The organism is Streptomyces sp. NPDC025618 (assembly GCF_055558795.1).
Genome location: NZ_JBVHLW010000022.1, coordinates 55,380 through 107,831 on the forward strand (window position 1 = coordinate 55,380; position 52,452 = coordinate 107,831).

Consider the following 52,452-nt stretch of genomic DNA (forward strand, 5'->3'; position numbering starts at 1 on the left):
GGCGCTGTACTGGGTGTGGGTGAAGCCGAAGCCCAGGGCGGCCGCGCCGCCACCGCCCCGGTCGCCGTCCGAACCGCCGGGGCCGCCCGGGCCGCCGGATCCGCCACCGCCGTCCCAGCCGCCGCTGAGGACGGCGACCAGCAGCGCGAGCGCCAGCACGCCGCTCACGAGCAGTGCGGCGACCCGCCACCGCCCTGTCCGAGAGAAAAACGCCCGAGGTGCCCCATGACGCGCCATCACGGGCAAGGGTATCCACGGGTGGACCGATGTGCGGCGGCTTCCGCGCGAACACGGGGACAAGCGGGAAAAACCTGTGTGCGCAAGAGCCTCCGGTGCCGGATCATGGGCGGCATGTGCGCCGATGTCCGTCCCGAAGCCAGGAGGCAGATCCTGCCCACCGACCCGGCCCCCACCCCCGCGGAGAAATCGCTCCCGCTCCGGCTGAACGTGGACGACAGCGATTCGCCGTCCGATGTCATCGACGCGCTGTTCCTGGGCCGGTTCGCCACCGGGGAACAGCCGTACGCGCGCAGCCGCTCCGTGGACCGCGTCAAGCCCGGCGCCTCGCTGCTGCCGCCCTCGGCGAGCGTGGTGCGTGCCGCGCGGGACGAGGACCGCAGCGCGACGCTCGCCGAGGGCGACGGGTGGACGCTGCTGATCTCCCGCTGGAACCGCGGCGCGGACGTGTCCGTGACGGCGACCAGCGACGACCTGGCCGGGAAGGTGCTCGGCCAGGCCGTGGACGACGCGGAGGACGAGCCGGAGCCGCAGCCCGAGCACGTCACGATGGGGTTCTGGTACGTCTCGCCCCGGCGCGGCCCGCACCGTACGACGCGGCAGATCTCGGCCGGCACCTGGCAGGAGGTGCGGCCCAACTACACGGCGCCGGTGGCCGACGCGATGGACCGGCTGATGAAGGTCACCCCGGACGACATCGCGGGCCGGCTGCTGCTCCTGCACGGCCCGCCGGGCACCGGCAAGACGTCCGCGCTGCGGACGCTGGCCCGGTCGTGGCGTGACTGGTGCCAGGTCGACTGCGTGCTGGACCCGGAGCGGCTGTTCAACGACGTCGGCTATCTGATGGACATCGCGATCGGCGAGGACGAGGGCTCGGCGAAGGGCCGTTGGCGGCTGCTGTTGCTGGAGGACTGCGACGAGCTGATCCGCGGCGAGGCGAAGCACACGGCGGGGCAGGCGCTCTCGCGGCTGCTGAACCTCACGGACGGGCTGCTCGGGCAGGGCCGCAATGTCCTGGTCGGGGTCACCACGAACGAGGATCTGGAGCGGCTGCACCCCGCTGTCGTGCGGCCGGGCCGCTGCCTGGCGCGCATCGAGGTGGGCCCGCTGACGCGCAAGGAGTCCGTGGCCTGGCTCGGCCGGGAGGAGGGCGTGGGACGGGACGGCGCGACGCTCGCGGAGCTCTTCGCCCTGCGGCGGGGGACGGGGCCGGCGTCGGTGCCGGCGCAGCACGACGGGCAGGACGCGGGGCTCTATCTCTGAGCGCTCCGCCGGCCGTACCGAGAGGTGCCGTCGCTCGTCCGCGGCGCCGTCGTGGCCGGTCGCGCCCACGCGGCGGAGCCGCACCCCGACGCCGCCCCGTGTCCCTTCAGAGCGCTGCCGAAGGGGACTTCGGCCCCCTGCTCAAGCGCTTCCCCGGCCGCCTCAGCCGCCGTACGTGGCGCGCAGCGCGTCCTCGGCGGCGGCCAGGGCGGCGGCGCGGTCGAGGCCCAGCCGGTGCGCGCGCTGCGCGAAGGCGGCGGCCGCGGCCGCCGCCTCACGGGCCGCCGTGTCGCCGGGCGCCGCCACGAACGTGCCGTGGCGGCCCCGGGTCTCGATGACTCCGTCCGCTTCGAGCGCGCGGTACGCCTTGGCCACCGTGTTCGCCGCGAGGCCGAGTTCCTCGGCGAAGCCCCGTACGGTCGGGAGCTTGTAGCCGACGGGCAGGGCGCCGGAGCGGGCCCGCTCGGCGATGCCGGCGCGGATCTGCTCGAAGGGCGGCTCGGCCGCGTCGGGGTCGACGGTCAGGTGCAGGGCCACGGTGGGACTCCCGGTTCGGCGAAGGGTTGTGTCACCCATTGTGCGTCAGGCGGTCCCACCGTGCCCGGGTGGCGTCAGAGCTCCAGCGACGCGCCGTAGGTGGTCAGCCAGGTGTCCAGGCTGAGGACGAGCTCGGTGGTGGACTGGAAGGCCGCGCCGGTGCCCTGGGTGAGCGAGCCGGTGACGGCGGCGGTGTCCAGCAGGGCGTGGACGGGCTTGTTCCGGTCGGCCAGCACGCGGCGCAGCTCCGCGCGCAGGACGTCGGGGTAGCGCGGGTCCTGGCTGCTGGGGTAGGGGCTCTTGACGCGGTCGGCGACGGACGTGGGGAGCAGGTCGCGGGCGGCGGCGCGCAGCAGGGACTTCTCGCGGCCGTCGAAGGTCTTCATCGCCCAGGGGGTGTTGAAGACGTACTGCACGAGGCGGTGGTCGCAGAAGGGCACGCGCACCTCCAGGCCGGTGGCCATGCTCACGCGGTCCTTGCGGTCGAGCAGCAGCTGCACGAAGCGGGTGAGGTGCAGATAGCTGATCTCGCGCATGCGGGCCTCGAGGCCGGTCTCGCCCGCGAGCCGGGGGACCTCGGCGAGGGCCTCGCGGTAGCGGTTCTCGCGGTAGCCGGCGAGGTCGATCTTGGTCAGGAGGCCCGGGTCGAGGAAGTCGGTGCGGTCGCCGCTGCCGTCGCCGGAGACGGTGTCGAAGATGCGGGCGGTGAGCCAGGGGAAGGTGTCTCCGTTGACGGCCTCGGCGTCGTGGAACCAGCGGTAGCCGCCGAAGACCTCGTCGGCCGACTCGCCCGACAGCGCGACCGTGGAGTGCTCGCGGATCGCCTTGAAGAGGAGGTAGAGCGAGGTGTCGACCTGGCCGAAGCCGACGGGCAGGTCGCGGGAGCGCAGCACGGCGTCGCGGTTGCCGCGGTCCATCAGGGTCGCGGTGTCGAGGACGATGTCGGCGTGGTCGGCGCGTACGTGCTCGGCGAGTGCGTGCGCGAAGGGGCCGTCGGGGGTGCCGCGCAGGTCGCTGGCCTTGAAGTTCTCGGTCTGGCCCGCGAAGTCGACGGCGAAGGAGCGCACCGGGCCGTGGCCGCCGTCGGCCAGGCCCTTGGCGGCGAGGGCGGTGATGACGGAGGAGTCGAGCCCGCCGGAGAGCAGGGTGCACAGCGGGACGTCGGCGATGAGCTGGCGGGAGACGATGTCCTCCAGCAGCTCGCGGATGTGGCCGACGGTGGTGTCGAGGTCGTCGGTGTGCTCGTGGGATTCGAGCGCCCAGTAGCTGCGCTCGGTCAGGCCGCCGCGGCGCACCCGGACGGTGTGGCCGGGCCGCACCTCGCGCATGCCCTTGTAGATGCCGTGGCCGGGGGTCTTGGTGAAGGCCAGCATCTCGGCGAGGCCCTCGGCGTCGACGACCGGGCGGACGTCGGGGTGGGCGAGGATCGACTTGGGCTCGGAGCCGAAGATCACGCCGTCGCGGGTGGGGAAGTAGAAGAGCGGCTTGACGCCCATCCGGTCGCGGACGAGGAGGAGCTCCTCGGTGCGCGGGTCCCAGACGGCGAAGGCGTAGATGCCGTTGAGGCGCTCGGCGGCGGCCTCGCCCCATTCGAGGTAGGCGTGGAGCACGACCTCGGTGTCGCTGGTGGTGCGGAAGGTGTGGCCGCGGCTCTCCAGCTCGGCGCGCAGCTCACGGAAGTTGTAGACCTCGCCGCTGTAGGTGGTGGCGAGCAGGGTGCGGCCGTCGTGCTCGACGAGCATCGGCTGCTTGCCGCCGTCGAGGTCGATGATGGACAGTCGGCGGTGTCCCAGTGCGGCGTGGGTGTCCAGCCATATGCCGCCGGCGTCGGGACCGCGGCAGATGTGGGTCTCGTTCATCGCGTCGAGCGTGCCGCGCGCTGCGTTGAGGTCCTGCTCGTAGGCGATCCATCCGGTGATGCCGCACATGCTCGCGATGCTCCCCTTCGCTGGGCCGCCCCGGCCGGTTCCGGATGCGGCTGTCCCCGTGTGTGACAGGCCCGCCGTGATCTTCGCGGCGCGCCGCGAAGATCACGATACGCCTGCATAGATGCATTCACCATGCACGAACAGGGAAAACATTCGGATCGAACGGAAACCGGCGGTAACGCATCCCACCTGCGGCGATAGCGCATTGACACTTCGTCAGGTCAGAAAGTGGAACGTCGGTTCCGGGTGCATCAGGAAGTCGTGGTGCGAAATGTTCCAGGCGTACGCGCCCGCCATCGCGAAGGCGATCCGGTCCCCCACCCGCAGTTCGGCGACGGGCACCTGCCGCGCGAGCACGTCCTTGGGCGTGCACAGCTGCCCGGTCAGGGTCACGGGCTCGTCGAGCGCGGCGGGACGCGGCCAGGCGCGCGGCCACTCCTCGACCGGCAGCACGGTGAAAGGCTGGTCGTGCGCCTTGGCGGCGGGTGTGCGCAGGTGGTGGGTGCCGCCCCGCAGGACCGCGAACGCCTCCCCCTGGCTGTGCTTGAGGTCCAGCACCTCGGTGACGTACCAGCCGCAGTGCGCGGCCAGCGAGCGGCCGGGTTCCGTCCGCAGGGTGAGGCCGGGGTGCGCGGAGGCGAGTTCGCGCAGGCCCGCGCCGTAGGCCCGCCAGTCGAAGCGGGTGTGCGGGCGGACGTAGTCGACGGCCATCCCGCCCCCGACGTTCACCTCGGTCAGGGCGACCGCGTGCCGGTCGGCCAGGGACCGCGCCCAGCTCACCACCCGTGACGCGACGGCGAGATGCGTCGCCGCGTCGAGCCCGCTGGCGAGGTGGGCGTGGATGCCCCGCAGCCGCAGCCGGCGGCCGCGCAGCAGCGGAATGCAGGCTTCCGCCCGGTGCGGGTCGAGGCCGAAGGGGCCGGGCCGGCCGCCCATGGCCAGCACCGCGCCGTCCAGTTCACCGCTCGCGCCCATGGGGAGGTTGACGCGCAGGAGTACGTCGGCGGGCGCGGCGCCGGGCCGCTCGTCGGCGAGGTCCGCGAGCAGCCTCAGCTCGCTCTCGCTCTCCACGTGGAAGCGCTCCACGCCCAGTTCGAGGGCGAGCCGCAGCTCCTCCTCCGTCTTGCCGGGACCGCCGAAGGCGAGCGGCAGCCCGGGAACCTCCGCTCTGACGTGCGCCAGTTCGCCACCGGAGGACACCTCGTAGCCGTCGACGTGCGGGGCGAGCGCCCGGAGGATCTCCGGCGCGGGGTTGGCCTTGGCGGCGTAGTACAGCTCGACGCCCTCCAGTGAGGCACGCACCTCGCGGGCGTGGGCGTCGAGCGCGGTGAGGTCGTGGACGTACGCGGGCAGTTCGGGGCCGGGCAGGCGGGCGGCGAGCCCGGCGACGCGGGGGGTGATCACGGTGCGGTGCTCCAGGGTTCGGTACGGGGGTCGCGGGTGAGCGTGGACAGCAGGTCCGGCACGAGGGGCGAGGCGAGGCGCACATAGCCCGCGTGCCGGTCGGCCCTGCGCTCCCAGCGGGCCAGCAGATTGGCCTTGGCGGGCAGCGGCGCCCCGGCCACCAGCGCGCGCAGGAGCGGCGGTTCGCCGTGCGCGGCGGCGCGGGCGGCCAGGGTCCGGCGGACAGCGGCCCACAGCCGGGGTTCGAGGTGGGGGTGGAGGTCGGCGAGCGCCGCGAGCATCTCGGCGACGTGGTTGACGAGGAGGCAGTAGACGACCCGGTCCCACCCGCGCTCCCGGTCGTACGTCAGGGGGCCGGCCACGTCCTGCGGCAGCGCGGCGAGGGCGGCGGCGTGCCGGCCGGGGAGCAGCTTGGTGCCTTCGAGGTCACGGAAGAGCACCTGGCGGGGCATGCCGTCGGGGCCGAGGCCCACGACGACGTTCTGGAGGTGGGGTTCGAGGACGACTCCGTGGTCGAAGTAGGCGGCGAGCACGGGCGGCACGAGCAGTTCGAGGTAGGCGTCCCACCAGGCGAGCGCTCCGGCGGGCCCGGCGCCGGCCAGGAGCAGGCCGAGGTGGGCACCGCCGGTGGGGTATTCGTCGGCGACGGCCGCCGCGAGCAGTCCGGTGACGCCGGGGGCGAGCCGGGCGGCGAGGCCCTCGCGGACGATGACGCCGAAGCCCTCCGCGAGGTCGCGGCTGCCGAGGTCGAGGGTGCGGTAGCCGGGCTCGCGCAGCAGGTCGGCGCCGGGGAAGCGGGCGGCCAGGGCGGTGGCGACGGGCTCCAGGAGCCGGGTGAGGGCGACGGCGCCCGCCAGCTCGTACTCGGCGTTCTTGCGCAGGCAGTTGGTGATGCGGACGTTGAGGCTGAACTTCAGGAAGTCCCGGCCGTCGTAGAGGGTGCGTACGGACGCGGTGGGCGCGAAGCCGTCGCCGCCGGGCCCGAGGTCGAGGACGTCGCCCCGGGCGAGGGCGGCGCGCAGCGCGGGGTGGCCGCGGAGCGTGGCGTACTGCCAGGGGTGCGCGGGCAGCAGGCGGTATCCCTCGGGCACGGGCCGCTGCCGGTCGAGAGGGGCCAGGGCGTCGTCCGTCGCGGCCTCCTCGCGCACGCACGCGCGGCGTACGGCCAGGTGGTGCAGGGGGAACCGGGCGCGGTTCTCGGGGGCGTAGCGGTGCCAGTCGGCGGCCGTGCCGGTGCGGGCCTTGGGGGTGGGGTGGAAGCGGTGACCGAAGAGCAGGGACTGCTCGGAGTCCAGATAGGCGTCGGCTCCCGCCGCGTCGCGCGCGGTGCCGAGAGCGGCGGTCACCCCGGCGTGGCTGGCGGCCACCTGTCCGAGGAACTCGTCGTTGTCCACGCCCGTGCGCAGCTCCAGCTCCCGGTGGACGCGCTCGGCGAACGCCTGCCAGGTCAGCTCGGTCCAGGTGTCGCCGCGCCGTTCGGCGACCGGCCCGGTGAAACGGTGGGCGCCGATGAGGGACACGCGCCGCAGCGCTACGCGGAGCAGTGTGCCGGTGCGGGGCAGGCGGAGCAGCAGCCTGCCGTCGGTGACGGCGGTCTGGTGCTCGGGTCCCGAGATCTCTCTGAGCAGGCAGTTGAGGAGGGTGTGGGTGACGATGTGATCGGCGGACGTCAGGGCGGGGGGTGCGGTCATGTCGGGGCGGCTCCGTTGGGCGCTGCGCTTTGCCGGCGGGTTGCTCTGAGTGCGGTTCGCTGTCGGGGCGGGGGCGTTGTCGCCTGCGGCGGGCTTTTCCTCTACCCCGCCCCTTCCCGGCTGCACCTGATGTGCGGCTCCGCCGCGTGGGGGCTCGCGCCCCGGCCCCCGGCTGCCCCGCCGTTGCCTCCCCCAGCTACCGCGGGGAGGTGCCCCCAGCGGCGGGAGCGGCCTGCGGCCGCGTCCTCGAACGCCGGACGGGCTGATTGTGCGGGTCCATGGCGCCTGCGGCGCGCCCGCCCAGGCACCCAGCGAGGTTCGAGGAGTTCCTCATCCATCCACCACCCGAAGATAATGGGGCCCTCCCCATAGTGCGCAGCCCACAGGGAGAGGACGCGCTGGAGGAGCTCGTCCTCCAGCGCGGCGCTGCCGGTCAGGCCCACGACATGATCTCCCAGCGCCGCGCCGCCAGGAATTCCTCGACGGCGCGGTCGATCCGGTCCTGGTCGGTGCCGGTCGCCCGGATGACGCCGAGATAGTCGCGGTTGGTGCGGTGGAGCGGGTGCGCCTGGCCGGTCACGCGCAGCGGCCGGTACACCAGCCGTACGCCGTCGTGCTCGGTGTCGCTCGCCGGAGGCGCCGTGGTGAGCGTGCCGCCGCGGTCGGCGCAGACGTACTCCACACGCGCCCGGCCGTCCGCGCGGGCCCCCAGGCGGGCGGGCAGCCGCTCGCCGAGGTGAGTGCGGAGGATGTGCGCGAAGAGGGGGATGCCGAGGGCGTCGGCGAGCGCCAGGTCGCACTGGTCGCCGATGGCACGGTAGTTGACCTCGACGATGCGGGCCCGGTCGCCCTGCGCGACGTATTCGGTGTGGCAGGCGCCGAACCCGACGCCGAGCGCGCGCAGTTGCCGCAGGGCGTCGGCGGCGTGCGGCAGCGGCGGGCCGGGCAGCAGGGTGAGCCGCTCCTCGATGAAGTACGGCAGGGGGGAGAGGCCGGTGCGGAAGGTGCCGAGGGTGTGCAGGGCGTGCCCGTCGCCGAGCGTCTCCAGGGTGTGCAGCGGACCGTCGAGGTACTCCTCGACGACCAGGGCGGCGCCGGGCCTTCGCGCGCGCGTCTCCCGGCAGCGGTGGGCGAGTTCCTCGGCGTCGCCGATCAGCGCCACGTCCTCGCCGGCCACGCCTTCGCGCGGCTTGAGCACGCAAGGGAAAGGGATGCCGCGGAGGGCGGGACCGGACGGGTCGTCGTGCGGGCCCAGTTCGGCGGAGCGCACGGTGTCGGCGCCCGCCCCGGCGAGGCTCCGGCGCAGCAGCGCCTTGTCCTTGGCGCGGAGCGCGGCCTTCCAGTCCTTGCCGGGCAGTCCGAAGTAGTCGGCGGCCAGCGCCGCCTGGACCTGGAGGTGATCGCTGTTGGTGAAGACGGCGTCGGGCCTCCCCAGCCGGTCGATCCGGCCGATGACCTCGCGGAAGTCCCGTACGTCGCAGGCCACGACGTCCGGTGGCGGCAGCGACGCGCGTCTCGCGTACGCGGCGCGGTGGGCGTCCGGCTGATCGGTGAGCAGCGTGACGGCGAGCCCGAGCGCGGCGGCCGCGGGCAGGAAGCCTTCGGTGACGGAGTCGGTGGGGTTGCGGGCGAGGAGGTGCAGACGCCCTTCCGCCGCCCCGCGCCGCGGGGGCGCGGCGGCGGGCGCGTGCGGCCCCGCCACGTCCGTCCGGCTGTGGGGGGCGCCTCGCGGAGCCACTGGTTCGACCACAGACAGACATTAAGTTAGGCGAGCCTAACCTTGTCAATCGCCTTAAGGAATCGGTGTGTTATGTCGCGTTCATCCCCAGGGCGGCGTCACCCCGGCAGCCCGATCCTCCGATAGCGCGCCCGCCGGTCCGACAGGCGTTCCCCCTGTTCACGCGCCGCGAGAGCGGACAGCTCGGCACCGAGGACCGCGCCGAGGCGCGCGAGGAACCCCTCCCCCTCCTCCACGACCACGTCCACGATGCCGTTGGCCGAGAGGTCCGCGGACCGCACCCCTTGCCGGTCGGCGACCTCGTACGCCCGGTCCGTCGTGCGGTGGAGGATCGCCGACGCGCCCTCCGGCGGCAGTGGCGAAAGCCACGCGTGCCGGGCCGCGACGACGCGGTCGGCGGGCAGCAGGGCGAGCGCGGCGCCGCCCGCGCCCTGTCCCAGCAGCAGGCAGAGCGTCGGGGCGGGCAGGGTCACGAGGTCGGCGAGGCAGCGGGCGATCTCCCCGGCCAGCCCGCCCTCCTCGGCGTCCCGCGAGAGCGCGGCGCCCGCCGTGTCGACGACGGTGAGCAGGGGGAGGCCCAGCTCCGCGGCGATCCGCATGCCGCGCCGCGCGGCCCGCAGCCCGGCGGGGCCGAGCGCCTGCCCGAGGCCCGGTACGGCGCGTTCGCCCCGGTCGTGGCCGAGGACGACGCAGGGCGTGCCGCCGACCCTGGCCAGGGCGAGCATCAGCCCGGGGTCGCGCTCCCCCGCCGCCGTACCGCTGAGCGGCGTCACATCGGTGGCGGCGGCCTCGAGCAACTCCCTTACGCCGGGCCGCCCGGGGAGGCGTGACCGGCGGATCGACTCGGCGGTGGGGACGCCCCCGGGCGGGGCGGCCCCGGCAGCCGCGCCCGGCCCGGCCGCGGATCCCCCCGCGACGGGCCCGGGGAGCGCCCCCGGCCTCCCGGCGACGGAACCGGCCTCCCCGGCAGGGGGCACGGCGGAGGCGCCGGACTCGGCGGAGGCACGGGGCCCGGCGGAAGCGCCGGGCACGGCAGAAGCACCGGACTTGGCGGAAGCACCGGACTCGGCCGAGACATCGAGCCCCCCGGAGGCACCAGGCACGGCGGCAGCGCCGGACTTGGCGGAGGCATCGGGCCCGGCAGAAGCACCGGACTTGGCTGAAGCGCCGGACTCGGCTGAGGCGCCAGGCTCAGCCGAGACATCAGACACGGCAGAGGCACGGGGCTCAGCGGAAGCGCCGGACTCGGCGGAGGCACGGGGCCCGGCGGAAGCGCCGGGCACGGCAGAGACACCGGGCCCGCCGGAGGCGCCGGGCACTGCGGAAGCACCGGCCTCGAAGCCCCTCGCCCCCGGACCCGCGTCGGACCCCGGCCCGGCGCCCGGCCCGTTCGCAGGGTCCCCGCCGGGGTCCCCGCACAGGACCCGCAGCGCCCGCGCCGCCACCCCCGAGAGGCGGGACGGCGGGAGTACCGCGTCCACCAGGCCGTTGGCCAGGAGGTTCTCCGCCACCTGGACGCCCGGGGGGAACTCCTCGCCGTAGAGCGCCTGGTGGACGCGCGGGCCCAGGAAGCCGATGAGGGCGCCCGGTTCGGCGGCCGTGAGGTGGCCGAGCGAGCCCCACGAGGCGAGGACGCCGCCGGTCGTGGGGTGGCGGAGATAGACGAGGTAGGGCAGGCCGGCGGCCTTGTGATCGGTGATGGCGGCGGCGACCTTGACCATCTGGAGGAAGGCGACCGTGCCCTCCTGCATCCGCGTGCCGCCCGACGCGGGCGCCGCCAGCAGCGGCAGCCGCTCGGCCGTGGCCCGCTCCACGGCCCGTACGAGCCGCTCCCCCGCCGCCACCCCGATCGACCCCGCCAGGAAGCGGAACTCGCAGGCCACCAGGGCCACTCGGCGCCCCTGGACCAGGCCCTCACCCGTGATGACGGACTCGTCGAGCCCGGTGCGCCCGCGGGCCGCGAGGAGGTCGGCGCGGTAGGCGGCGTCCTCGGTCGTCACCTCGACGGGCTCGTCCCAGCACCGCCAGCTGCCGGGGTCCACGGCGGCTTCGACGATCTCCAGGGCGGTCGCACGAGGGCTGTTCGCAGTCATGTGATCACCCTGCCACGCCCTCGCTCCCGTTTTCGAGACTCACCCGCGGCCCGTGCTGCCGCGTGCCCGGCTCCCTGGCCGGTTCCGGACGGCCGTTGTTTCGCCGGTGACCACGGCGCACAGACTGTCGGGGTCGAAAGGCGGCGGGTGAGAGGGGCGAGCGGGATGGGCGAGGCGACAGGCACCGGCGCGGCGGCGGTGGGCAGGACCCCGTTCGACGACCTCTACAGCCGGCCGGACCCACGGGCCTACTTCCGGGTGCTGGGGGCGCTGGGCTACCGAACGCCCCACCATGCCCAGCCTCTCTTCCGGCGCCTGGCCGCAGACCGGACGGCGGGAGGGGGGCCGGGGCCGGCGGGCGTGCTGGACATCTGCTGTTCCTTCGGCATCAACGCCGCCCTGCTCAATCACGACGTGACGTGGGACGAGCTCCACGCCCGCTACACCTCACCCGAGGCCGAGGCCCTCACCACCGCCGCGCTGATCGCCGACGACCGCGCCTTCTACGCCGCCCGCAGACGGCCCGACGCGGTGCCGGTGACCGGCCTCGACACGGCCGCCCCCGCCCTCGGCTACGCGGTCGCGACCGGCCTGCTGGAAGAGGGCTTCGCCGAGAATCTCGAAACCGCCCCGCCCTCCCCTGCGCTGTGCCGCGCCGTGCGCGGCACCCGTCTGATCACGGTCACCGGCGGAGTGAGCTTCCTGTCCCCCCGCACGTTCCGGTCACTCCTGGCCGCCGCCGAAGTCCCGCCGTGGGTGGCCGCGTTCGTGCTGCGGACCGGCTCGTACGACCACATCGCGGCGGCCCTGGCCACGCAAGGGCTGGTCACCGAGAGGAGCACCGCCACCTTCCCGCAGCGCCGCTTCACCGACGAGCGGGAGCAGCGCTACGCGGTGGACGCGGTGGCGGCGACGGGGGAGGACCCGCGCGGTAAGGAGACCGAGGGCTGTTTCCACACGTCCCTGCACCTGTCGCGGCCCCCGGCCGATGTGGCGGCCCTCCCGCTGACGGCCCTGCTGCGGGACTGACCTCCGCCTGCCGTCAGGCGTCCGCGTCCGCCTCTGCGTCCGTGTCTGCGCCTGCGCCTGCGCCTGCGTCGAGCAGCCGCTCCGGTGCCGCCTGCCGCCAGGAGTCCACGATGATGTCGCGCAGTTCGTCCAGGTCCTCCAGTGCGGCGAGCCGCACCCGTACCCACGAGGAACCCGCCTCGTGCGGCGGGACCCAGAACTTCTCCGGCTCCGCGGCGATCAGCTCGGCGCGCTCGTGCCTGGGGCAGCGGACGGCGATGGACGTCTCGTCGTCGGGGACCGTGATGTACATCTTCCCGGCGACCCGGAACGTGGGCATGCTCCACGCCTCCTTCTCCGCCGTCTCCGGAAGAGCCATCGCGATACGCCGGACATCATGGGAATCGATCACGGACAACACCTTAGACAGGCGTTCCGGTCAGCGCGCGCCGCAGGTGAGCAGCCCGGCGAGCCCTTCCTCACGGGCCAGCGCCTCCAGTGCGTCCAGTGCCTCGAGGGCCCGGGCCGCCGCCTCGGGGTCGCGGTCCCGCAGGCCGCTCTCCTCGAACTCGTCCTCGTCCAGGCGCAGCACCGTGCCGCCGTCGGCCGAGACCCAGAGGTCGAGGTCGAGGTCCTCGACGACCAGGGCGCGGTCACCGACGACCGCGGGGCGGGTGATGTCGCAGTACCAGCCCTTCAGGGTGCCGTCGGCGGACCGGACCTCCTTGACCGCGTACCAGCGGTCGCGCCAGTAGTGCTCGGTGAAGACGTCGCCGTGCTCGAAGCGGACGAAGCCGAAGTCCCGGTCCGCCGCGCCCGCCCACGGCGCGCGGACGGCGAGGTGGGTGCCGTCGTCGTGGATCACGGCGGCGGGGTAGCGCACCTTGGTCCGCGCCCTCTTCGTCAAGGTGACCGTCACGTCGCCGCCCGCCGTCAGAACTGCCATGGTGCTCTCGATTCCGTGCTCTTCGCCGTCAGGTCCGGCGGCAGCGTCTCCCGGTGGCGGGCGCCGGGTCCAGCGGTTTTCCGCGGGCCGTGGTGAAGTGCCCGGAGGCGCCCGGGACTTGCGCCGGGCGCCCGGGTCGCGAGCCGGTCAGCTCAGCATGGTCTTGCAGGTGGTCGGGGTGGCGTTCGCCGGGTCGAGGGCGTTGGCCGTCTCGTGGAAGGCGAGGCGGTCGATCGTGCCCAGGGTCAGGTGCAGGGAGATGTCGACCGGGCAGAGGTCCTGGACGACGACGTTCCGCACGTTCGGGCCGGAGAGGAACCCGGAGGTGTAGGGGGTGACGACCTCGTCGTACTTCGTGGCGATCACGGTGTAGTTGACGCCCGGCACGGTGTCGCCGCCCTCGTTGAGGCGGCGCATGAAGTCCGAGCCGACGATTTGGTCGGTGAGGCCGGGGGTGAGGTTCTTGAGGACCCCGCGCGCGCCGGGGACGACGTCCAGGAGCTTGGTCAGGCCGGACAGCGTCGTGCCCTGGTTGTTGGGGGCGATGCCCACGAGGGTGCCCACCTTGGGCGCGCCGCCGAGGAACTTGAGGTAGTAGCGGGGCATCATCCCGCCCTGGGAGTGGCCCACGACGTCGACCTTGGAGGCGCCCGTCCGCGCCAGCACCGCGTCGACGAACGAGGCGAGCTTGCCGGCCCCCTCCTCGACCGGCCCGAGGCCGTAGAAGGCGGGGATGCCGAGCACTTGGCCGTAGTCGAAGGAGTAGACGCAGTAGCCCCGTTGGACCAGATACGGCGCGAGGGAGAACCAGTTGTCGGTGCCGTTCTCCAGCGTGCCGTGGACGAGGACGACGGGCCGCGGGTGCGCGGCCGAGGGCTTGCAGGAGTCGTTGTTCCAGCCACTGGTGACCGGCGCGGCGTGGGCCGGGGTGGCTGTCGCGAGCGTCGGGGCGACGGCGGCCGCCAGGGTCAGCGCCAGTGCGGGCAGCAGGGCACGGAAGGGTCTGCGGCGCAGCTTCATCTGGACTCCTCGCAGGTGGGGGGTGGGCACACCGGACCGGCACCGGTGGGTGGGATTACCGGCGCGTTAAAACGGCGTGAACTTACTTGCGAGTAGGGTGCGGGCGGATCTTGCATTCGTCAAGCAAATGGACCGAGTTGGACAGAAAGATTCACGCCACGCCCAGCGTCGCCGCGGGCCCCACGGAACCCACCCCGAAGCGCGCCCGCGCCCGGTCGACGGCCGCCTCGACACGGCGCGCCTTGTCGTCGGCGGGGTCGAAGGTCAGCTGGTACGGGGCGACCCCGGCCGGGCCGACCCCCTCCGCGCGCAGCGCCACCGCCCGCACCCGGGCCCGCTGCAGGCCGAGCGCCGCGTGCAGCGCGTACGCGGTGGCGGTCAGCACCGGGGTGTGCGCGGTCGGTTCGGCGAAGGATCTGGTGCGGGTGGTCGAGGAGCCGTCGGCGTAGCGGACGGTGAGCGTCAGCCCGCGGGCGGTCTGCTCGCCCTCCCGCAGCCGCGCCCCGAGCCCGTCGGCGAGCGTGAGCAGGGCGCGGCGCCGGTGGCCGTCGTCCAGTTCGTCCCCGGCGAAGCGGTGCTCCGCGCCCATCGACCGGGCCCGCTCCCCCGGCGTGACGGGCGTCGGGTCGAGGCCGCGCGCCCGCTCGTGGATCCGCCGGCCCGCGGCCGCCCCGAGGATCCGCTGGAGCGCGGGGAGCGGCGCGGCGGCGATCCGGCCGACGCTGTCGAGCCCGTACGAGCACAGGGTGCGGGCGGTCGCCGGGCCGACGCCGTACAGCGCGGCGGCCGGCTTGCGGGCGAGGAAGGCGGCCACGGCGGCGGGGTCGCCGGGGAGCGCGCGCACGGCCCCGGGCGGGCCGTCGTGCGCGGCCATCCGGGCCAGCATCGGGTTGGCCGCGATGCCGACCGTGCAGTCGGCCTCGTACCGCGCGAGCGCGCGGACGCGCAGCAGGCCGGCGAGCTCGGCCGGGTCGTGCGCGAAGTAGCGCACGGCGCCGCGGACGTCCATCAGCGCGGCGTCGGGAGGCAGCGCCTGGACGACGGGCGTCACATCGGTGAGCAGGGCGAGCAGGCCGTCGTACGTCTCCTCGTCGACGGGCGCGCCCCCGGTGGGGTGGAAGTGCACGTACAGGACGGTCGTCTCCCCCGCGCCGGACAGCGCGCTCGTATGCGGGACGGGCTCGATCGTGCCCGGCGCCGGGGCTCCGGCGGCAGGGCTCCCGGTCGCGGGGAGGGGCGGGACGGGGGAAAGGCGGCGCTCGGTCATCGTCCCGCGCTCCCCGGGCTCGCGTGCCACAGCTTCCGCCCGGTGGGCGCGCCTTCACCCGCCGGGCGGAGGTCGGCCCAGGGGTGCATCGCGTAGCCGGTGGACAGGTGGATGCGGCGGGCCGGTGCCGCGCCGGACGGGCCCGCGGGGCTCGCCAGCAGCTCGGCCACGGCGCCCAGGCCGCCCTCCGCGCGGAGCCTGGTGAGCTCCGCGAGGTCCCACGCCGCCGCGCCCACCACGCTGAGGCTGCGGGGGCCGCGCCGCTGGACCACGCCGCGCACGAGCAGCAGCCAGGAGTGGAAGACGGTGTGCGCGCACCGCTCGTGGCTGTCGTCGAAGAAGGCGCAGTCGACCAGGCCCGTGCCGTCGTCCAGGGTCGTGAAGATGACCCGCCTGCCCGAGCGGACCGGCGGGGTCTGGGTGGCGGCCTTGGCGCCCGCGACCAGGACGGTCTCGCCGTGCCGCGCGTCGCGCAGCCGCTTCGCCGGGAGGGCGCCCAGCTCGGCGAGGAACGCCCGGTGGTCGGACATCAGATGGCGCGAGGCGTCCATGCCGAGCACGCTCAGCTCGGCGCCGAGGCGCTCCTCCGCGTCGAGGTCGGGCAGGCCGACGGGCGCGGCGCGGGCGCTGTCGGCCAGCGTCGGCTGGTCGGCGGAGCCGCGCCGCCGCCGGTGCAGTTCGGCGATGTGCAGCAGCAGGTCACGGCGGTTGGGGCCGAAGGCGTCCAACGCGCCGACGCGCGCGAGCCGTTCGGCGACGGGCCGGGCGGGGCGGGCACGCTGCCACAGGTCCTGGAGCGAGGTGTAGGGCTGCCCGGCGACGATCCGCGCCGTCTCGGCCTCGGTGATGCCCCGCACCTCGGAGAGCGCGAGCCGGATCCCGAATTCCCCGGACACCAGTTCGATCCGATAGGCGGCCGCCGACCGGTTCACATCGAGCGGCAGCACCGGCACCCCGCGCCGCCGCGCGTCCGCGAGCAGCAGCCGCTTGGGATACATCCCCGGGTCGTGCGTGAGCAGCCCCGCGTAGAAGGCCGCCGGGTGATGGGCCTTCAGCCAGGCCGACTGGTAGGTCGGCACCGCGAACGCCACGGCGTGCGCCTTGCAGAAGCCGTAGCTGCCGAACGCCGCCACGATCTCCCAGGTGCGGCGGACGGTGTCGGGGCCGTGCCCGCGCCCGGCCGCCTCCGCCGCGAACCACGCGCGCACCCGGCCCACCAGCTCCGGGTCCGACAGCGCGCGGCGCGTCTCGTCCGCGAGGTGCCGGTCGCAGCCGGTCATGATCCGCAGGATCTCGATGATCTGCTCGTGGAAGACGACCACGCCGTAGGTCTCGCGCAGCGTCTCCGCGAGGTCCGGGTGGGGGTAGCGCACCGGCGCGCGCCCGTGCCGGGCCTCGACGAAGGGCCGCACCATGTCGGCGGCGACCGGGCCCGGCCGGAAGAGCGAGATGTCGACCACCAGGTCGTGGAAGGTCGAGGGCTGGAGCCGGCCGATCAGGTCCCGCTGGCCGGGCGACTCGATCTGGAAGCAGCCGAGGGTCTCGGTGGAGCGGATCAGCTCGTACGTCGCGGGGTCGCCCGGCCGCACCTGCGCGGGGTCGTCCAGGTCCACCCGGCGGCCGGTGGCCCGCTCGATCTCCGCCACCGCGTACGCCATCGCCGACTGCATCCGCACGCCCAGCACGTCGAGCTTGAGCAGCCCGAGGTGTTCGACGTCGTCCTTGTCGAACTGCGCCATCGGGAAGCTCTCGCCGCTGGTCGGCACGACCGGCGTGCGGGCCCGCAGCGTCGCGTCCGAGAGCAGCACCCCGCACGGGTGCATGGCGATGCCGCGCGGCAGTCCGTCCAGCGCCTCGACCAGCTCCCACAGCCTGCCGTGCTCCTCCGCCGCCACGCCGCGCAGCTCCGGCAGCTCCTTCAGGGCGGCGCGGGCGTCCCGGGCCCGGATGTGCGGGAAGGACTTCGCGAGCCGGTCGACCTCGGCGGGGCCCATGCCGAGGGCGGCGCCCACGTCCCGTACGGCGTGCCGCACCCGGTAGGTCTCGGGCATGGCGACGGTCGCCACCCGGTCCGCGCCGAAGCGGTCGAAGATCGCACGGTAGACGTCCAGGCGGCGCGCGGACTCCACGTCGATGTCGATGTCGGGCAGCGCGGTGCGGCGGGCCGACAGGAAGCGCTCCATCAGCAGCCCGTGTTCGACGGGGTCGGCGTGGGCGATCCCGAGCAGGTGGTTGACCAGGGAGCCCGCGCCGGAGCCGCGGGCGGCGACCCGGATGCCGAGGGCGCGGGTGTCGTCGACGACCTGGGCGACGGTGAGGAAGTACGAGGGGAAGCCGCGCTGTTCGATGATGCGCAGCTCGTCGTCCAGCCGGTCCCAGTAGCGGCGGTCCCGGCCGTGGCCGCGCAGCACCAGGGCCCCGGCGCAGCGGGCGCGCAGCACGCGCGCGGCGGTGCGGTGCCCGGCCCCGACCAGGTGGGGTTCGGGGAAGTGGACGGAGCCCAGGCCCAGGTGGTCCTCGGGGTCGACGAGGCACGCGGCGGCGGTCTCCTCGGTCAGGGTGAGCAGCCGGTGCGCGGCGGCGCGGCGGAATCCGGCGGCCTCCACGACCCGCTCGGCGACGGCCGCCATCTCCCGCGGGCCCTTGAGCCAGCGCTCACCGCTGTCGAGGGGCTTGCGGGGGTCGATCGGCACCAGCCGGCGGGCCGCGTCGAGCACATCGGCGACGGGCCCCTGGCCGGGGTCGGCGTAGCGAACGGCGTTGGTCAGCACGGGGCGTACGCCCTGTTCGGCGGCGAGGCCGAGGGTGCGGGCGGCGAGCCGCAGCGAGCCGGGTCCGGTGCCGGTGCGGCCGTGGCAGACGACCTCCAGCCGCAGGCGGTCACCGAACATTTCCCGCCAGGGCGCGAGCAGCCGCGCGGCCCGGTCGGGGCGCCCGGCGACGAGCGCGCGGCCGATCTCGGAGGAGGGGCCGAGGAGGACGGTCAGGGGCGCCCGGATGCCGGTGGCGGCGGCCGCGAGGTCCTCGTGGGCGAGCTCGGGGCGGCCGCCGGCCGCGTGCGCGGCGGAGACCAGCCCGCACAGGGCCGCCCAGCCGGCCGCGCCGTCCCGGGCGAGGAAGGTCACGCGGGGCGCGGACTCGTCGACGAAGGCGCCGCCGCGCACGGGGGTGCGCCGGCGGACCGTGGGCCCGGGCGCGGGGGTCGGCTGCCGTACGGCCAGGTCGACGCCGAACAGCGGCCGCACCCCGGCCGGGGCGGCCGCCCTGGCGAACCGGACCGCTCCGGCGAGGCTGTCGCGGTCGGTGAGGGCGACGGCGTCCATGCCGCGCTCGGCGGCGCGCTCGGCGAGGCGCTCCGGGTGCGCGGCGCCGTACCGCATCGAGAACCCCGATGCGGCGTGCAGGTGCGTGAACCCCGCCATCGCACCTCCTGCCGCTCGCTCACCCCCTGGCTGATTTCCGCCCTCCCTATCCACCATAAACCACTCGCTCGAACATTCGTACGAACACGGCGGACGGTCGCCCGAACGGCCCGCAGCGCCTGCGGCCACCCGCCCGACCCCGCACGCTCGGGACATGGACCACACCCCGGCTGACAGCCCCCGCCCCACCTTCGCCGAGGAAGCGCGGGAGGCGGTGACCGTCCGCGCGGCGCTGCTGGTGATCGGCGCGCTGGTGCTCCAGCTCGCGTTCATCACGTCCTACATCGGCGCCTTCCACGCCCCGAAGCCGAAGGACATCGCGCTGGGCGTCGTCGCCCCGCAGCAGGTGAGCGGGGAGCTGGTGCGGAAGCTGGGCGCGCTGCCCGGCGGCCCCCTGGACGCGAGCGCGGTCCGCGACGAGGCGGAGGCGCGGCGCCGGATCGGTGACCGCGACCTGGAGGCCGCCCTGGTCGTCGACCCGCGCGGCACCACCGACACCCTGCTTGTCGCCGGGGGCTCGGGCGCCTCGCTCGCCCAGGCCACCGAGGCCGTCGTCACCCGGGCCGAGGCCGCGCAGCGGCGCTCGCTGAAGGTCACCGACATCGCTCCGGCCGATGCGGGTGACGCGCGCGGCCTGAGCTCCTTCTATCTGGTGGTGGGCTGGTGCGTGGGCGGCTATCTGTGTGCCGCGATCCTCGCGATCAGCGCCGGCGCCCGCCCCGCGAACCCCCGGCGGGCGGGCTTCCGCCTCGCCGCGCTCGCGCTCTACGCCGCTGTCGCGGGCCTGCTCGGCGCCGTCATCGCGGGCCCGGTGCTGGGCGCGCTGCCCGGCAGCGTCCTGGGCCTGTGGGGGCTGGGGGCCCTGGTGGTCTTCGCCGTCGGCGCCACGACCCTCGCGCTCCAGGGGCTGGCGGGAATCATCGGCATCGGCCTGGCCATCGCGATCGTCGTGGTCCTCGGCAACCCCAGCGCGGGCGGCGCCTATCCCTACCCCCTCCTCCCGCCGTTCTGGCGCGCCATCGGCCCCGCGCTCCCGCCCGGCGCGGGCACCTGGTCGGCCCGCTCCATCGCCTACTTCCGCGGCAACGCCCTGACGGGCCCCCTGCTCGTGCTGTCGGCGTGGGCGGTGCTGGGGACGGCGGTGACGCTGACATGCGCGGCGCTCCGCCGGAACGCGACGGCGCGCTGAGCCACAGGGCCCGCGACCGCCGCGACACGAGCCTCTTCCCGGGGCGCGCAACCCCCAACGCGCGCCGTGTAGTGCGCGGATGAGCCGTGGTGCAGGTACGCGTCCGGGTAGAACCTCATCCCACCCAGAGCACTACCCGGTGAGGAACGCATGTCCAGCAGCCCGGTGTCCGCCCCCCGCGTCAATCCGCACGGCGCGGAGGCCGCCGCGTTCGTCGAGCGGTGGGTGCGGCGGACAGGGCTCACGCAGTCCTTCTCCGCGCAGCGGCGCTTCCGGAAGGCGGGGTGCGCGGCGTTCGCGGCGCGGGTGATGCCGGACGCCGAGTGCGGGCGGTTACAGCGGGGGGCCGCGTGGCTGGCGTGGTTCTTCATCCTCGCCGGGCGCTCCGAGGAGTGCGGGGCGGGCGGGCCGCCGCCGCCCTACGCCGACGCCCTGCTCGACTTCCTGCCGGTGGACCTGGGCCGCACCCCGCCACCGCGCACGGCCCTGGAGCGGGCCCTGGCCGATGCCTGGCGGATGACGGCCCCGGCGATGTCGCCGCGCTGGCGGGGGCGGTTCGCCGCGCACTTCGGGGAGTTCGTGGACGCCTGGCTGCTCACGGCCCGGAGCCCGGCCCGGCCGCTCCTCGACCTCGTCGAGTACACCAGCGGATACGAAGTACCGCCGGAGATCGCCGGCCTGGCCTCGATGGACGGCCTCGTCCGTGCGGCCGTGCTCGCCTGCCCCGGCGAGCGGGAGCTCTCCCCCGGCTTCCTCGCCTCCCGCGCGCACGCGCTCCGTTCCGCCCGCTCCGGCCTCGCGGCGGACCTGGCCCGCCGCGGCCTCCCGCCCGCCGCGCTGGCCTACGCCGACGCCCTCTCCGCCTGGCTGGACGGCCTGCCCCGGAGCCCCGGACTCCCGGCGCGGGAGCGCAGGATCAGCCTCACCGAGGACATCACCGGCTCCCCCGTCGACCTCCTGCGCCCCCGGCGCCCGGCGTCGCCACCCGCCCCCTCCCCGGGCGGCGACGCCGGGGCCCTACATGGTGGCCGCGAGTAGCTCACGCGTGTAGCCGGCCTTCGGGTCGTCGAAGACCTCGTCACGCGGGCCGCTCTCCACCACCGTCCCGGCCCGCATGACGGCGACGCGGTCGCAGAAGTGACGTACGACGGCGAGGTCGTGCGACACGAAGAGCAGGGAGAGCCCGAGCTCGTCGCGCAGGTCCATCAGCAGGTTGAGCACCTGGGCCTGCACGGACACGTCGAGCGCGGAGACCGGCTCGTCCGCGATGATCAGCCGGGGGCGCAGGGCGAGGGCCCGCGCGATGCCGATGCGCTGGCGCTGGCCGCCGGAGAACTCGTGCGGATAGCGGGCCAGGTGCGCCGCGTCCAGCCCCACCTGCCCGAGGAGTTCGGCCGCCCGGTCGCGGCGGGCGGCCGCGTCCAGCGAGGTGTGGACGCGCAGGGGCGTGGTGACGATCTGCTCGACCGTGCGGCGGGGGTTGAGCGAGGCGTACGGGTCCTGGAAGACGAGCTGCGCCTCGCGGCTCAGCGCCTTGCGCGTGGCGGGCAGCGCGATGTCCCGCCCGTCGAACCGGGCGACTCCGGCGGTGGGCCGCCGCAGCCCCGCCAGCACACGCGCCGTCGTCGACTTCCCGGACCCCGACTCCCCCACGAGCCCGAGGGTCTCCCCCTGCCGCACCTGAAGGCTGACCCCCCGAACGGCGACGACGGGCTCGGCCCTGCGCCACGGCGAGGTGCGGCGGCCGGGGAACTCGACCGTGAGATCGACGACTTCGGCCAATACGGCACCGGTGCGGCCCCTGACCGGGGCCGCGCCGGATTCCGCCGTCGCGGCGGAGAGACGCGAACCGCCCGCCCGCCCCACGACACCGGCGGACACCACCGCCGCCCCCTCTTCGGCAACGCTCGCAGCGGCCGGCTCCGGATCCTCCACCGTCGGCAGCCGCGTCCCCGGCACCGAGGAAAGCGTCGGTGCCGCGCCGATCAGGGCACGGGTGTACGGGTGCGCGGCGTCCACGAGCAGCTTGCGGGTGGGGCCCGACTCGATGCCGCGCCCGCCCCGCATGACCAGCGTGCGATCGCACATCTCCGCGACGACGCCCACGTCGTGGGTGATCAGCAGCACCGCCGTGCCGCTCTCCCGCGCCAGCTCCCCCATGAGCGCGAGCACCTGCCGCTGCACACGCGCGTCCAGCGCCGTCGTCGGCTCGTCCGCCACCAGCACGTCGGGAGAGTTGATCAGCGCCATGGCGATCATGACGCGCTGCCGCATGCCGCCGGAGAACCGGTGCGGGTAGTCCCGGGCGCGGGCGGCCGGGATGCCGACCCGGTCGAGCATGGCGGCCGCCCGCTCGCGCGCCTCGGCCCGCCCCGACCGCGCGTGCAGCCGGTATGCCTCGGCCAGTTGCGCGCCCACCGTGTGGAAGGGCGACAGCGCGGCCAGCGCGTCCTGGAACACCATGGCGATCCGCGCGCCCCGCAGGCTCCGCAGGGCGGACTCGGGCGCTCCGACGACCTCGGTGCCGCCCACCGTGATGCTGCCCGTCACCGTCGTACGGGCCGGGTCGTGCAGCCCCATCGCGGCCAGCCCCACCGTGGACTTGCCGGAGCCCGACTCCCCGACCAGACCGAGCACTTCACCGCGGCCGAGGCCGAAGGAGACGCCGTCCACGGCGGTCACCGGGGAGCCGCGCCCGGCGAAGGAGACGGTCAGGTCGCGGACGTGCAGGACGCTCATGCGAGCCTCACCCTCGGGTCGAGCCAGGCCACCACCAGGTCGGCGAGGGCGACGAAGAGCACCACGAAGAAGGCGGCGAGCAGGACCGTGCCCACCACCGTCGGCAGGTCGTTCTGGACGACGGAGTCGACGGCGAGCTTGCCGACGCCGCCGAGGCCGAAGACGGTCTCGGTGATGAACGCCCCGCCGAACAGGGCGCCCGCCTCGAGGCCGAGGAGCTGCACCAGCGGCGCGGCCGCGCCGCGCGCCGTGTACTTCAGGTGGGCGCGCAGCACGCCGAGCCCCTTGCCGCGCGCGGTGCGCACGTACCCCTCGTGCATCGTCTCCAGCATCTGGGAGCGGGCGAGGCGGGCGAAGACGGCGGCGTTGACGAAGCCGAGGACGAGCCAGGGCAGCGCGAGCCCGGCCGCCCAGGCCGCGGGGTCGTCGGCGAAGGGCACATAGCCGGGCACCGAAAGGACGCCGGTGGTGTAGACGAGGAGATATTGCAAGGCGTAGCCGAGGAAGTAGATCTGCACGCTGGCGCCGACGAGGGTGAAGCCGGACAGCAGCCGGTCGGTGACGGTGCCCCGGCGCAGGGCGGCGGTGAAGCCCGCGCCGATGCCGAGGACGACGATCACCGCGAGCGCGCCGCCCGCGAGGGACAGGGTCACCGGGAAGCGGTCGCCGATGGCGTCGAGGACCGGCTGGTGGAGGGTGTAGGAGTAGCCGAGGCAGGGCGCCTGGCAGTCGATGGGGCTGCCGTCGACGTCGGCGATGGTGCGGCCGGCGACGAGTCCGCGCAGGTAGTCGGTGAACTGCCCGGTGAGCGGCTGGTCGAGGCCCATGCTGTGGCGCACGGCCTCGACCTGGGCGGTGTCGCACTTGGGGCCGCAGGCGATGAGGGCGGGGTCGGAGGGCGCGGCGTAGAAGAGCCCGAAGGCGACGGCGGTGATCGCGAGGAGCACCGCCACCGCCTGGAGGGCCCGCCGGAGAACGTAGGCGATCACGTCAGGACTTCTTCACATAGAGCGCGGCGGCCGCGATGGAGCCGTAGATCGGGTGGATGGCGGCGCCGCCGATGTCCCTGCCGCGGAACTGCGTGACGCTGGTGTAGAGGAAGGGCACGACCGGCACGTCCTTCATGACGACCTGCTCCAGGTCGATGAGGGCGGCCGCCTTCTGCCGCGCGTCACCGATGCCGGCGATGCGCTCCAGTTCCTTGTCGACCTGGGGGTTGCTGTAGCGGATGGAGTTGGCGAGGGCGTCGAGCTTGCTGTGGTAGCTGTCGGGCAACAGCGTCGAGGGGGTGGGCCAGTCCACGGAGTTGGTGGAGATCCACAGGTCGTAGGGGGCGTCGCCGCGGAAGACCTGGTCGTTGAAGGCCGCCTTGTCCATGGGCTTGGTGACGAGCTTGATGCCGGCCTTGGCGAAGGCGTCGACGAGGACCCGCGCGAGGCGGTCCTTCTCGGGGGCGTCGCTCTCGTAGGCGTAGGTCAGCGTGGTGACCTTGGTCTTCGCCCTGGCGAGGTGCTCCTTGGCCTTCTCGATGTCGCCGCCGGGCCTGACCGGGTAGAGGTCGTACTTCTTCCATCCGACGACGGCGGGCGAGGAGAGCGTGGTGGCGAAGTCGCCGAGGCGGGGGCCGCCGAGGACCTGGCGGGCCTGTTCGCGCGGGAAGAGGTAGTGGATGGCCTTGCGGACCTCGGGGTCGGTGACGCGGTCGTTCTTGATGTAGAGGTCGCTGGTGTAGGCCCCCTGGCTGCCGGGGACGAGGAGTTCCCGCTTCCTGGGGTCGCGCTGGGCCTCGGCGTAGAGCTCGGGCGGGACCTCGTTCTTGGTGGTGACGGTGCCGGCGCCGTCGCCGCGGCCGTTGAAGACCTCCTGCGCGGTGTTGAGGATCTTCTTGCCGAAGGTGAACTCGAAGCGGTCGGGGTACTGGTGGCGGATCGGGTCGGTCTCCGGCTTCCAGTGCGGGTTGCGCTCCAGGGTCAGGCTGCGGTTCTGCTTGTGCTCGGCGATCCGGTACGGGCCGCTGGCGAACGGCTTCACGTCGTAGTCGGTGCCGGTGTCCTTGTCCTTGCGGACGGGGGACGAGGAGGACTGGGCGGCCATGTAGGGCACGTCGGACTGCGGCCGGGGGAAGTGGAAGACGACGGTCTTGTCGTCCGGGGTCTCGATGGCATCGAGGTCGCCGTCCTTGGGGCCGCCGTACTTCCGCACGGCGGTGGTGCGGTCCTCGGAGCCGGTCAGCCACTCGGGCCAGTAGGTGGGGCCGAGCTCGAAGCCGGGCCCGAAGGTGCGCTCGATGCCGTATTTCACCTGCTCGGCGGTGATCGGCTGCCCGTCCTCCCAGGCGATGCCATCCTTGAGGCGGTACGTCCAGGTGCGGCCGCCGTCGGAGGACTGCCCGGTGTCGGTGGCGAGGTCGCCGACGAGCTTGGGCCTGCCGTCCACCACCTGATACTGCGTCAGCTGGCGGCCCCACAGCAGGGACGTGCTGTAGGACTCGCCCGCGTAGATCTTCTGCGGGTCGAGGTGGCTGTAGTCGTTGAGGTTGGCGATCCTGACCGTGCCGCCGGACCGCGCGCCGGGCTCGGCGGGGGCCGGGCCCCGGCTGTCCTCGGCGGTGCCGAGGGTCGCGGTGAGCCGCTTGCCGCTCCTGACCGCGTCCGCGCCGCCCTTCCCGCCGTCCGCCGCCCCGGAGCCCGCGCCCGCCGAGCAGGAGCACATCAGCATGACGGCGGCGGTGGCGAGAGCCGGCAGGGCTGCGGTGCGCGTGCGAGAGCGGGGCATGGTGAACTCCGTTGATCGGAAGGTGCGTTGTGAGACTGCGGTGCGTGGTCAGCGGGCGGTACGGGGGTCCAGCGCGTCCCGTACCGCGTCGCCGAGGAGGTTGAAGGCGAGGACGAAGACGAGGATGGCCACGCCCGGGAAGACCATGTACGTGGGGTCGTCGTAGAAGACCTCGGAGCCGCGGGAGATCATGCGGCCCCAGTCGGGTATGGGCTCGTTGATGCCGACGCCGAGGAAGGACAGCGCGGCCTCGGCGGTGACGATGCCGGGCACGGCGAGGGTGATGTGGACGAGCACGGGCGCCCAGACGTTGGGCAGCAGCTCGCGCAGGACGATATGGCGGCGGCTCGCGCCGACGGCCCGTGCCGCCTCGACGAACTCCCGCTCGCGCAGGCTCCGCACGGAGGTGCGCAGCACCATCGCGAGCGGCACCCAGCCGAAGGCCGAGAAGACCAGGATGAGCGAGGTGAACTGCATCCAGGCGGGCTCGTTCTCACCGGCTCCGACGAAGCGCGTCTGGATGACGGGGCTCAGCGCGAGCAGCAGCAGAAGTGTCGGAAAAGCAAGCATCACATTGCATACGAATGTGAAGGCGCGGTCCGCGAGCCCGCTGAGATAGCCGACGGTCACACCGAGGACGACGCCGACGACGGCGATCACGGTGACGGAGGCGAGGGCGACCAGCAGCGAGGTGCGCATGCCGTAGAGCAGCTGGGTGAGCACGTCGCGGCCGAGGCCGGGCTCGATGCCGAACCAATGGTCCGCGGAGATGCCCCCGTTGGGCAGGACGGGCAGGCCCTCGGCGCTGAGCAGGCCGGGTTCGTTCTGCCCGTAGTGGTCGGTGGGGTTCTTGCCGTAGAGGGCCGCGAGGAGCGGCGCGGCGAGGGCGAGCAGGGCGCAGAGAGCGACAACGAAGAGGGCCGCCATGCCCGTTCGGTCACGCCGGAAGGCCCGGCAGGCGGCGGCGAAGGGGCCTCCTGAAGGCGTTCCTGGGGGTCCTCCTGAGTGCACTTCGGCCATTTGCTGCCGCGCTCCTGAATCGCTCCGGCCGCCGCTCGGTCATCCGGCGGGCCTCTTTTCGGCCTGGGAGCGGGGGTCGCCCGTCCCGGGGTGCGGATCATTAGATCCGATGATTCACAGGACGGCAAACCATCTTTTTGAAGGCCACTTGGTTAATTCATCGTCGATTACAAGGAATCTTCGCTGGTCAACATCCCTGTAACATTAATTCCCGCCTTTCTCCCCTAAAACGGGCATGCGACCGGACCCCACCCCGCCCGGGACGACTCTTGCGAGACCTGCCTCACACCAGTTCAGGCCACTACTCAGGGTTTTCAACCAGCGACTGAAAGTGTCCGTTCGGTGTGCGTTCATGCTCAACTTGGGCAAGACTCCGGTCCGTTATCCGAAACCACACACAAGGGAGCGTTCGGAATGCGGTACATCACTGGAGGGTTCGCACTGGGGGCCGCGCTGGCACTGGGCGGCCTGGTGGCGGCCGGGACGTCGACGGCCGCGAGCGCCGCACCGGCCCCCGCCCCCGCACCGGCGGCACACGCGCAGAGCCTGTTCCCGACGAGCCTGTTCGCGCCCTCCTCGCTGGTCCTGACGATCGGCTGGGGCGAGAACAGGGACAGCTCCGCGGTGCAGCGCGCCGTCACCCTGACCTGCATGCCGAAGGCCGCCGGCACGCACCCGGACGTCAAGGGCGCCTGTGACCAGCTGCGCGCCGTCGACGGTGACTTCGACAAGACGGTCGCGCTCAAGGCCGACACCTACTGCACCAAGGAGTGGAACCCGATCGTCGTCACCGCCGATGGCGTGTGGCAGGGCAAGCGGGTCAACTACGAGCACACCTTCGCCAACCCGTGCATGAAGCGGGCGTCCCAGGGCACGGTCTTCGAGTTCTGACAGGCCCGGCCCGAAGGAGCACGCGGCCCCCGGACACCGTGGAGGTGTGTCCGGGGGCCGTGGCTTGTGTGATGCCCCGCCCAGGGGACCCGCAACCGCCCGGCGGCCTCTAGTTCCCCATCCGGACGGTGACTTGCGGCACACCCGCGCCCGGCAGGGTTCAGGTTCAGACCTGCTCCGCGCCCGTCCCGTCCGGCGGGAGCTCCAGCCCGTCCCGCGGGATCTCCGCCCCCTCCCGCGCCACGGCCGGCTCGTCCCGCACCGCGGCCGGCTCGTCCCGCGTCACGGTCTCGGGGTGGCCCGGCTTCGCCGGGGCCGGCTCATGACCGGCGCGCTCCAAGAAGCGCAGCAGCTCGACCGGGAAAGGGAGCACGAGGGTGGAGTTCTTCTCCGCGGCCACCGCCACGATCGTCTGGAGCAGCCTCAGCTGGAGCGCGGACGGCTGCTCCGACATCGTCGCCGCCGCCTCGGCCAGCTTCTTCGACGCCAGGAGCTCCGCGTCGGCATTGATCACGCGCGCCCGCCGCTCCCGCTCCGCCTCCGCCTGCCGCGACATCGAGCGCTTCATCGTCTCCGGCAGGGAGACGTCCTTGATCTCGACGCGGTCGATGTGCACGCCCCAGCCGATGGCCGGGCTGTCGAGCATCAGCTCCAGGCCCTGGTTGAGCTTCTCGCGGTTGGAGAGGAGGTCGTCCAGGTCGCTCTTGCCGATGATCGAGCGCAGCGAGGTCTGGGCCATCTGGGAGACGGCGAAGCGGTAGTCCTCGACCTGGATCACGGCCTCCGCGGGGTCGACGACCTTGAAATAGACGACGGCGTCGACCCGCACCGTGACGTTGTCCCGGGTGATGCCCTCCTGGGCGGGCACCGGCATCGTCACGATCTGCATATTGACCTTGCGCAGCCGGTCGACACCGGGGATGACCATGGTGAACCCGGGTTTCCTGACCTCCGGGAGCAGGCGGCCGAGCCTCAGCACGACGCCGCGCTCGTACTGCTTCACCACGCGGGACGCCGCCGCCGCGTACACCAGGCACGCGGACCCGGCACCCGCCGCCGCCACTACCAGTTCCTCGACCATGGCACGACCCCTTGCCCTGCGTGTCGGGTGTCACATTCCACGGTAGGCCCGTACCGGACCAAGGTCGAGCCCCCGGCCCGGGGGTCCGGGCCGGGGGCTCCTTCCGCTGCTGGCCGCAAGGCTTGGGGAAGGGCCGTGCTCGCTCGCGGTCAGGGGTCCGTGCGGGTCCCGGCGATCAGGAGATGCTGACGCCGTACGCCTTGAGCGCCGGGCCGACCGGCTGGAAGAAGGTCGTGCCGCCCGAGGTGCAGTTGCCGCTGCCGCCGGAGGTCAGGCCGAGGGCCGTGGAGCCGGCGAAGAGGGCGCCGCCGCTGTCACCGGGCTCGGCGCACACGTTGGTCTGGATCAGCCCGCGGACGACCTGGCCGTTGCCGTAGTTGACGGTCGCGTTCAGGCCGGTGACCTTGCCGCCGTGCACATGGGTCGTGGAGCCGCTGCGCTGCACGGCCTGGCCGACGGAGGCGTTGCCCGCGGAGGTGATGCGCTGCGAGCTGCCGTTGTAGAGGTCGACGGCGCTGGGGTGGGCGACGGAGCCGTTGGTGTACTGCACGATGCCGTAGTCGTTGCCCGGGAAGCTGGTGCCGGTGGTCGGGCCGATGCTCGTGCGGTGCGCGGCGTCGGTGTAGTAGGCGGGCTTGCCCTGGGTGCAGTGACCCGCGGTCAGGAAGTAATAGGTGTTGCCCTTGCGGACGTTGAAGCCCACGGAGCAACGCCACGTCGGCGCGTAGATGGCGTCGCCGCCCGCGAGGTACTTCGTGAAGGTGCCGGGGGTGCGCTCGACGCGTATGGCGTCGGCGGCCGGGCCGGCCTGCTGTCTTATCCTCGCTATCGCCGCGTCGGAGACGCTCGCGTCGGCGGTGACGACGACGGTGCCGCTGCTCGCGTCGGTGACCCACGCGGTGCCCGCGACGTCCGCCGCCTGCACGGCCGCGCTCGCGGCGGACAGCTGGGCGGCGGAGTGCCGCACGTCAGTGGAGCCGCCCTGGGCATGGGCGTTGGTGGCGACGAGGGCGGAGGCTGCGAGCAGCCCCGCGGCCACGGCGATACGCCGGGCCCGTCGGGTGGGGGTGCGGTGGGGGGATGTGCGCTCGGTCCTCACGTCGTCTTCCTCCCGTGGGGGGTCTGGTGAGGCGCCGCCAAGGGGACACAGCTCTTCCACATTCCGCGTGCCCCTGACAAGCACTTCCGGCGAGTATTCGCGGGCGGCGACGCCTCGCGCAAGAGCATCTTTCGGACGACCTTCGTCCAACTGCCTTTTAGCTGAAGGGAGTTGATGACTCCGGTACGGGCCCGGCCGCGACCCCGGCCATGGGCGCCGCACTCGGCGGTGCTCCCGGGAACCGCGGCCGCCGTCCACGACGCGGCCCACCTCCCGGGCCGGGGCGCCGACGCGCTGACCGCCACGGCCGAGCCGAGGGCGTACGCGGGGCGCGGTATGCCCGTCCTCGGCCTCGACCGCTGACGGCCGCGCGTCAGCGCCCGCACAGCCGTCAGTCCTTCCTTTCGGGCCACGACAGCCCGAGGTGGTCGCGGAGGGTCGGGCCCCCGTACTCCGCGCGGAAGGCACCCCGCTCCTGGAGCAGCGGCACGACGCGGTCGACGAAGTCGTCGAGCCCGCCCGGGGTGAGGTGCGGGATGAGGATGAAGCCGTCGGCGGCGTCCGTCGTGACGAACTCGTCCAGCTGCGCGGCGACGGCCTGCGGGGTGCCGATGAAGGACTGCCGGCCGGAGGTCTCGATCACGGTCTGCCGGATGGAGAGGCCCTTCGCCTCGGCGACCGCGCGCCACCGGGCGGCCACGGCGAGCGGGTCGCCGATCTTGACCCGGCCCTGGGCGAGTTCGCCGTCGGGGTCGGGGTCGATGTCGGGGAGCGGGCCGTCGGGGTCGTAGGCGGAGAGGTCGCGCCCCCACACCTGCTCCAGGGTGAGCAGCGCGGTCTGCGGGGAGATCTGCTGTTTGCGGATCTCGGCGGCCTTCTCCTGGGCCTCGGCGGCGGTGTCGCCGAGGACGACGGTCACGCCGGGCATGATCTTCAGGTCGCCGGGGGCGCGGCCGTACGCGGCGAGCCTGCCCTTGACGTCGGCGTAGAAGGCGCGGCCGGCCTCCAGGGTGCCGTGCCGGGTGAAGACGACGTCGGCGGCGGAGGCCGCGAACTCACGGCCCTCGGCGGAGTCGCCCGCCTGGATCACCACGGGGTGGCCCTGGGGGCCGCGCGCCACGTCGAACTCCCCCGCGATGCGGAAGTGCCGGCCCTCGTGGGCGAAGGGGCGGGGCCCGCCGCGGGCCCCCGGGGAATCGGGCGTCCAGGAGTCCCACAGCTCGCGGGCGGTGGCGACGAACTCCGCGGCGCGGGTGTAGCGGTCGGCCCGGTCGAGGTAGCCGCCGCGCCGGAAGTTCTCGCCGGTGAAGGCGTCGGAGGAGGTCACCACGTTCCAGGCGGCGCGCCCACCGCTGAGGTGGTCCAAGGAGGCGAGGCGGCGGGCGAGTTCGTAGGGCTCGTTGAAGGTGGCGTTGACGGTGGCGGCCAGGCCGAGCCGGTCGGTGACGGCGGCCAGGGCGCTGAGGACGGTGAGGGACTCGGGGCGGCCGACGACGTCGAGGTCGTGGATGCGTCCCTTGTGCTCGCGCAGCCGCAGCCCTTCGGCGAGGAAGAAGAAGTCGAAGAGGCCGCGTTCGGCGGTGCGCGCGAGGTGGACGAAGGAGGAGAAGTCGATCTGACTCCCCGACGCGGGATCGGTCCAGACGGTGGTGCTGTTGACGCCGGGGAAGTGGGCGGCGAGGTGCATCTGCCTGCGTCCGGTGCGGCTGGTCATGCGGTCTCCCTCGCGGTGGCGTAGCGGTTGGCCGGGCGCGGCAGGCACAGGTGCTCGCGGAGCGTGCCGCCGGGGTAGAAGGAGCGCAGCAGCCCGCGGTGCTGGAGCACGGGTACGGTCCCGTCGACGAGCAGCGGGAGATCACGGTCGGGGTTCTCCGGCCGGAAGTGGAAGCCGTCGACGACGCCGTCCGCGTACCAGGCCCCGGCCAGGTCGGCGAGGGCCACGGCGTCGGCGGCCGCGTGGAGCGCCACGCGCAGGGAGGCGAGGACGACGATCCGCCCGGGGTCGCGGCCGAACGCGCGGGCGCGGCGGCGCAGTTCGTCACGGACGGCGCGGACGGCGGCCGCGGCCGCCGTGCTGTCCGCCGTGCCCTCGACCCGGACGTACGCGACATCCGCGCGGCGGGCGGCGGTCGCACGGGGCAGGGGGTCGGTGGCGTCGACGGCGATGACGGGGTGGCCCTGCGGGGGCCGGGGCACGATGGAAGGGCCGCGGACGCTGAAGTCGGTGCCCTGATAGTCGACGTAGTGGAGCTTGTCGCGGTCGACGAAGCGGCCGGTGGCGACGTCGCGGATCTCGGCGTCGTCCTCCCAGCTGTCCCAGAGCCGGGTGACGACGTCGGCGACCTCGTCCGCCTCCTGCCACAGTTCGGGTGCGGGCGCGGCGGGCTTGCGGCCGAAGTGGCGGGCGTCGGCCTCGCCGGTGGAGACGTCGACGGTCCAGCCGGCCCGGCCCCGGCTGACCCAGTCGAGGGTGGAGACGGCACAGGAGACGTGGAAGGGCTCGGTGTGCGTGGTGGTGACCGTCGGCACCAGCCCGATCCGCTCGGTGACGGGCGCGATCCGCGCGAGGACGGCGAGGGCGTCGAGGCGGCTCTCGCCGCGCCGGGGCGGGCCGAGGGTGTCGCCGAGGGTGACGAAGTCGAACTTGCCGTGCTCGGCGAGGCGCGCCGTGCGGGCGTAGGGCTCGGCGTCCCGGGCGTCGGGCCGGTCGAGGGCGACGGCCAGGTGGAGCGGCCGGGTGGGTACGGGTGAGGACATGGGGTTCCCTGAGGTGTGAGGGATGTGTCGGTACGCGAGGTGTCCCGAACCGGCCGCGTCTTCCGGCCGGTCGGGGTCAGCGACGGAGAGGCAGGACCGGGACGTCCGGGCGCGGGAACAGCTCCCGTACGGCGGTGAGCGCGGCTCGCGCCGTGGCGTCGTTCTGCCGGAACGCTGGGCCGTTGGAGCGCGGCCGGGTGAAGGCGGCTCCGGCGCGGGCGTCGGTGTGCGGGCCGAGGGCGAAGCGGCGGGGGTGCGGGCGGCCGTCCCGGTCGAGGATCCGGCCGTCGTCGGGGCTGACGGCGAGCAGCCCGGCCGGGGTCACGGTGGCCTCGTCGGCGAGGCCGCGCAGCAGCCGGTCGCCGGACCGGACGACCGTGGGCGCGGGCAGCCGCGCCTCGACGAGGGCGCGCGCCTCGGTCACCGCGCCGGGCACGGTGGGGCTGTGGGCGCGGAAGGTCCCGCGCCCGGGGTCGGTGGTGATCTCGGTGTCCGCGCCGAGGAAGCGCACGTATCCGGCCCGGGAGAGGGCCAGGAGCTGCCGCAGCCGGGGGCCCGGCGGTCCGGAGGCGAGGTAGCTGAAGAAGCCGTGCCACCAGGTGCCGATGTCGCCGAGGGCCAGGAGCTGGCCGTAGGCGGAGAGCAGTCCGAGGAAGACGGCCAGGTCGGGGCTGTGGCGGGGGTCGCTCCGGCGGGCGAGGTCGGCCTCGATGTGAGCCCGCAGCCCGTCCTGGAGCGACTCGGTGCCCGCGTGGCGCAGCCCGGCCAGCGGGTGGTCGAGGGCGGTGAGGTCGAGGCGGTCGGCGGGCTCGGGGACCGAGGCGGACACGAGCGCGTCGAGTTCGGGGCTGCCGGGGTCGCACAGGGCGTACTTCGCCTCGAAGTCGGGCCAGTTGACGCGGGTGCGCTCGGGGTGCGCGGTGAACAGCCGGTGGTAGTGGGCGAAGCCCAGCTCCTTCTCGACCAGGGGCCGGATGTCACGGCCGAAGTCGAGCGGCCCGGGCCGGCGGCGCAGCTCCTCGGCCTCGGCGGGCCCCAGGAAGCGGGGCAGCGGCGGCCGTTCGCCGCTCCAGGGGTAGTCGATCTTCGCGCGGTACGGGACGCCGCGCCGCGAGCCGACGTGCAGGACGGGCTCCCGCCCGGAGGGGTGGTAGGTCAGCGTGCCGGTGCCGTCGTCGGTGTACGTACCGCCGCGGCCCTCGGTGACCAGCACCATGAGGTCGACGAAGGCGAGTCCGAAGCCACGGACGAGGACGTCCTCACCGGGGCGCAGCACGGCGAGGTCGCTGTCGGCGGTGAACTCGGGCGGCAGATAGGTGAGTCCGTGATGGCGGGCGAAGTCCGCGAGCGCGGCCTCCTCGGCGGCGGGGGCGGCGGGCAGGTGGCCGAGGGCGAGCACGACGAGGTCGGCGGGCAGGGGTTCGGCCCGCCCTTCCAGCCGGACCCACTGGCGCCCGTGGCGGGGGCCGGAGAGCCGTAAGGCACGTCGGCGGTGCTCGTGGACGACGACGCCGGGCGGCAGGGCGGCCACGGCGCGGCGGTACACCCAGGCGAGATAGGCGCTCTGGAGCCGTCTGCTGGGGTAGGAGCGCGCGGTCAACTCCGCCGCCTCCCACATGATGTCGGGCCCGACGTCCGGGACGGCGCCGTCGGCGACGAGGCGCGCCCACTCGGCGAGGGAGGGGCCGGGCCGCACGGGGCCGCACTGTTCCACGGTCGCGTCGGTGAACATCGTGACGTCCTCGGCCATCGAGTTCATCCACAGCAGCGGCGACTGGTCGCGCCGCCAGACGCGGCCGCCACCGGGCGGGCAGGGGTCGACGAGGTGCAGGTCGAGGCGGCCGCCCGCGAGGAGTTCCGCGGCGTTGGCGGCGATGCGCTCGACGAGGCCGGTGCCGCGGGGGCCCGCGCCGACGATGACGAGGGAAGGGACGGGCGGGGTGGGGGTATCCGGGTGCGCGGACATGCGAAGGCTCCGTGGATGCGGGGATCGGACACGGGAGTTGACGCCTTCACACCGGGCCGCGCCCCTCAGCGCGACCGGACCCCGAGGCTAAGCCGGAGAGCCGACCCGCTGTCAAGCAAGTCCATTTCACCGTCCACGATGCGGACGGAGCGCCTCAACGGCATTGACGCGGAAACGGATGGCTGTTCCACTTGGCCCATGCACACAGGGCAACGGCTGGTCACGCGGGACCACATCGACTTCGGTCGGGTGTGGTCCGCTTCGTGTCCGTGCCCCCCTGTCCCCTTCGCGGGATCCTGTACGGCCACCGCCCGTACCGCGTCCTGATCCCCGCGGGCCGCCGCGTCCTCGGCGGGCCCCGCGCCTTCACACCGCGGCAGTCCGGCCGCACCCCTCCCCTCGTACCGCCTCGCTCACCGCCGGGTGGGGCTGCTCAGCAGTCGCATCCACAGTCACAGCAGTCACAATTACTGCAACAGTCACAGCAATTGCAGCAGTCACCACAGCCGTCGCAGCCACTGCAATCACAGTCGCAGTCGTCGCACCAGGCTTCCCGCTTCTTCCCGTTCCAGGGGTCGTGGTAGTCCGTGCAGCAGATCTGGCAGGTGCAGAAGAGCCCGGCCCACACCGCGCAGCCGTGGACCAGCCCGCGCCGCCGCCTCGGCGGCTCCGGCGGCGCGCCGGGCGGCATGACCGGCGGCGGACCGAACGCGCCCTGCGCACCGTGCGGTACACCACCGCCCGGCTCGTGGCCGTGCTGATGGCCGCAGTCCGCCGTGCCGAACGCGCGGTCGACGGCGCGCTCCAACTCGTGCGCCAGCAGCACATGAGCGAGCCTGCCCTGCCCCTTGCTCGCGAAGTCGACCTCCCGCAGGGCGAGCCGCACGCCGTGCACCGCGTCGTCGCACAGCCGCCGCACCTCGGCGAGGTCGGTGCCCGTCACGGCGACCGGGTTCCACGCGCCGCCCGCGGCGTCCTCCGTCAGGTCCTCGACGGCGTCCAGGAGATGCGCGAGCCGGCCGAAGAGCCGCCCGGCCTCCTCCAGCGGCGCCCGGTTGGCGGGGCGGCCGGCCAGCACCGCGGTGTAGCCGAAGGCCGCGGCGGTCGCCGTCTCGGTCGGCTCGGTTATCGCCAACAACGAGGTGTCCGGCCCCGCCAGGGCCTCGATCCCCGCCTGCCGCTCGACCGCGTCCACCAGCACCGCCGTGTCGAAACCGAGCTCCGACCCCGTACGGGCACCGGCCCGGTCCCACTTCGCGGCGACCCTGCGGGCGGCCGCGGCGACCGGACGCCGCGCCAAGAGCCCGTCACCGTCGGCGACATGGTCGCGCATCTTCGCCGACGCGAGGACGAGCGAGACGGAGGCGGCCAGCCGCGCGCCCTCGCCCCGCGCGACGGAGGCGGTCCGCATCCCGCGCAGCGGGCAGGGACCGGCCGTGCGCCGCCACGCGTTCGCGCCCTCGGTACGCGGCGACTGCGCCTCGACCAGAACCGAAATCACCAGTCCGTCATAGTTTGTGGCCGTTCTGGCGAATTGCCCGTGATCGCCCCGCAGCGCCAGACACAGCCCGCAGAGATGGGCCATCCACTCCGCGCGCATCGACTCCGACAGTCGATGACGACATGGTCTGACGATCCCGAACAATTCCGGCCCCCGTGTGTGGTGTGGTTGGACCCGGGCATCCTAATCACCGGACAACCACACCGGCCCGCAGCCCGCGAGCCACCCCCTGACACCGCATAAGCCCAGGTCCGCCCGTGTGTGACGGGTCTCTCGGGCGATCTGACGCATCGCCAAGCGCTTTGCACCAGATGCGTCACGAAATCCACGCTTGGCGGCTATCCACTTGGCACACCATCCACAACATGGACGACGATAGGGAAGCGGTCGGACCACACCGCGTGTGAGAGGAGGCGTCCATGGGATCGGTGCGCAAGGCGAGTGCCTGGCTCGGCCTCGTCGACGACAGCGATGACGAGCGCTATTACGACGACGACTACGCCGAGGGGCCCGAGCCCGGCGACTCCTGGGTGACCAACCCGAAGGTGCGGGTGGCGGACGAGGTGGCCCAGGAACAGGGCACCCGCATCGCCACGGTCACCCCGGACGGCTTCCGGGACGCCCGTGGCATCGGCGAGCTCTTCCGCGAGGGCGTCCCGGTGATCGTGAACCTCACCGGCATGGAGCCCAACGACGCCAAGCGCGTCGTGGACTTCGCGGCCGGGCTGACGTTCGGCCTGCGCGGCTCGATCGAGCGCGTGGCCAACCGCGTCTTCCTGCTGACCCCCGCCGACTACCAGGTCCTGAGCGGCGAACCGGCGGGCCGCCGGGCGAACGGGGGCTTCTTCAACCAGAACTGAGCGGGGCTCCGGCTGGGGGTCCGGGGGTCACCCCCCGGGAAGACACAGCAACCAGAACTGAGCGGGCCTCCGGCTGGGGGGGCCGGGGGTCACCCCCCGGGGACACACAGCATCCCGGGGGACCTTACGAAGCAGGGGAGCCGGTGCTCACCGGAAAGCGTCGATGCCGGTGAGCGCCTTGCCCAGCACCAGCTGGTGCATCTCCACCGTGCCCTCGTACGTGAGCACGGACTCCAGGTTCGTCGCATGCCGCATGACGGGGTATTCGAGGGAGATCCCGTTCGCGCCGAGGATCGTCCGGGCCGTGCGGCAGATCTCGATCGCCTCACGCACGTTGTTGAGCTTCCCGAAGCTGACCTGCTCCGGCCGCAGCGTCCCGGCGTCCATCCGCAGCCCCAGGTGATGGGCGAGCAGCAGGCCCTTGTGCAACTCCACGGCCATGTCGGCGAGCTTGGCCTGGGTGAGCTGGAAACCACCGATGGGACGGCCGAACTGCTCCCGCGTCCGCGCGTAGTCCAGGGCCGCCTCGAAGCTCGTGCGGGCCGCGCCCAGAGCACCCCAGGTGATGCCGTAGCGTGCATGGCTCAGGCAGCTCAGCGGGCCCCGCAGGCCCTGTGCCTCCGGCAGGATCGCGTCGGCGGGAAGCCGCACCTCGTCGAAAATAAGCTCGCTGGTGACCGACGCACGCAGTGACCACTTATGGGTGATTTCCGGCGCGGAGAAGCCGGGGCTGTCCGTCGGTACGACAAAACCACGGATGCCGGCGTCGGTCTGCGCCCAGACGACGGCGACGCCCGCCACCGAACCGTTGGTGATCCACATCTTGCGACCCGTCAGCACCCAGTCGCCGCCGTCGCGCTTGGCGTACGTCCGCATGCCGGCCGGATCCGAACCGTGGTCCGGCTCGGTCAGCGCGAAGCAGCCGATGATCTCGCCCGCGGCCATGCCGGGCAGCCACCGCCGCCGCTGCTCCTCGGAACCGAAGCGGTGGATCGCGTACATCGCGAGGGAGCCCTGGACGGACACGAGCGAGCGGATGCCGGAGTCCGCGGCCTCCAGCTCCAGACAGGCCAGGCCGTACTGCACGGCGCTCGCGCCCGCGCAGCCGTAGCCGGTGAGCGGCATGCCGAGGGCGCCTATGGCGCCGAGTTCACGGGTGAGTTCACGGATGACGGGGAGTTCGCCGCGTTCGTACCACTCGGCGATGTGAGGCAGGACGCGGTCGGCGGCCCACTGGCGCATGGTGCCGCGGACGGCGAGGTCCTCGGGCGACAGCAGGTCGTCGATGCCGAGGGGGTCGTGCGGGTCGAACGGCTTACGTGACATGACCGGCCTCCGGTGATCTTCGGGTCAGCCCGCACGCTAATCCGCTCGCCGCGGGGGCGTCCAGGGGGTGAGCTCCTGCCACCTTCCGCCTGCGGCGGGCTTGTTCCCCGGGTCCCCGGCTGCGGGTTTCATTGCCGCCTGCGGCGGGAGCGGCCTTGGGGGTCCCCCCGGACGAAGTCTGGGGGAGAGTCCTCAATCGCCGGACGGGCTGGATTTCCAGCCCGTTGGGGGCACCTCCCAGCGCTAGCTGGGGGAGATTGAGGACAACGCGCGAAGCGTGTTGCTGGGGGTCCGGGGTCTCCCCGGTTTCGGGAAGGGGCGGGGCTGGGGAACAAAGCGCCGCAGGCGGAAGCAACCCGCAGCCCACCTACCCCTCGGCCACCCCACCCCGCCCGCAATCCATCGCCCGAGGCAGTCGCAACGCGGCCACCGCCCCCACAAGAAGCAGAGCGGCGCTCAGCAACAACGTCACATGCAGACCGTGGATGAAGGCGTCGCGAGCCGCCGCCCGCAGCGCCGGCCCCGCCGGAGCGGGCAGGCCGGCGGCGACCTCGTACGCCTCGCCGAGCGAGTGGCTCGCGGCGGCCGTCGCCTCGGACGGCACACCCCGCGTTCCGGCGACACCGGGCGCGTACGTGGCGTTCATGACGCTGCCGAGGAGGGCTATACCGATGCCCGCGCCGAGTTGGTAGGAGGTCTCACCGATCGCGGCCGCCCCGCCCGCTGACTCCGGCGGCGCCTCGCTGAGCATCGACTCGTACGCCCCGAAGAGCGTGGTCTCCAGGCCGAAGCCGAGGAGGACGAAGCCCGCGACGAGGAGCTTGGGCCGGTCGTCCGCGCCCATCGCGGTGAGGGAGAGCACGGCGGCGGCGGTCAGGACGAAGCCGAGGCCGACCATCAGGCGTGGCCCGAGCCGGTGCAGCAGGCGGGAGCCCACGAGGCCGGCGGCCATCGCGGCGAGGGTGAGGGGCAGCAGCCGCAGCCCGGTCTGCAGGGGCGTGAGGCCGAGGACGAGCTGGAGGTACTGCGCGGCGATGAGCTCCAGCCCGACGAGCGCGAGCATGGCGAGGACGATGCAGCCCACGGAGGTGCCGAAGGCGGGCCTGGCGAACATCCTGAGGTCGACGAGCGGGTGCTCGCGCCGCCGCTGCCTGCGGATGAAGAGGAGCAGCAGACCCGCCCCGACGGCGCCGGGCACGATCGTCGCGAGGGTCAGCGGCGGTTCGCCGCCGCCGATCCGCTTCACGGCGAGGACCATGCCGAAGAGGCCGAAGGCGGCCATCAACGCGCCGAGCACGTCCCACGGCCCGTCGCGCTCGCCGGTGGACTCGGGCAGCAGCCGGCGTCCGACGGGCAGGCTGACGGCCATCAGCGGGATGTTGATGAGGAAGACCGAGCCCCACCAGAAGTGTTCGAGGAGGAGGCCGCCGAGCAGGGGGCCGAAGGCCGCGCCCACGGCGGCGACCGCGCTCCAGATGCCGACGGCGAGGGCGCGCTCGCGCCGGTCGGGGAAGACCTGCCGGAGTATCGAGAGCGTCGCGGGCATGATCATCGCGCCGCCGACGCCGAGCAGCGCGCGGGCCCCGATGAGCACCTCGGGGCTCGTGGCGAAGGCGGCGAGCGCGGAGGCGACGCCGAAGAGGCCGTAGCCGAGCAGCAGCACCCGGCGGCGGCCGACGCGGTCGCCGAGGGTGCCGAAGAGGATCAGGAGCGAGGCGCAGACGAGGGGGTAGACGTCGACGATCCACAGCAGCTGGACCGCGCCGGGGCGCAGGTCCTCGGTGACGGCGGGGACGGCGACGTGCAGCACGGTCGCGTCGACGGCGACGAGCAGCAGGCTGACGCAGAGGACGACGAGGACGGTCCAGCGATCGGCCCCCGCGCCGCGCTCCCGGCCGGGCCGTGGCTGGAGCCACTGCCCGCGCCGGATCCGCTGCCGGGGGACGCCCGCAGCCCGTCGGTCGCCGGCTGTGGTCGTCCCGGACATGCTCACCTCCGTGTCGTGCGCTCGCGGCCGTCCGCGGGCCCGAAGGGCGTGGACCGGCGGGATCGAGGGCGAGTGAGTCGACAGCGTACGCGAGTCCCGGGCACGGATCCGTGCTCCTGGTCACGCGGTGGTCCGCCCGCCGGGGGCGTGTCGCGCGTGCTGGACAATGGGCCGGGTGACTCATCTCGTTTCCCCCGCCGGTACGGACGCCGGGGCGGGCTCCGTGTCGGCCGCTCCGCCGGTGCGCGGGGCGCTGCGGCACGCCGCCCCCGCCCTGCTGCTCTACGCGGGAGTGCGCGCGCTGGGCATCGTGGTGCTGGCGGTGTGGGGCGCGCTGGCGGGCAAGGACCCGCACCAGCTCCTCTCGGCCCGCTGGGACTCGCTCTGGTACAGCCGGATAGCCGAGGACGGCTATGGCTACACCCTTCATCTGGGCGGCGGCAAGGTCCACTCGGATCTGGCGTTCTTCCCGCTGCTGCCGTGGCTGGAGCGGGGGCTGTCGGCGCTCTTCCCGCTGTCCGCGGCCGACGCGGGTCTCGTGGTCAGCGCGGTGTCCTCGCTGGGCGCGGCCTGGGCGGTCTTCCTGATCGGTGACCGCTGTCACGGGCGGCGCGCGGGCATCGCGCTGGCGGCGCTGTGGGCGGCCCTGCCCGTCGGCGTCGTGCAGTCGATGGCGTACTCGGAATCGCTGTTCACCGCGCTGGCGGCGTGGAGCGTCTACTGCGTGCTCACCGGGCGGTGGGTGTGGGCCGGATCACTCGCCGCGCTGGCCGGGCTGACCCGGCCGGTGGGCGCGGCCGTGGTCGCGGCCGTGTGGATCACGGCGGCGGTCACCCTGTGGCGCGACCGGCGGCGGCCCGGCGCCCGGATGCTGCTGGGCGTGCTGCTCGCGCCGCTCGGCTGGCTCGCGTACTTCACCTGGGTCGGCGTGCGGACCGGCAGCGTGACCGGCTATCTGGACGTGCAGGGCGGCTGGGGCAACGGCTTCGACGGCGGCGTGGCCTTCGGCTCCTTCGTCGCGGGCCGGCTGGCGGGCCCGGCGTGGCCGGCGGGCGTCGGGCTGCTGGTGGGCGTGGCCCTGGTGGTGTGGCTGTACGCGAAGGGGGTGCGGCAGCGCCAGCCGCTGCCGCTCCTCGTCTACGCGGGGACGGTGCTGCTGCTCGCGCTGACGGCGAAGGGCTACTTCGGTTCGAAGCCCCGGCTGATGATGCCCGCCTTCCCGCTGCTGCTGCCGCTCGCGGTGGCGGTCGCCCGGCTGCGGACGGTACGGGCGGTGCTGACGGTGGCTCCCGTGGTGCTGGTGTCGGCTGTGTACGGCGCGTTCTGGCTGCACGGTTCGGGCCCGCCGTGATCGAATCCACGGTGGTCGAGTCCACCGTGATCGAATCCGCCGACGCAGGCCGCCGGGCCCCGGGGCGGCCCGCGCGGGAAACGTCACGGAACGCACCGGCCAATCGGCGATAAACGACGGCACACAAAAGCAATTCGCCGGGGGCACCGTCAACTACCGTGGATCCGGGCTTCTTTAAGCGCTTCTTATTCCGCGGAATCAAACGTGCTGTACGTCATGTTTGAGACGCATTCCACATCACATCGTCATCACAAAGCGCCTCGATCGGCCGAACCCTCCTGTCACGCAATGTAACGTCGATTGGGTGCGTACCAACGACGAGCTCGTCCATCCGGAGGAGCGCCCGACCGAGCCCGTGCGGCCGCGGATGACCCGGACCCGTCTCGGGATCTTCGTGGCGACCTCCGTGGTCTATCTGGCGATCGTGGTCGGCGTGCTCACCACGTCCTGGCCGGTGCGGTTCGACTGGCAGGTCATGCTCTTCCGCCCGTACAAGCAGTGGCCGGAGATCCACACCTTCCTCGACTACTTCGTGGTGCTGGGCCAGCGCGGCCCGACCGCCGTCGCGGTGGCCGCCTGGCTGGGCTGGTGCACCTACCGGCAGAAGACGCTGCGGCCACTGCTGGTGCTGGGCACCTCGCTGCTGCTGCTCAACGCCACGGTGGGCGCCGCCAAGCTGGGCATGGGGCGCCTCGGTCCGCACTACGCCACCTCGATCGGCTCGAACGAGATGTTCGCGGGCGGCGACATATTTCCTTCGGGCCACACCGCGAACGCCGTGGTGACCTGGGGCGTTCTCGCCTATCTGGCCACCACGCCGCGCACCCGCCGGATCTCCTCGGTGATCGCCGCGATGCTGGCGCTCGGCGTCGGCATGACGACGGTCTATCTCGGCACCCACTGGATGAGCGATGTGACGCTCGGCTGGAGCGCGGGGCTGCTGGTGCTGCTGGCCCTCCCCTGGTTCGAGGTGCCGATGGCCCGCGCCGAGACCTGGCTGCTGGCCGCCTGGCACCAGGTGCGCTCCCGCACCGTGTCCCTGCCCGCGCCGGCCGCCCCCGTCGCGATCGGCGGTCCGCGCCCCGCGGGGGACGAGCAGCGGCCCGTCCGCGAGCCGGTGGGCGTCGGCGGCCGTACGGGCGCGCGCGTGTCCGACGGCCGGCCGCACCTGTCGCCCAAGCCGCACACGGTCCGCTCCGAGCGCACGCCGGTCACGCCGAGCGGCAGCCGCCGCCCGCCCAGCCCGGACCGCACACCGCGCACCGCGCCGCTCGGCCCGGCCACGGGCCGCGGCCGCACCGTCGGCAGCTGACGGCCCCGAGGTACACACCGCACAGCGGCCCCGGAACGCTCCGGGGCCGCTGTGGCGTTCACGGGCAGGCAGCCGCCGGTCAGCCCTTCCAGCAGCGCCGTACGGAGCCTTCCGCGACCTCGAAGTTCAGCCTGCCCACTTGGTATTCCATGGTGACGATCGTGCCGGGCGCCAGCGCGCGGACGGTCGCCCAGCCGCGCGCCCGGGCGCGCTCGGAGGCGTGCGCGACCTCCAGCCCGACGTAGGCGTCGGGGTCGTCGTGCGGGTCGGCGGGGACGTTCGGTAGAGGTGCCATGAGGCCACCGTAGGCGCCGGGACCGGGCCGCGACAGCGACGCCCCCGAGCACGGCCCCATGCGCTCCGGGTCCGTCACCGGTCACGCTTGTGTCACAGAGAACTCCCGCCGGTTTACCGGGTCCGGTATCACCCGTACGAGCCTTCTCGCCCCTCCTGCCCCGCCTTCACAAGGCTTCGCCGGTAAATACACGCGGCCTTCCCGGAATGTCCTCGACAACTGCCAGGACCGCCCCGGGAATTCCCCCGCACGCCGCCGCCCGTAAATACTTCCTGCGCATTTACAGGCCATCGGCCGTACCGCCGATCCGGGCTTCCGTCCGACTATCCGGAATACATTGTTCCGTCAAGGTTCCCCGCCCTTTCCCGGCCGGGAACACTCCCGCGCCGCCAAGGGGTTTGGCTCGGCGGCGCCGCGGTACCCGCCACGCCGAGGCCCCCATGACAGACACATCAGAAACACCCCATGAATCCGACAAGACAGACAAAGCGCAGCGGGATCGGGACCCGGCACCCCTGGAACTCCTGCGCGCGGCCCGCGATCAGCTCACCGAACTGACCGGCATGCGGCCCGAGAGCGTGTCCCGCTTCGAACGCGCGGAGGACGGCTGGGTCCTGGAAGCCGAAGTCGTGGAGATCACCCGCGTGCCCGAGACCATGAGCATCGTGGCCCTCTACGAAGTGACCCTCGGCCCCGACGGCACCCTCACCGGCTACCGCCGCCTGCGCCGCTATGAACGCGGGCGGGCCGACCGCCGCTGACGCGGCCCCCTCACCAGAGCACAAGAGAGGCACAAGAAGAGGCACAAGAGAGCCACACGAGAGGAAGTGTCCGGCATGACCGTTGTCCCGGCACAACAGACCGGGGGTGCGGGCGGCACCAGCGGCCTGTACGACGTACTGGAACTCGTCCTCGACCGCGGCCTGGTGATCGACGCGTTCGTCCGCGTCTCCCTGGTCGGCATCGAGATCCTGAAGATCGACGTACGCGTGGTGGTGGCCAGCGTGGACACCTACCTGCGGTTCGCCGAGGCGTGCAACCGCCTCGACCTGGAGGCCGGCCCGCACCGGAGCGCCGGTCTGCCCGACCTCGTCGGCGAGGTGACCGAGAGCGGCGCCCGCGGCAAGACCAAGGGCGCGCTCTCCGGCGCCGCGCAGACCGTCACCGACGCCCTGGGCCAGGCCAAGGACAAGGGCGAGGCCCGCGTCCGCCGCGCCACCGGCTCCCGCAAGGACAAGGAGGAGAGCGAGTGACCACCTACGTCTACGGCATCGCACGCGGCGAGCGGACCGGTCTCCCCGACGGCCTCACCGGCGTCGGCGACCCACCGCGCCCCGTGCGCGTCCTCGGCGAGGACGGACTGTGCGCCGTCGTCAGCGACTGCCCCGAACAGCTGCGGCCCAAGCGCCGCGACCTGCTGGCCCACCAGCAGGTGCTGGCCGAGGTGGGCAAGCGGTCGGCGGTGCTGCCCCTGCGCTTCGGCAGCGTCTCCGACAGCGACGAGAAGGTGCGCGCCGTCCTCGCGGAGCACGCCGACCGCTACCGCGCGCAGTTGCGACGGCTCGACGACCGCGTGGAGTACAACATCAAGGCCGTGCACCGCGAGGACGCGGTGATCCACCTCGTCCTCGCCGAGAACACCGAGCTGCGCGCCCTGGCGGAGGCCGACCGGGCGACCGGCGGCGGTTCCTACCAGCAGCGCCTGCGCTTCGGCGAGCTGGTCGCCGAGGCCGTGCGCGAGCGGGAGGACCGCGACGCGGTACTGGTCCTGGACACGCTGACGCCGCTGGCCGAGGACTCCCGGCCGGGCCCGGAGAGCACCGGCTGGTTCGTGAACCTCTCCCTGCTCGTGCCGAAGAGCGGCGCCGAGGACCTGCTCGCCGCGGTGGGCCGGCTGGCGCAGGCGCACCCCCAGCTGGACCTGAAGGTGAACGGGCCGCTGCCGCCCTACAGCTTCGTCGAGTCATGACGTTCATCGGCTGGGTGCTGCGCCAGGTGCTGGCCGAGGCGGAGCGCATCCACCACGACCCGGCCACGATCCGGGCCGAGCTCAAGGAGCTGGAGGCGGGACTGACGAACGGGCTGATCGACGAGGCGGAGTTCGACCGGCGGGAGGACGCGCTCCTCGACCGGCTGGAGGAGGCGCAGCGGCGGGGGGCGGCCCGATGACCTTCCCCAGCCGGCTGCCCGAGCCCCAGCCGCCCGCGGGCTCGGCCAACCTCGCCGACATCCTGGAGCGGGTGCTCGACAAGGGCGTGGTCATCGCGGGCGACATCCGCGTCAACCTGCTCGACATCGAACTCCTCACCATCAAGCTGCGGTTGATCGTGGTCTCGGTCGACAAGGCGAAGGAGATGGGCATCGACTGGTGGGAGCACGACCCGGCCCTCTCCCCCGGCGGCTCCCACCGCCGGGGCCTGGGCGCCGAGAACGAGCGGCTGAAGGCCCGTATCGCCGAACTGGAGGCACGGGAGACGACATGAGGACCGACACGGACACGACCACCGGAATGCTGCTGTACTCCTACGCCGTGGCCCGGGACGCCGACCTGCCGGCGGCCGGGCTGACCGCGGTGGCGGAAGTGGAAGGAGTGACGGGCCGGCCCGTGCGCGCCGTGCGGGAGCGGGGCCTGGTGGCCCTGGTGGAGCCGGTCCCGGCGACGGAGTTCGACGAGGCGCCCCTGCGGGAGCACCTGGAGGATCTCGCCTGGCTGGAGCGCGTGGCACGCGGCCACCAGCGGGTGGTCGACGCGGCCACGGCCCTGACCTGTGTGCTGCCGCTGCGCCTGGCGACCGTCTACCGCGACGAGGCGGGCGTACGGCGGATGCTGACGGCCGGGCACGAGGAGCTCACCACGACGCTCGGCCGGCTCGACGGGCGGGACGAGTGGGCCGTGAAGGTCTGGGTCCCGCCGCGGCCCGGGCCGGAGCCGGAACCCGCCGCCGGCGGCGACCGCTCCGGCCGGGCCTACCTCGCCCGGCGCGGTGCCGAGGCCCGGGCCCGCGAGGAGGCGCAGCGGCACGCGGAGGAGACGGCCGACAGCGTCCACTCCACGCTGCTCGCCCTCGCCGAGGAGGCACGCCTGCACCCCACCCGGGACACCCGCCTCTCCGGCCGTCCCGGCCACAACGTCCTCAACGCCGCCTATCTGGTGCCCCGCGAGCGCTCCGACCGGTTCCGGTCGGCGGTCGGGACGCTCGCGGACCGCCCGGACGGCCCGCGGGTGGAGCTCTCGGGGCCGTGGGCGCCGTACTCCTTCGTCACCCGGGGCACGTCGTGACCGGCCCGCCGCCGCTCGCGCCGCGGCAGGAGCTGTCCCTGCTCGACGTCCTCGACCGGCTGCTCGCGGGCGGCGTCGTGGTGGCCGGGGACCTCACCCTGCAGATCGCCGACGTCGATCTCGTCCGCATCGACCTGCACGCCGTGATCGGCTCGGTGGGCGACCGGCTGCCCTCGCCGTGGGGGCCGTCGGCGAAGGAGCCGGCGCGCGAGGAGGTGGCGCCGTGACGCGCCGGCTGGAGCTCGACGAGGACACCGTCGAGCGGGATCTGATGCGGCTGGTACTGACGCTCGTCGAGCTGGTGCGCGGCCTGATGGAGCGTCAGGCGCTGCGCCGTGTCGACCAGGGCGACCTGACCGAGGACCAGGAGGAGCGGATCGGGCTGACGCTGATGCTGCTGGCCGACCGGATGGCCGAACTGCGGGCGCGCTACGGGCTGGACGCCTCCGACCTCAATCTGGACCTCGGCCCCCTCGGGCCGCTGCTGCCCCGGGACTGACCGCCGGGCGCACCCGACGCACCCTCGCGCGACGGGCGCGCGGCGAGCATCATGGCGTGAGCCCGAAAGCCCGTCGACGATGACATCGAGGGAGCGCAGATGGGGACGGACACCGCGCACGCGGCCGCCGGTCCGGTCCGAAAGCGGCAGCCCGGCCGGATCCTGGTGGACTGGCTGACGACCACCGACCACAAGAAGATCGGCCACCTCTATCTGATCACATCCTTCTGCTTCTTCCTGGCCGCCGGGCTGCTGGCGATGCTGATGCGCGCCGAACTGGCCCGCCCCGGGCTGCAGTTCATGTCGAACGAGCAGTTCAACGAGACCTTCACCGCGCACGGCACCATCATGCTGCTGCTCTTCGCGACGCCGGCCTTCGCGGGCTTCGCCAACGCGATCATGCCCTTGCAGATCGGCTCGCCGGACGTGGCGTTCCCCCGGCTGAACATGTTCGCGTACTGGCTCTATCTCTTCGGCGGGCTGATCGTGGTGAGCAGCCTGCTGATGCCCGAGGGCGGCGCCTCCTTCGGCTGGACCGGCTACGCGCCGCTGAGCAGCGCGGCCCGTTCGCCGGGCACCGGTGCCGACATGTGGATCATGGGTCTGGCGCTGTCGGGCTTCGGCACGATCCTGGGCGCGGTGAACTTCCTGACCACCATCATCGGGATGCGCGCGCCCGGGATGACGATGTTCCGGATGCCGGTCTTCACCTGGAACGTCCTCTTCACCTCGATCCTGGTGCTGCTGGCGTTCCCCGTGCTGGCGGCGGCGCTGCTCTGCCTGGAGGCGGACCGGCGGTTCGGGGCGCAGATCTTCGAGGCGCAGAACGGCGGGGCGCTGCTGTGGCAGCACCTGTTCTGGTTCTTCGGCCATCCCGAGGTCTACATCATCGCGCTGCCGTTCTTCGGCATCATCTCGGAGATCATCCCGGTGTTCTCCCGGAAGCCGGTCTTCGGCTACGCGATGCTGGTGGGCGCCACGATGGCGATCACCGCGCTGTCGGTGGTGGTGTGGGCGCACCACATGTTCGCCACCGGCGCGGTGCTGCTGCCCTTCTTCTCCTTCATGTCCTTCCTGATCGCGGTGCCGACCGGGGTGAAGTTCTTCAACTGGATCGGCACCATGTGGCAGGGGTCGCTGTCCTTCGAGGCGCCGATGCTGTGGGCGGTCGGCTTCCTGGTGAGCTTCCTCTTCGGCGGGCTCACGGGCGTGATCCTGGCGTCACCGCCGCTGGACTTCCACGTCACGGACACCTATTTCGTGGTGGCGCACTTCCACTACGTGGTGTTCGGGACGGTGGTCTTCGCGATGTTCGCGGGCTTCTACTTCTGGTGGCCCAAGCTCACGGGAAAGATGCTCGACGACCGGCTGGGCAAGCTCCACTTCTGGACGCTGTTCGTGGGCTTCCACACCACCTTCCTCGTCCAGCACTGGCTGGGGGTGGCGGGCATGCCCCGGCGGTACGCGGACTATCTGGCGGCCGACGGCTTCACCGCGCTCAACACGGTGTCCTCGATCGGGGCGTTCCTGCTGGGCCTGTCGACGCTGCCGTTCCTCTACAACATCTGGAAGACCGCGCGCTACGGCAAGCGGGTCGAGGTCGACGACCCCTGGGGCTACGGGCGTTCCCTGGAGTGGGCGACCTCCTGTCCGCCGCCCCGGCACAACTTCCTGGCGCTGCCCAGGATCCGCTCGGAGTCACCGGCCTTCGACCTGCACCACCCGGACACGGTGCGGGAGGCGGAACCGCCGGTCACGGCACCCGGAGCGGCCCGGCCTTGAACAGGCGCCGGCCCGCGGCGGAGGAAGGCTACGGTTCTCCGCCGCGGGCCGCGTTCGTCTGTGCCCCCACGTGCCGTCACGGGGCATCGCTCACCACCGGTACCAGCGGCCCCTCGAACCCCCGGCCCCCGTGGACCGGAAGAGGAAGCCGAGGAGCCAGATCACCAGGACCGCGACCGCGATCCACCACAAAATCTTGACGGCGAAGCCGATCCCGAAGAGCAGCAGGGCCAGCAGCAGGACGAGCAGGACAGGAACCATGGTTTTCGCACCTCCAAGGATGCGAGTGCCCTCCTGCCCCCGAACCATACGCCGCGCCGCACCGCGGGCCGGTGGATCAGCGCGCGGTGGGCGGGCGTTCGTCGACCCGGATCGCGAGGTCGTTGTCGGCCGTGTAATACGGGCCGGCTTGCGCGGGCGCGTAAGAGGCGTCGACGGTCTGCGCGGGGTAGACGAAGATCTGCTTCTTGTCGGCGACGTCGTCCAGGATCCGGGCGACGCGGGCGGTCTCCGCGCCCTCGGCGCCGCGCACCCAGAGGTCCCAGACGTCCAGCCCGCCCCGCCACTCCTCGGCCAGGGCCGCGAAGGGGAGCGTGCAGGTGAAGTCCTGGTCGTCGGCGCCCTCTTCCTTGGCCGGGGCGACGGGGACCGTGCGGACGCGCTCGGGGTCCCGGCGCAGGCGGGCCTCGAGCACGGCGCCGGCCAGCCAGGCGGCCGGGTCCGCCGCCCGGTAGAGGCGGCCGTGCAGGGTCAGGCCGGTCGCGTCCAGGAGGAGGTCGCCGGCCTCGGCGTGCGGCCCGCGCAGCCAGCTGCGCAGGGAGAGGTTGCCGTGCTTGGTCGTGTACGGGATGCGGACCGCCAGCGGGGAGGTGCTGGGGCCGGGTCTGCGGTCGACCAGCGAGCGGAGGTCGGCGAGGCCGGGCACCAGGCGTCTGGGCTCGGCGTCGGCGCAGGCGGCGTAGACGTCCCAGCGGCCCTCGGGGAGGGCGACGGTGCTGGGCAGGACGGCGCGCAGCCGGCCGTCGCCGTCGGGCGCGAGCGGCAGCCTGATCTCCTCGTGCTCGCCGGCCTCCTCGGCGCCGCCGCGGCGGCGCAGCACCAGGGCCGCGGACCAGTCGCCCGGGGTGTCGGCGAGGCCGGGGGCGTCGAGGTCGAAGGTGAGCCCGCCCGCGGAGTCCGCGATGCAGTCGGCGCTCGGATCCTCCACGCCGAAGGGCTGGGGAGGGGCAGACACGATGGTGGGCTCCTCGGGTGTGCTGGCCGCGTGCGGGGTGACGGACGGGCCGGTGGGTTCGTCGGGTGAGGTGTGCCGGTGGGGCACGGCGGGGTCGGTGGGAGGCGTCATGCGGCCCGCCCCTTCCGCAGGGCGGTGCGGCTCCTGTCCTTGGTTCGCAGCGCGCTGCTGAGCAGGGCTCCCCGGGTGCGGTGCAGCGAGCCGCGCAGGCCGCCGCGCGAGGCCAGGTCGGTGAAGAGCGCCTCGTAGCGGCCGGCGACCTCGGCCGGGTCGAAGCGGGCGGAGCTCGCCAGGGCCGCCTGCCCCATGCGCCGCCGCAGGTCGTCGTCGTTGATCAGCTTCAGCAGGCCGCCGGCGATCGCGTCGGCCTTGCCGGTGGGCACCAGCAGTCCGTCGACACCGTTGTCGATGATCTCGCCGGGGCCGTGCGGGCAGTCGGTGGAGACCACGGGCAGGCCGCTGCGCATCGCCTCGACGATGGTCATGCCGAAGGACTCCAGGCTGGAGGTGACGGCGCCGATGGAGCCCTTGACCCACTCGGCGTCGAGGGGGGTGGCGGGGCCCATGAGGTAGACGTGGTTGTAGAGGCCGCGCTTGTCGATCTGCGCGCGCAGCTTCGCCCGCTCCGCGCCCGCGCCGTAGATCCGCAGCCGCCAGTCGGGGCGCTCGGCGACAACCTTCTCGAAGGCACGGATCAGCAGGTCGTAGCGCTTGGCGGGGGCGAGGCGGCCGGCGGCGATCACCCACTTGCCGGTGGAGTCGGCGGGGGCGAGGGCCGGGGCGGGAATGCTGTTGGGGACGGCCTCCACCCGCACTCCGGGCAGCCGCATCAGCTTGCGGTAGGTCGCGGCGTCGGCCTCGGTGACGGTGGTGACGGCGTCGAGCCGGGGGTAGTGCGTGCGCAGGGTCAGCTTCAGCTGCGGGGAGTGCGTGCTGAGCGTCAGGTGCTCCTGGCCGACGCGGGCGACGCCGTGCCGGGCCTGCTGGGCGATGTGCACGTTGAGGCCCGGCCGGGTGCCGACCACGACATCGCAGTCCAGGCTCCGCAGGTGCTCGGCGATCCGCCGGTCGGTGAGCGCGCTGTACTGCTTGTAGCGGCCCTCGGTGGCGGGGAAGACGGTGGCGGGGCGCTCGTACTCCGGGTCGTCGCCCTCGTAGCCCGGGGTGCCCTTGCGGAGATCCACCAGGTGGCGCAGGCGCACCTTGGGGCTCGGCGCGAAGACGGGCTCCTCGCGGTGGCGGAAGACGGAGACGATCTCCACGTCGTGGTGCTCGGCGAGCGTGCCCGCGAGGTTGTACGTGGTGCGGATCGTGCCGCCGATGCCGTACGCGTTGTGAATCAGGAATGAGATGTGCATTCGTCCCCGTATGCAGCCGTTTCGCCGCGGACATTCCGTGCAGCCCGCCTACCGAGACATTAGACCGCGGGGAAGGCTCCGGGGTTGGCCCTGATCACCAACTCGTTCCGCAAGCGATGGCGAATCGGTAGCGGAGGCGGGAACTTTCGGCCGTTCTCGCCGGTCCGCGCCAGGCCCCCGGCCCCGAGCGTGACCCCTGCCACGGATCGTCCGTTGTCTTCCCAGAGCCGGGAACCGCCCGGCGCACACGCACCCAGTCCGAGGAGCCACCCGTGCCTCGCATGCTCGACGTCAGCGACGACGTCCGCGCCGAGATCGGCGATGAGGAAGCCGACCGTCTGCTCGGCGGCGACAACGCCCCCGGCAGCTATGACTGCACCTCCTGCCGCACCCCAGGCGACACCGAGCGGGAGCCCACCAGCACGGTGCTCTTCGTCGGCGAGGAGACGGCCGTGCTCGCCTTCGCGCACGCCGCCTGCATCCCCTCCCAGGTCGTCCCGGTCTCCGAGGAGCAGCTCCAGGGCGCCGTCCGTTCCATCACCGGCGAGGGGGGCGCGGCGCAGGCCCCGGTGGGGCCGCCCGCGGTGCCCATCGGCACCGACGGGCCGGTCCAGGCCGAGCTCGGGGTGACCAGCGGGCTGGTCCTGGTCGACGGGGACCTGCACCCCGCGCTGGTCGTCGAGCCGCTGGCGCCCATCGCCCGGCCGGGCACCAATGGCCCGGTGGACGTCTTCCTGCCGCTCCTGATCGAGCAGGGCTTCAGCCCGGTCGCCGCCATCGACCAGGTGCCGCCGCCCACCCCGGGCTGGTCGGTGCTGCTGGCCGCCGGCCGCCTGCACGCGATCCTCCAGCCGGGCACCGGGGGCGGCACCCCGTCGGCGTGGTGGCAGGCGCACCAGGCGATGGAGGTCGCCCAGGAGTGGCGCTCGGCGGTCAACAAGACCAAGAAGGTGCTGGTCTTCGCGGCGCCCGTCGGCACGATCGGCCAGCAGCCGCGTGAGGACATGCTCCGTGACGCGCTGGACCGCGCCGCCGCGCGCGGGCAGCTCGTCGCCGCGTCCATGCCACTCGCGGGCACATGAGTCACACCGTGCTCCCGCTGCCCATGCGTCACACCGTCACGGGCCATTCCCGGCCCGGCCCGCATCCCCCGGGCCACGGACTCGTTGGCTCGGATGTGCACTCATACGAGCCTGCCCCCCGGATCCCGTACCCCCATCACATCCCCGGCATGCGCCCACCCCGCGAAGCCGCCCCGCAGAGCCACACCTCCTCGGTGACCCCGATCTACGACGCGCTCTACGCCGAGTACCGCCGCTCGTTCCGGGCGCTCCCCTTCGACCGGACGGGCGAGGAGGAACTACGGTTCGCGGGGTTCGGCCACCAGCTCGTGGCCCACGGCCACTACGGCGGGCAGGGTCATTTCGGCCAGCTCGGCGGCCAGCCCGCGTATCCGGGCCACTCGGGGTACACCGCCGCGTGGGACACGTACTACGGGCGGCAGGGGGGGGGGGGGGGGGGGGGGGGGGGGGGGGGGGGGGGGGTGGGGGGGGGGGGGGGGGGGGGGGTGGTGAGGGGAAGGTAGTCGAGAGGTGG

The 52,452-nt window shown here is 73.4% G+C and carries 47 protein-coding genes (1 of these 47 cut by a window edge); 19 read left to right on the forward strand and 28 right to left on the reverse strand.

The window, feature by feature from the left end:
• Positions 1-237, reverse strand: partial view of a xylan 1,4-beta-xylosidase gene (locus tag ACZ4A5_RS19495; protein ID WP_467585167.1) — the start only. Its footprint begins 1,170 nt before the window's first position; only the first 237 of its 1,407 coding nucleotides appear in the window; the start codon lies at positions 235-237; its stop codon lies off the left edge, out of view.
• 114 nt (positions 238-351) lie between these two features.
• On the opposite strand from ACZ4A5_RS19495, the gene ACZ4A5_RS19500 reads away from it, so the two are divergent.
• A complete protein-coding gene (locus tag ACZ4A5_RS19500; RefSeq protein WP_467585309.1) occupies positions 352-1,500 on the forward strand; it encodes a DUF5925 domain-containing protein in 1,149 nt (382 codons plus the stop codon).
• Between the two features lie 162 nt (positions 1,501-1,662).
• On the opposite strand, the gene ACZ4A5_RS19505 is transcribed toward ACZ4A5_RS19500, so the two are convergent.
• From ACZ4A5_RS19505 to ACZ4A5_RS19530, 6 genes are all read right to left on the reverse strand, one after another.
• The gene (locus ACZ4A5_RS19505; protein ID WP_467585170.1) at positions 1,663-2,037 is read right to left on the reverse strand and encodes a GntR family transcriptional regulator; all 375 of its coding nucleotides are present in this window, start codon (positions 2,035-2,037) and stop codon (positions 1,663-1,665) included.
• 74 nt (positions 2,038-2,111) lie between these two features.
• On the reverse strand, positions 2,112-3,965 hold the full coding sequence (gene asnB, locus ACZ4A5_RS19510; RefSeq protein WP_467585174.1) for an asparagine synthase (glutamine-hydrolyzing): 1,854 nt from the start codon (positions 3,963-3,965) through the stop codon (positions 2,112-2,114).
• 216 nt (positions 3,966-4,181) lie between these two features.
• The gene (locus ACZ4A5_RS19515) at positions 4,182-5,369 is read right to left on the reverse strand and encodes a type III PLP-dependent enzyme (RefSeq protein ID WP_467585176.1); all 1,188 of its coding nucleotides are present in this window, start codon (positions 5,367-5,369) and stop codon (positions 4,182-4,184) included.
• Positions 5,366-7,060 (reverse strand): IucA/IucC family protein, encoded by a 1,695-nt coding sequence (locus ACZ4A5_RS19520; RefSeq protein ID WP_467585178.1) that lies wholly within the window; start codon positions 7,058-7,060, stop codon positions 5,366-5,368. Before ACZ4A5_RS19520 ends, ACZ4A5_RS19515 begins: the two co-directional genes overlap by 4 nt.
• 433 nt (positions 7,061-7,493) lie before the next feature.
• A complete protein-coding gene (locus ACZ4A5_RS19525; RefSeq protein ID WP_467585312.1) occupies positions 7,494-8,762 on the reverse strand; it encodes an ATP-grasp domain-containing protein in 1,269 nt (422 codons plus the stop codon).
• A 134-nt stretch (positions 8,763-8,896) separates the two neighbouring features.
• On the reverse strand, positions 8,897-10,891 hold the full coding sequence (locus ACZ4A5_RS19530; RefSeq protein ID WP_467585180.1) for a carboxyl transferase domain-containing protein: 1,995 nt from the start codon (positions 10,889-10,891) through the stop codon (positions 8,897-8,899).
• 165 nt (positions 10,892-11,056) lie between these two features.
• Here ACZ4A5_RS19530 and ACZ4A5_RS19535 point away from each other — a divergent pair, with 165 nt between their 5' ends.
• Positions 11,057-11,920, forward strand: a complete 864-nt coding sequence (locus ACZ4A5_RS19535; protein WP_467585182.1) for a hypothetical protein — start codon at positions 11,057-11,059, stop codon at positions 11,918-11,920.
• A 13-nt stretch (positions 11,921-11,933) separates the two neighbouring features.
• On the opposite strand, the gene ACZ4A5_RS19540 is transcribed toward ACZ4A5_RS19535, so the two are convergent.
• From ACZ4A5_RS19540 to ACZ4A5_RS19560, 5 genes are all read right to left on the reverse strand, one after another.
• A complete protein-coding gene (locus tag ACZ4A5_RS19540) occupies positions 11,934-12,278 on the reverse strand; it encodes an MmcQ/YjbR family DNA-binding protein (RefSeq protein ID WP_467585316.1) in 345 nt (114 codons plus the stop codon).
• A 60-nt stretch (positions 12,279-12,338) separates the two neighbouring features.
• A complete protein-coding gene (locus tag ACZ4A5_RS19545) occupies positions 12,339-12,845 on the reverse strand; it encodes a ribonuclease FAU-1 family protein (RefSeq protein ID WP_467585184.1) in 507 nt (168 codons plus the stop codon).
• 147 nt (positions 12,846-12,992) lie between these two features.
• Positions 12,993-13,865: an esterase/lipase family protein gene (locus ACZ4A5_RS19550; RefSeq protein WP_467585189.1), complete on the reverse strand. Its 873-nt coding sequence runs from the start codon at positions 13,863-13,865 to the stop codon at positions 12,993-12,995.
• Positions 13,866-14,016: 151 nt separating this feature from the next.
• Complete coding sequence (locus ACZ4A5_RS19555; RefSeq protein ID WP_467585193.1) at positions 14,017-15,132, reverse strand: DNA polymerase Y family protein; 1,116 nt, start codon at positions 15,130-15,132, stop codon at positions 14,017-14,019.
• Positions 15,129-18,554: a DNA polymerase III subunit alpha gene (locus ACZ4A5_RS19560; protein ID WP_467585197.1), complete on the reverse strand. Its 3,426-nt coding sequence runs from the start codon at positions 18,552-18,554 to the stop codon at positions 15,129-15,131. Before ACZ4A5_RS19560 ends, ACZ4A5_RS19555 begins: the two co-directional genes overlap by 4 nt.
• A gap of 154 nt (positions 18,555-18,708) precedes the next feature.
• On the opposite strand from ACZ4A5_RS19560, the gene ACZ4A5_RS19565 reads away from it, so the two are divergent.
• Both ACZ4A5_RS19565 and ACZ4A5_RS19570 read left to right on the forward strand, forming a co-directional pair.
• Positions 18,709-19,743: a YhgE/Pip domain-containing protein gene (locus ACZ4A5_RS19565; RefSeq protein ID WP_467585202.1), complete on the forward strand. Its 1,035-nt coding sequence runs from the start codon at positions 18,709-18,711 to the stop codon at positions 19,741-19,743.
• A 150-nt stretch (positions 19,744-19,893) separates the two neighbouring features.
• Positions 19,894-20,781: a terpene synthase family protein gene (locus ACZ4A5_RS19570; protein WP_467585207.1), complete on the forward strand. Its 888-nt coding sequence runs from the start codon at positions 19,894-19,896 to the stop codon at positions 20,779-20,781.
• Here the strand turns inward: ACZ4A5_RS19570 and ACZ4A5_RS19575 are convergent.
• The 4 genes from ACZ4A5_RS19575 to ACZ4A5_RS19590 are packed head-to-tail and all read right to left on the reverse strand — an operon-like array spanning position 20,761 to position 26,277.
• Positions 20,761-22,482, reverse strand: a complete 1,722-nt coding sequence (locus tag ACZ4A5_RS19575) for a dipeptide ABC transporter ATP-binding protein (RefSeq protein WP_467585210.1) — start codon at positions 22,480-22,482, stop codon at positions 20,761-20,763. The genes ACZ4A5_RS19570 and ACZ4A5_RS19575 overlap by 21 nt on opposite strands.
• On the reverse strand, positions 22,479-23,471 hold the full coding sequence (locus ACZ4A5_RS19580) for an ABC transporter permease (protein WP_467585217.1): 993 nt from the start codon (positions 23,469-23,471) through the stop codon (positions 22,479-22,481). The genes ACZ4A5_RS19575 and ACZ4A5_RS19580 overlap by 4 nt, the downstream gene beginning before the upstream one ends.
• A gap of 1 nt (position 23,472) precedes the next feature.
• The gene (locus ACZ4A5_RS19585) at positions 23,473-25,257 is read right to left on the reverse strand and encodes an ABC transporter substrate-binding protein (RefSeq protein ID WP_467585220.1); all 1,785 of its coding nucleotides are present in this window, start codon (positions 25,255-25,257) and stop codon (positions 23,473-23,475) included.
• A 48-nt stretch (positions 25,258-25,305) separates the two neighbouring features.
• Positions 25,306-26,277, reverse strand: a complete 972-nt coding sequence (locus tag ACZ4A5_RS19590; protein ID WP_467585222.1) for an ABC transporter permease — start codon at positions 26,275-26,277, stop codon at positions 25,306-25,308.
• Between the two features lie 414 nt (positions 26,278-26,691).
• Here ACZ4A5_RS19590 and ACZ4A5_RS19595 point away from each other — a divergent pair, with 414 nt between their 5' ends.
• Complete coding sequence (locus ACZ4A5_RS19595) at positions 26,692-27,168, forward strand: subtilase-type protease inhibitor (RefSeq protein ID WP_467585225.1); 477 nt, start codon at positions 26,692-26,694, stop codon at positions 27,166-27,168.
• Between the two features lie 166 nt (positions 27,169-27,334).
• On the opposite strand, the gene ACZ4A5_RS19600 is transcribed toward ACZ4A5_RS19595, so the two are convergent.
• Complete coding sequence (locus ACZ4A5_RS19600; protein ID WP_467585228.1) at positions 27,335-28,249, reverse strand: slipin family protein; 915 nt, start codon at positions 28,247-28,249, stop codon at positions 27,335-27,337.
• 175 nt (positions 28,250-28,424) lie between these two features.
• Positions 28,425-29,348: a S1 family peptidase gene (locus ACZ4A5_RS19605; protein WP_467585231.1), complete on the reverse strand. Its 924-nt coding sequence runs from the start codon at positions 29,346-29,348 to the stop codon at positions 28,425-28,427.
• 228 nt (positions 29,349-29,576) lie between these two features.
• Between ACZ4A5_RS19605 and ACZ4A5_RS19610 the strand changes: the two genes are divergently transcribed.
• Positions 29,577-29,711 carry a hypothetical protein gene (locus tag ACZ4A5_RS19610; RefSeq protein ID WP_467585234.1) on the forward strand — a complete coding sequence of 45 codons (135 nt, stop codon included), beginning with the start codon at positions 29,577-29,579 and terminating at the stop codon, positions 29,709-29,711.
• 28 nt (positions 29,712-29,739) lie between these two features.
• Here ACZ4A5_RS19610 and ACZ4A5_RS19615 read toward each other — a convergent pair whose 3' ends face one another.
• From ACZ4A5_RS19615 to ACZ4A5_RS19630, 4 genes are all read right to left on the reverse strand, one after another.
• Positions 29,740-31,062 (reverse strand): NtaA/DmoA family FMN-dependent monooxygenase, encoded by a 1,323-nt coding sequence (locus ACZ4A5_RS19615; protein WP_467585237.1) that lies wholly within the window; start codon positions 31,060-31,062, stop codon positions 29,740-29,742.
• Positions 31,059-32,105, reverse strand: a complete 1,047-nt coding sequence (locus ACZ4A5_RS19620; protein WP_467585240.1) for an LLM class flavin-dependent oxidoreductase — start codon at positions 32,103-32,105, stop codon at positions 31,059-31,061. Before ACZ4A5_RS19620 ends, ACZ4A5_RS19615 begins: the two co-directional genes overlap by 4 nt.
• A 76-nt stretch (positions 32,106-32,181) precedes the next feature.
• Positions 32,182-34,071: an FAD/NAD(P)-binding protein gene (locus tag ACZ4A5_RS19625; RefSeq protein ID WP_467585244.1), complete on the reverse strand. Its 1,890-nt coding sequence runs from the start codon at positions 34,069-34,071 to the stop codon at positions 32,182-32,184.
• Between the two features lie 433 nt (positions 34,072-34,504).
• Positions 34,505-35,716, reverse strand: a complete 1,212-nt coding sequence (locus ACZ4A5_RS19630) for a DUF5685 family protein (protein WP_467585248.1) — start codon at positions 35,714-35,716, stop codon at positions 34,505-34,507.
• Positions 35,717-35,991: 275 nt separating this feature from the next.
• On the opposite strand from ACZ4A5_RS19630, the gene ACZ4A5_RS19635 reads away from it, so the two are divergent.
• Positions 35,992-36,432 (forward strand): cell division protein SepF, encoded by a 441-nt coding sequence (locus ACZ4A5_RS19635; RefSeq protein WP_361534221.1) that lies wholly within the window; start codon positions 35,992-35,994, stop codon positions 36,430-36,432.
• Positions 36,433-36,579: 147 nt separating this feature from the next.
• Here the strand turns inward: ACZ4A5_RS19635 and ACZ4A5_RS19640 are convergent, their stop codons facing one another.
• Together ACZ4A5_RS19640 and ACZ4A5_RS19645 are read right to left on the reverse strand one after the other, a co-directional pair.
• Positions 36,580-37,758 carry an acyl-CoA dehydrogenase family protein gene (locus ACZ4A5_RS19640; protein ID WP_467585252.1) on the reverse strand — a complete coding sequence of 393 codons (1,179 nt, stop codon included), beginning with the start codon at positions 37,756-37,758 and terminating at the stop codon, positions 36,580-36,582.
• A 367-nt stretch (positions 37,759-38,125) separates the two neighbouring features.
• Complete coding sequence (locus ACZ4A5_RS19645; protein ID WP_467585255.1) at positions 38,126-39,745, reverse strand: MFS transporter; 1,620 nt, start codon at positions 39,743-39,745, stop codon at positions 38,126-38,128.
• A gap of 166 nt (positions 39,746-39,911) precedes the next feature.
• On the opposite strand from ACZ4A5_RS19645, the gene ACZ4A5_RS19650 reads away from it, so the two are divergent.
• Together ACZ4A5_RS19650 and ACZ4A5_RS19655 are read left to right on the forward strand one after the other, a co-directional pair.
• Positions 39,912-41,096: a hypothetical protein gene (locus tag ACZ4A5_RS19650; RefSeq protein ID WP_467585260.1), complete on the forward strand. Its 1,185-nt coding sequence runs from the start codon at positions 39,912-39,914 to the stop codon at positions 41,094-41,096.
• Positions 41,097-41,400: 304 nt separating this feature from the next.
• Positions 41,401-42,408, forward strand: coding sequence for a phosphatase PAP2 family protein (locus tag ACZ4A5_RS19655; RefSeq protein ID WP_467585263.1), 1,008 nt, complete (start codon positions 41,401-41,403; stop codon positions 42,406-42,408).
• A gap of 79 nt (positions 42,409-42,487) precedes the next feature.
• On the opposite strand, the gene ACZ4A5_RS19660 is transcribed toward ACZ4A5_RS19655, so the two are convergent.
• Positions 42,488-42,703, reverse strand: coding sequence for an I78 family peptidase inhibitor (locus ACZ4A5_RS19660; protein WP_467585266.1), 216 nt, complete (start codon positions 42,701-42,703; stop codon positions 42,488-42,490).
• Between the two features lie 440 nt (positions 42,704-43,143).
• Between ACZ4A5_RS19660 and gvpO the strand changes: the two genes are divergently transcribed.
• The 9 genes from gvpO to ctaD all read left to right on the forward strand — a co-directional run bounded on the left by gvpO (position 43,144) and on the right by ctaD (position 48,264).
• Positions 43,144-43,464: a gas vesicle protein GvpO gene (gene gvpO / locus ACZ4A5_RS19665; protein WP_467585270.1), complete on the forward strand. Its 321-nt coding sequence runs from the start codon at positions 43,144-43,146 to the stop codon at positions 43,462-43,464.
• Positions 43,465-43,539: 75 nt separating this feature from the next.
• Entirely contained in the window at positions 43,540-43,956 is a 417-nt protein-coding gene (locus tag ACZ4A5_RS19670) for a gas vesicle structural protein GvpA (RefSeq protein WP_467585273.1), read from the forward strand.
• Positions 43,953-44,672 carry a GvpL/GvpF family gas vesicle protein gene (locus ACZ4A5_RS19675; protein ID WP_467585276.1) on the forward strand — a complete coding sequence of 240 codons (720 nt, stop codon included), beginning with the start codon at positions 43,953-43,955 and terminating at the stop codon, positions 44,670-44,672. The genes ACZ4A5_RS19670 and ACZ4A5_RS19675 overlap by 4 nt, the downstream gene beginning before the upstream one ends.
• Positions 44,669-44,872, forward strand: a complete 204-nt coding sequence (locus ACZ4A5_RS19680) for a gas vesicle protein GvpG (protein ID WP_467585279.1) — start codon at positions 44,669-44,671, stop codon at positions 44,870-44,872. Before ACZ4A5_RS19675 ends, ACZ4A5_RS19680 begins: the two co-directional genes overlap by 4 nt.
• The gene (locus ACZ4A5_RS19685) at positions 44,869-45,186 is read left to right on the forward strand and encodes a gas vesicle protein (RefSeq protein WP_467585282.1); all 318 of its coding nucleotides are present in this window, start codon (positions 44,869-44,871) and stop codon (positions 45,184-45,186) included. The genes ACZ4A5_RS19680 and ACZ4A5_RS19685 overlap by 4 nt, the downstream gene beginning before the upstream one ends.
• A complete protein-coding gene (locus ACZ4A5_RS19690) occupies positions 45,183-45,983 on the forward strand; it encodes a GvpL/GvpF family gas vesicle protein (RefSeq protein ID WP_467585285.1) in 801 nt (266 codons plus the stop codon). Before ACZ4A5_RS19685 ends, ACZ4A5_RS19690 begins: the two co-directional genes overlap by 4 nt.
• Positions 45,980-46,210: a gas vesicle protein gene (locus tag ACZ4A5_RS19695; protein WP_467585288.1), complete on the forward strand. Its 231-nt coding sequence runs from the start codon at positions 45,980-45,982 to the stop codon at positions 46,208-46,210. The genes ACZ4A5_RS19690 and ACZ4A5_RS19695 overlap by 4 nt, the downstream gene beginning before the upstream one ends.
• Positions 46,207-46,482: a gas vesicle protein K gene (locus ACZ4A5_RS19700; RefSeq protein ID WP_467585291.1), complete on the forward strand. Its 276-nt coding sequence runs from the start codon at positions 46,207-46,209 to the stop codon at positions 46,480-46,482. Before ACZ4A5_RS19695 ends, ACZ4A5_RS19700 begins: the two co-directional genes overlap by 4 nt.
• Before the next feature lie 99 nt (positions 46,483-46,581).
• Positions 46,582-48,264 carry an aa3-type cytochrome oxidase subunit I gene (ctaD, locus tag ACZ4A5_RS19705; RefSeq protein ID WP_467585294.1) on the forward strand — a complete coding sequence of 561 codons (1,683 nt, stop codon included), beginning with the start codon at positions 46,582-46,584 and terminating at the stop codon, positions 48,262-48,264.
• 90 nt (positions 48,265-48,354) lie between these two features.
• On the opposite strand, the gene ACZ4A5_RS19710 is transcribed toward ctaD, so the two are convergent.
• From ACZ4A5_RS19710 to ACZ4A5_RS19720, 3 genes are all read right to left on the reverse strand, one after another.
• A complete protein-coding gene (locus ACZ4A5_RS19710) occupies positions 48,355-48,525 on the reverse strand; it encodes a hydrophobic protein (protein WP_467585297.1) in 171 nt (56 codons plus the stop codon).
• Positions 48,526-48,601: 76 nt separating this feature from the next.
• On the reverse strand, positions 48,602-49,609 hold the full coding sequence (locus ACZ4A5_RS19715) for a hypothetical protein (protein WP_467585300.1): 1,008 nt from the start codon (positions 49,607-49,609) through the stop codon (positions 48,602-48,604).
• Positions 49,606-50,856, reverse strand: a complete 1,251-nt coding sequence (locus ACZ4A5_RS19720; protein ID WP_398872364.1) for a glycosyltransferase family 4 protein — start codon at positions 50,854-50,856, stop codon at positions 49,606-49,608. The genes ACZ4A5_RS19715 and ACZ4A5_RS19720 overlap by 4 nt, the downstream gene beginning before the upstream one ends.
• A gap of 272 nt (positions 50,857-51,128) precedes the next feature.
• Here ACZ4A5_RS19720 and ACZ4A5_RS19725 point away from each other — a divergent pair, with 272 nt between their 5' ends.
• Entirely contained in the window at positions 51,129-51,938 is an 810-nt protein-coding gene (locus ACZ4A5_RS19725; RefSeq protein WP_467585304.1) for a hypothetical protein, read from the forward strand.
• The last annotated feature ends 514 nt before the right edge of the window (positions 51,939-52,452 follow it).

Coding starts and splice junctions, on each gene's coding strand:
- ACZ4A5_RS19500 (WP_467585309.1), top strand. CDS start 352: ATGTGCGCCGATGTCCGTCCCGAAGCCAGGAGGCAGATCCTGCCCACC.
- asnB (WP_467585174.1), bottom strand. CDS start 3,965: ATGTGCGGCATCACCGGATGGATCGCCTACGAGCAGGACCTCAACGCA.
- ACZ4A5_RS19520 (WP_467585178.1), bottom strand. CDS start 7,060: ATGACCGCACCCCCCGCCCTGACGTCCGCCGATCACATCGTCACCCAC.
- ACZ4A5_RS19530 (WP_467585180.1), bottom strand. CDS start 10,891: ATGACTGCGAACAGCCCTCGTGCGACCGCCCTGGAGATCGTCGAAGCC.
- ACZ4A5_RS19535 (WP_467585182.1), top strand. CDS start 11,057: ATGGGCGAGGCGACAGGCACCGGCGCGGCGGCGGTGGGCAGGACCCCG.
- ACZ4A5_RS19540 (WP_467585316.1), bottom strand. CDS start 12,278: ATGGCTCTTCCGGAGACGGCGGAGAAGGAGGCGTGGAGCATGCCCACG.
- ACZ4A5_RS19545 (WP_467585184.1), bottom strand. CDS start 12,845: ATGGCAGTTCTGACGGCGGGCGGCGACGTGACGGTCACCTTGACGAAG.
- ACZ4A5_RS19550 (WP_467585189.1), bottom strand. CDS start 13,865: ATGAAGCTGCGCCGCAGACCCTTCCGTGCCCTGCTGCCCGCACTGGCG.
- ACZ4A5_RS19555 (WP_467585193.1), bottom strand. CDS start 15,132: ATGACCGAGCGCCGCCTTTCCCCCGTCCCGCCCCTCCCCGCGACCGGG.
- ACZ4A5_RS19560 (WP_467585197.1), bottom strand. CDS start 18,554: ATGGCGGGGTTCACGCACCTGCACGCCGCATCGGGGTTCTCGATGCGG.
- ACZ4A5_RS19565 (WP_467585202.1), top strand. CDS start 18,709: ATGGACCACACCCCGGCTGACAGCCCCCGCCCCACCTTCGCCGAGGAA.
- ACZ4A5_RS19570 (WP_467585207.1), top strand. CDS start 19,894: ATGTCCAGCAGCCCGGTGTCCGCCCCCCGCGTCAATCCGCACGGCGCG.
- ACZ4A5_RS19575 (WP_467585210.1), bottom strand. CDS start 22,482: ATGAGCGTCCTGCACGTCCGCGACCTGACCGTCTCCTTCGCCGGGCGC.
- ACZ4A5_RS19585 (WP_467585220.1), bottom strand. CDS start 25,257: ATGCCCCGCTCTCGCACGCGCACCGCAGCCCTGCCGGCTCTCGCCACC.
- ACZ4A5_RS19590 (WP_467585222.1), bottom strand. CDS start 26,277: ATGGCCGAAGTGCACTCAGGAGGACCCCCAGGAACGCCTTCAGGAGGC.
- ACZ4A5_RS19595 (WP_467585225.1), top strand. CDS start 26,692: ATGCGGTACATCACTGGAGGGTTCGCACTGGGGGCCGCGCTGGCACTG.
- ACZ4A5_RS19600 (WP_467585228.1), bottom strand. CDS start 28,249: ATGGTCGAGGAACTGGTAGTGGCGGCGGCGGGTGCCGGGTCCGCGTGC.
- ACZ4A5_RS19615 (WP_467585237.1), bottom strand. CDS start 31,062: ATGACCAGCCGCACCGGACGCAGGCAGATGCACCTCGCCGCCCACTTC.
- ACZ4A5_RS19620 (WP_467585240.1), bottom strand. CDS start 32,105: ATGTCCTCACCCGTACCCACCCGGCCGCTCCACCTGGCCGTCGCCCTC.
- ACZ4A5_RS19625 (WP_467585244.1), bottom strand. CDS start 34,071: ATGTCCGCGCACCCGGATACCCCCACCCCGCCCGTCCCTTCCCTCGTC.
- ACZ4A5_RS19635 (WP_361534221.1), top strand. CDS start 35,992: ATGGGATCGGTGCGCAAGGCGAGTGCCTGGCTCGGCCTCGTCGACGAC.
- ACZ4A5_RS19640 (WP_467585252.1), bottom strand. CDS start 37,758: ATGTCACGTAAGCCGTTCGACCCGCACGACCCCCTCGGCATCGACGAC.
- ACZ4A5_RS19645 (WP_467585255.1), bottom strand. CDS start 39,745: ATGTCCGGGACGACCACAGCCGGCGACCGACGGGCTGCGGGCGTCCCC.
- ACZ4A5_RS19650 (WP_467585260.1), top strand. CDS start 39,912: ATGGGCCGGGTGACTCATCTCGTTTCCCCCGCCGGTACGGACGCCGGG.
- ACZ4A5_RS19660 (WP_467585266.1), bottom strand. CDS start 42,703: ATGGCACCTCTACCGAACGTCCCCGCCGACCCGCACGACGACCCCGAC.
- gvpO (WP_467585270.1), top strand. CDS start 43,144: ATGACAGACACATCAGAAACACCCCATGAATCCGACAAGACAGACAAA.
- ACZ4A5_RS19670 (WP_467585273.1), top strand. CDS start 43,540: ATGACCGTTGTCCCGGCACAACAGACCGGGGGTGCGGGCGGCACCAGC.
- ACZ4A5_RS19680 (WP_467585279.1), top strand. CDS start 44,669: ATGACGTTCATCGGCTGGGTGCTGCGCCAGGTGCTGGCCGAGGCGGAG.
- ACZ4A5_RS19685 (WP_467585282.1), top strand. CDS start 44,869: ATGACCTTCCCCAGCCGGCTGCCCGAGCCCCAGCCGCCCGCGGGCTCG.
- ACZ4A5_RS19690 (WP_467585285.1), top strand. CDS start 45,183: ATGAGGACCGACACGGACACGACCACCGGAATGCTGCTGTACTCCTAC.
- ctaD (WP_467585294.1), top strand. CDS start 46,582: ATGGGGACGGACACCGCGCACGCGGCCGCCGGTCCGGTCCGAAAGCGG.
- ACZ4A5_RS19710 (WP_467585297.1), bottom strand. CDS start 48,525: ATGGTTCCTGTCCTGCTCGTCCTGCTGCTGGCCCTGCTGCTCTTCGGG.
- ACZ4A5_RS19715 (WP_467585300.1), bottom strand. CDS start 49,609: ATGACGCCTCCCACCGACCCCGCCGTGCCCCACCGGCACACCTCACCC.
- ACZ4A5_RS19720 (WP_398872364.1), bottom strand. CDS start 50,856: ATGCACATCTCATTCCTGATTCACAACGCGTACGGCATCGGCGGCACG.